Source organism: Candidatus Pelagibacter sp. PS_23, from assembly GCF_059417905.1.
This window is the reverse complement of sequence record NZ_CM182071.1, coordinates 630365-685602: the sequence shown is the minus strand read 5'-3', so window position 1 is coordinate 685602 and position 55238 is coordinate 630365. Positions and strand designations below refer to the sequence as shown.

67 protein-coding genes, 5 tRNA genes and 1 pseudogene (2 of these 73 running past the window's edge) are annotated in these 55238 nt (G+C 30.6%); 53 read left to right on the top strand and 20 right to left on the bottom strand.

Annotation, left to right across the window (positions count from 1 at the left end; translation table 11 throughout):
• The 9 genes in view from grxD to sfsA are tightly spaced (at most 6 nt apart) and all read right to left on the bottom strand, a layout consistent with a single transcriptional unit that may run on beyond the window.
• On the bottom strand, nucleotides 1-288 hold the 5' portion of the coding sequence (gene grxD, locus AC5SLY_RS03710; RefSeq protein WP_494598564.1) for a Grx4 family monothiol glutaredoxin. It extends 51 nt beyond the left edge of the window; the window shows 288 of its 339 coding nt (coding positions 1-288); the start codon lies at nucleotides 286-288; its stop codon lies beyond the left edge, outside the window.
• Entirely contained in the window at nucleotides 288-518 is a 231-nt protein-coding gene (locus tag AC5SLY_RS03705; RefSeq protein ID WP_006996786.1) for a BolA/IbaG family iron-sulfur metabolism protein, read from the bottom strand. Before AC5SLY_RS03705 ends, grxD begins: the two co-directional genes overlap by 1 nt.
• Before the next feature lies 1 nt (nucleotide 519).
• Nucleotides 520-2712: a phosphoribosylformylglycinamidine synthase subunit PurL gene (gene purL, locus AC5SLY_RS03700; protein ID WP_494598563.1), complete on the bottom strand. Its 2193-nt coding sequence runs from the start codon at nucleotides 2710-2712 to the stop codon at nucleotides 520-522.
• Nucleotides 2712-3395 carry a phosphoribosylformylglycinamidine synthase I gene (gene purQ / locus AC5SLY_RS03695; RefSeq protein WP_494598562.1) on the bottom strand — a complete coding sequence of 228 codons (684 nt, stop codon included), beginning with the start codon at nucleotides 3393-3395 and terminating at the stop codon, nucleotides 2712-2714. Before purQ ends, purL begins: the two co-directional genes overlap by 1 nt.
• A gap of 6 nt (nucleotides 3396-3401) precedes the next feature.
• Nucleotides 3402-3644, bottom strand: coding sequence for a phosphoribosylformylglycinamidine synthase subunit PurS (gene purS, locus AC5SLY_RS03690; RefSeq protein WP_006996789.1), 243 nt, complete (start codon nucleotides 3642-3644; stop codon nucleotides 3402-3404).
• Nucleotide 3645: 1 nt separating this feature from the next.
• Nucleotides 3646-4428 (bottom strand): phosphoribosylaminoimidazolesuccinocarboxamide synthase, encoded by a 783-nt coding sequence (purC, locus tag AC5SLY_RS03685; protein ID WP_494598561.1) that lies wholly within the window; start codon nucleotides 4426-4428, stop codon nucleotides 3646-3648.
• Nucleotides 4428-5720 (bottom strand): adenylosuccinate lyase, encoded by a 1293-nt coding sequence (gene purB / locus AC5SLY_RS03680; protein ID WP_494598560.1) that lies wholly within the window; start codon nucleotides 5718-5720, stop codon nucleotides 4428-4430. The genes purC and purB overlap by 1 nt, the downstream gene beginning before the upstream one ends.
• A 3-nt stretch (nucleotides 5721-5723) precedes the next feature.
• Nucleotides 5724-6494: a type I methionyl aminopeptidase gene (map, locus tag AC5SLY_RS03675; protein ID WP_020169493.1), complete on the bottom strand. Its 771-nt coding sequence runs from the start codon at nucleotides 6492-6494 to the stop codon at nucleotides 5724-5726.
• A complete protein-coding gene (gene sfsA, locus AC5SLY_RS03670) occupies nucleotides 6487-7185 on the bottom strand; it encodes a DNA/RNA nuclease SfsA (protein ID WP_494598559.1) in 699 nt (232 codons plus the stop codon). The genes map and sfsA overlap by 8 nt, the downstream gene beginning before the upstream one ends.
• A gap of 21 nt (nucleotides 7186-7206) precedes the next feature.
• Here sfsA and AC5SLY_RS03665 point away from each other — a divergent pair, with 21 nt between their 5' ends.
• From AC5SLY_RS03665 to AC5SLY_RS03650, 4 genes are all read left to right on the top strand, one after another.
• On the top strand, nucleotides 7207-7956 hold the full coding sequence (locus AC5SLY_RS03665) for a competence/damage-inducible protein A (RefSeq protein ID WP_494598558.1): 750 nt from the start codon (nucleotides 7207-7209) through the stop codon (nucleotides 7954-7956).
• Nucleotides 7957-7960: 4 nt separating this feature from the next.
• Complete coding sequence (locus AC5SLY_RS03660; protein ID WP_011282161.1) at nucleotides 7961-8362, top strand: gamma-glutamylcyclotransferase family protein; 402 nt, start codon at nucleotides 7961-7963, stop codon at nucleotides 8360-8362.
• A 79-nt stretch (nucleotides 8363-8441) separates the two neighbouring features.
• Nucleotides 8442-8526 (top strand) — tRNA-Leu (locus AC5SLY_RS03655).
• Nucleotides 8527-8530: 4 nt separating this feature from the next.
• Nucleotides 8531-9310, top strand: coding sequence for an NAD kinase (locus AC5SLY_RS03650; RefSeq protein ID WP_494598557.1), 780 nt, complete (start codon nucleotides 8531-8533; stop codon nucleotides 9308-9310).
• 4 nt (nucleotides 9311-9314) lie between these two features.
• Here the strand turns inward: AC5SLY_RS03650 and AC5SLY_RS03645 are convergent.
• Nucleotides 9315-9390 (bottom strand) — tRNA-Thr (locus AC5SLY_RS03645).
• 33 nt (nucleotides 9391-9423) lie between these two features.
• The gene (rlmB, locus tag AC5SLY_RS03640; RefSeq protein WP_018414179.1) at nucleotides 9424-10167 is read right to left on the bottom strand and encodes a 23S rRNA (guanosine(2251)-2'-O)-methyltransferase RlmB; all 744 of its coding nucleotides are present in this window, start codon (nucleotides 10165-10167) and stop codon (nucleotides 9424-9426) included.
• 131 nt (nucleotides 10168-10298) lie between these two features.
• Between rlmB and AC5SLY_RS03635 the strand changes: the two genes are divergently transcribed.
• The 42 genes from AC5SLY_RS03635 to AC5SLY_RS03430 all read left to right on the top strand — a co-directional run bounded on the left by AC5SLY_RS03635 (nucleotide 10299) and on the right by AC5SLY_RS03430 (nucleotide 39982).
• Nucleotides 10299-10384 (top strand) — tRNA-Tyr (locus AC5SLY_RS03635).
• 46 nt (nucleotides 10385-10430) lie between these two features.
• Nucleotides 10431-10504: transfer RNA gene (locus AC5SLY_RS03630), tRNA-Gly, on the top strand.
• Nucleotides 10505-10551: 47 nt separating this feature from the next.
• On the top strand, nucleotides 10552-11742 hold the full coding sequence (gene tuf, locus AC5SLY_RS03625; protein ID WP_271563404.1) for an elongation factor Tu: 1191 nt from the start codon (nucleotides 10552-10554) through the stop codon (nucleotides 11740-11742).
• 7 nt (nucleotides 11743-11749) lie between these two features.
• Nucleotides 11750-11825, top strand: a tRNA-Trp gene (locus tag AC5SLY_RS03620).
• Nucleotides 11826-11844: 19 nt separating this feature from the next.
• Nucleotides 11845-12036 carry a preprotein translocase subunit SecE gene (gene secE, locus AC5SLY_RS03615; protein WP_006996799.1) on the top strand — a complete coding sequence of 64 codons (192 nt, stop codon included), beginning with the start codon at nucleotides 11845-11847 and terminating at the stop codon, nucleotides 12034-12036.
• Entirely contained in the window at nucleotides 12036-12566 is a 531-nt protein-coding gene (nusG, locus tag AC5SLY_RS03610; protein WP_006996800.1) for a transcription termination/antitermination protein NusG, read from the top strand. The genes secE and nusG overlap by 1 nt, the downstream gene beginning before the upstream one ends.
• A complete protein-coding gene (rplK, locus tag AC5SLY_RS03605) occupies nucleotides 12566-12991 on the top strand; it encodes a 50S ribosomal protein L11 (RefSeq protein ID WP_006996801.1) in 426 nt (141 codons plus the stop codon). Before nusG ends, rplK begins: the two co-directional genes overlap by 1 nt.
• A complete protein-coding gene (gene rplA / locus AC5SLY_RS03600; protein WP_494598556.1) occupies nucleotides 12991-13680 on the top strand; it encodes a 50S ribosomal protein L1 in 690 nt (229 codons plus the stop codon). The genes rplK and rplA overlap by 1 nt, the downstream gene beginning before the upstream one ends.
• A gap of 5 nt (nucleotides 13681-13685) precedes the next feature.
• Complete coding sequence (gene rplJ, locus AC5SLY_RS03595; protein ID WP_006996803.1) at nucleotides 13686-14186, top strand: 50S ribosomal protein L10; 501 nt, start codon at nucleotides 13686-13688, stop codon at nucleotides 14184-14186.
• Nucleotides 14187-14213: 27 nt separating this feature from the next.
• Nucleotides 14214-14579: a 50S ribosomal protein L7/L12 gene (gene rplL / locus AC5SLY_RS03590; RefSeq protein WP_006996804.1), complete on the top strand. Its 366-nt coding sequence runs from the start codon at nucleotides 14214-14216 to the stop codon at nucleotides 14577-14579.
• Between the two features lie 55 nt (nucleotides 14580-14634).
• Nucleotides 14635-18726: a DNA-directed RNA polymerase subunit beta gene (gene rpoB / locus AC5SLY_RS03585; protein ID WP_494598555.1), complete on the top strand. Its 4092-nt coding sequence runs from the start codon at nucleotides 14635-14637 to the stop codon at nucleotides 18724-18726.
• Nucleotides 18727-18728: 2 nt separating this feature from the next.
• The gene (rpoC, locus tag AC5SLY_RS03580) at nucleotides 18729-22898 is read left to right on the top strand and encodes a DNA-directed RNA polymerase subunit beta' (RefSeq protein ID WP_494598554.1); all 4170 of its coding nucleotides are present in this window, start codon (nucleotides 18729-18731) and stop codon (nucleotides 22896-22898) included.
• A 171-nt stretch (nucleotides 22899-23069) separates the two neighbouring features.
• Nucleotides 23070-23441 (top strand): 30S ribosomal protein S12, encoded by a 372-nt coding sequence (gene rpsL / locus AC5SLY_RS03575; protein WP_006996807.1) that lies wholly within the window; start codon nucleotides 23070-23072, stop codon nucleotides 23439-23441.
• 2 nt (nucleotides 23442-23443) lie between these two features.
• Nucleotides 23444-23914 (top strand): 30S ribosomal protein S7, encoded by a 471-nt coding sequence (gene rpsG / locus AC5SLY_RS03570; protein WP_006996808.1) that lies wholly within the window; start codon nucleotides 23444-23446, stop codon nucleotides 23912-23914.
• Between the two features lie 6 nt (nucleotides 23915-23920).
• A complete protein-coding gene (fusA, locus tag AC5SLY_RS03565) occupies nucleotides 23921-25999 on the top strand; it encodes an elongation factor G (RefSeq protein ID WP_006996809.1) in 2079 nt (692 codons plus the stop codon).
• Nucleotides 26000-26004: 5 nt separating this feature from the next.
• Nucleotides 26005-26313 carry a 30S ribosomal protein S10 gene (gene rpsJ, locus AC5SLY_RS03560; RefSeq protein ID WP_006996810.1) on the top strand — a complete coding sequence of 103 codons (309 nt, stop codon included), beginning with the start codon at nucleotides 26005-26007 and terminating at the stop codon, nucleotides 26311-26313.
• 2 nt (nucleotides 26314-26315) lie between these two features.
• On the top strand, nucleotides 26316-27026 hold the full coding sequence (gene rplC, locus AC5SLY_RS03555; RefSeq protein WP_011282157.1) for a 50S ribosomal protein L3: 711 nt from the start codon (nucleotides 26316-26318) through the stop codon (nucleotides 27024-27026).
• On the top strand, nucleotides 27026-27649 hold the full coding sequence (gene rplD / locus AC5SLY_RS03550; RefSeq protein ID WP_011282156.1) for a 50S ribosomal protein L4: 624 nt from the start codon (nucleotides 27026-27028) through the stop codon (nucleotides 27647-27649). The genes rplC and rplD overlap by 1 nt, the downstream gene beginning before the upstream one ends.
• Nucleotide 27650: 1 nt before the next feature.
• Nucleotides 27651-27944: a 50S ribosomal protein L23 gene (rplW, locus tag AC5SLY_RS03545; RefSeq protein ID WP_020169482.1), complete on the top strand. Its 294-nt coding sequence runs from the start codon at nucleotides 27651-27653 to the stop codon at nucleotides 27942-27944.
• 2 nt (nucleotides 27945-27946) lie between these two features.
• Nucleotides 27947-28792, top strand: coding sequence for a 50S ribosomal protein L2 (rplB, locus tag AC5SLY_RS03540; protein WP_006996814.1), 846 nt, complete (start codon nucleotides 27947-27949; stop codon nucleotides 28790-28792).
• Nucleotides 28792-29085, top strand: a complete 294-nt coding sequence (rpsS, locus tag AC5SLY_RS03535) for a 30S ribosomal protein S19 (RefSeq protein ID WP_006996815.1) — start codon at nucleotides 28792-28794, stop codon at nucleotides 29083-29085. Before rplB ends, rpsS begins: the two co-directional genes overlap by 1 nt.
• A 2-nt stretch (nucleotides 29086-29087) precedes the next feature.
• Nucleotides 29088-29486 (top strand): 50S ribosomal protein L22, encoded by a 399-nt coding sequence (gene rplV, locus AC5SLY_RS03530; protein WP_006996816.1) that lies wholly within the window; start codon nucleotides 29088-29090, stop codon nucleotides 29484-29486.
• Nucleotides 29470-30150, top strand: coding sequence for a 30S ribosomal protein S3 (gene rpsC, locus AC5SLY_RS03525; RefSeq protein ID WP_011282155.1), 681 nt, complete (start codon nucleotides 29470-29472; stop codon nucleotides 30148-30150). Before rplV ends, rpsC begins: the two co-directional genes overlap by 17 nt.
• A 2-nt stretch (nucleotides 30151-30152) precedes the next feature.
• Nucleotides 30153-30563, top strand: coding sequence for a 50S ribosomal protein L16 (gene rplP / locus AC5SLY_RS03520; protein ID WP_006996818.1), 411 nt, complete (start codon nucleotides 30153-30155; stop codon nucleotides 30561-30563).
• Between the two features lies 1 nt (nucleotide 30564).
• Complete coding sequence (gene rpmC / locus AC5SLY_RS03515) at nucleotides 30565-30756, top strand: 50S ribosomal protein L29 (protein WP_006996819.1); 192 nt, start codon at nucleotides 30565-30567, stop codon at nucleotides 30754-30756.
• Entirely contained in the window at nucleotides 30749-30985 is a 237-nt protein-coding gene (gene rpsQ, locus AC5SLY_RS03510) for a 30S ribosomal protein S17 (protein WP_011282154.1), read from the top strand. The genes rpmC and rpsQ overlap by 8 nt, the downstream gene beginning before the upstream one ends.
• Nucleotides 30982-31350 carry a 50S ribosomal protein L14 gene (gene rplN / locus AC5SLY_RS03505; RefSeq protein ID WP_006996821.1) on the top strand — a complete coding sequence of 123 codons (369 nt, stop codon included), beginning with the start codon at nucleotides 30982-30984 and terminating at the stop codon, nucleotides 31348-31350. Before rpsQ ends, rplN begins: the two co-directional genes overlap by 4 nt.
• Complete coding sequence (rplX, locus tag AC5SLY_RS03500; RefSeq protein WP_006996822.1) at nucleotides 31351-31599, top strand: 50S ribosomal protein L24; 249 nt, start codon at nucleotides 31351-31353, stop codon at nucleotides 31597-31599.
• A complete protein-coding gene (gene rplE, locus AC5SLY_RS03495; RefSeq protein ID WP_006996823.1) occupies nucleotides 31599-32153 on the top strand; it encodes a 50S ribosomal protein L5 in 555 nt (184 codons plus the stop codon). The genes rplX and rplE overlap by 1 nt, the downstream gene beginning before the upstream one ends.
• 2 nt (nucleotides 32154-32155) lie before the next feature.
• On the top strand, nucleotides 32156-32461 hold the full coding sequence (rpsN, locus tag AC5SLY_RS03490; protein ID WP_006996824.1) for a 30S ribosomal protein S14: 306 nt from the start codon (nucleotides 32156-32158) through the stop codon (nucleotides 32459-32461).
• 10 nt (nucleotides 32462-32471) lie between these two features.
• The gene (rpsH, locus tag AC5SLY_RS03485) at nucleotides 32472-32867 is read left to right on the top strand and encodes a 30S ribosomal protein S8 (protein ID WP_006996825.1); all 396 of its coding nucleotides are present in this window, start codon (nucleotides 32472-32474) and stop codon (nucleotides 32865-32867) included.
• Nucleotides 32867-33406: a 50S ribosomal protein L6 gene (gene rplF, locus AC5SLY_RS03480; RefSeq protein ID WP_006996826.1), complete on the top strand. Its 540-nt coding sequence runs from the start codon at nucleotides 32867-32869 to the stop codon at nucleotides 33404-33406. The genes rpsH and rplF overlap by 1 nt, the downstream gene beginning before the upstream one ends.
• Complete coding sequence (gene rplR, locus AC5SLY_RS03475; RefSeq protein ID WP_006996827.1) at nucleotides 33406-33762, top strand: 50S ribosomal protein L18; 357 nt, start codon at nucleotides 33406-33408, stop codon at nucleotides 33760-33762. The genes rplF and rplR overlap by 1 nt, the downstream gene beginning before the upstream one ends.
• A gap of 2 nt (nucleotides 33763-33764) precedes the next feature.
• Nucleotides 33765-34277: a 30S ribosomal protein S5 gene (gene rpsE / locus AC5SLY_RS03470; protein WP_006996828.1), complete on the top strand. Its 513-nt coding sequence runs from the start codon at nucleotides 33765-33767 to the stop codon at nucleotides 34275-34277.
• Nucleotides 34277-34738, top strand: a complete 462-nt coding sequence (gene rplO / locus AC5SLY_RS03465; protein ID WP_006996829.1) for a 50S ribosomal protein L15 — start codon at nucleotides 34277-34279, stop codon at nucleotides 34736-34738. Before rpsE ends, rplO begins: the two co-directional genes overlap by 1 nt.
• 10 nt (nucleotides 34739-34748) lie before the next feature.
• Nucleotides 34749-36029 (top strand): preprotein translocase subunit SecY, encoded by a 1281-nt coding sequence (gene secY / locus AC5SLY_RS03460; RefSeq protein WP_006996830.1) that lies wholly within the window; start codon nucleotides 34749-34751, stop codon nucleotides 36027-36029.
• Between the two features lie 4 nt (nucleotides 36030-36033).
• Entirely contained in the window at nucleotides 36034-36675 is a 642-nt protein-coding gene (locus tag AC5SLY_RS03455) for an adenylate kinase (RefSeq protein ID WP_006996831.1), read from the top strand.
• A 55-nt stretch (nucleotides 36676-36730) separates the two neighbouring features.
• Nucleotides 36731-37114 (top strand): 30S ribosomal protein S13, encoded by a 384-nt coding sequence (rpsM, locus tag AC5SLY_RS03450; protein ID WP_006996832.1) that lies wholly within the window; start codon nucleotides 36731-36733, stop codon nucleotides 37112-37114.
• 7 nt (nucleotides 37115-37121) lie between these two features.
• Nucleotides 37122-37574 (top strand): 30S ribosomal protein S11, encoded by a 453-nt coding sequence (gene rpsK, locus AC5SLY_RS03445; RefSeq protein ID WP_006996833.1) that lies wholly within the window; start codon nucleotides 37122-37124, stop codon nucleotides 37572-37574.
• Between the two features lie 3 nt (nucleotides 37575-37577).
• Nucleotides 37578-38606 carry a DNA-directed RNA polymerase subunit alpha gene (locus tag AC5SLY_RS03440; RefSeq protein ID WP_006996834.1) on the top strand — a complete coding sequence of 343 codons (1029 nt, stop codon included), beginning with the start codon at nucleotides 37578-37580 and terminating at the stop codon, nucleotides 38604-38606.
• On the top strand, nucleotides 38606-39043 hold the full coding sequence (rplQ, locus tag AC5SLY_RS03435) for a 50S ribosomal protein L17 (protein WP_006996835.1): 438 nt from the start codon (nucleotides 38606-38608) through the stop codon (nucleotides 39041-39043). Before AC5SLY_RS03440 ends, rplQ begins: the two co-directional genes overlap by 1 nt.
• Before the next feature lie 24 nt (nucleotides 39044-39067).
• Entirely contained in the window at nucleotides 39068-39982 is a 915-nt protein-coding gene (locus tag AC5SLY_RS03430; RefSeq protein WP_006996836.1) for an RluA family pseudouridine synthase, read from the top strand.
• On the opposite strand, the gene lipB is transcribed toward AC5SLY_RS03430, so the two are convergent.
• Nucleotides 39963-40583, bottom strand: coding sequence for a lipoyl(octanoyl) transferase LipB (lipB, locus tag AC5SLY_RS03425; RefSeq protein WP_006996837.1), 621 nt, complete (start codon nucleotides 40581-40583; stop codon nucleotides 39963-39965). The genes AC5SLY_RS03430 and lipB overlap by 20 nt on opposite strands.
• A gap of 61 nt (nucleotides 40584-40644) precedes the next feature.
• Between lipB and mgtE the strand changes: the two genes are divergently transcribed.
• On the top strand, nucleotides 40645-42018 hold the full coding sequence (gene mgtE, locus AC5SLY_RS03420; RefSeq protein ID WP_006996838.1) for a magnesium transporter: 1374 nt from the start codon (nucleotides 40645-40647) through the stop codon (nucleotides 42016-42018).
• Here mgtE and panC read toward each other — a convergent pair.
• Nucleotides 42015-42857, bottom strand: a complete 843-nt coding sequence (gene panC, locus AC5SLY_RS03415; RefSeq protein ID WP_494599116.1) for a pantoate--beta-alanine ligase — start codon at nucleotides 42855-42857, stop codon at nucleotides 42015-42017. The two genes, mgtE and panC, sit on opposite strands and share 4 nt — an antisense overlap.
• A 4-nt stretch (nucleotides 42858-42861) precedes the next feature.
• Between panC and AC5SLY_RS03410 the strand changes: the two genes are divergently transcribed.
• Complete coding sequence (locus AC5SLY_RS03410; protein ID WP_011282150.1) at nucleotides 42862-43677, top strand: sugar phosphate nucleotidyltransferase; 816 nt, start codon at nucleotides 42862-42864, stop codon at nucleotides 43675-43677.
• On the top strand, nucleotides 43674-44972 hold the full coding sequence (locus AC5SLY_RS03405; RefSeq protein WP_494599115.1) for a UDP-glucose dehydrogenase family protein: 1299 nt from the start codon (nucleotides 43674-43676) through the stop codon (nucleotides 44970-44972). The genes AC5SLY_RS03410 and AC5SLY_RS03405 overlap by 4 nt, the downstream gene beginning before the upstream one ends.
• Here the strand turns inward: AC5SLY_RS03405 and AC5SLY_RS03400 are convergent.
• The 7 genes and pseudogenes from AC5SLY_RS03400 to ruvX all read right to left on the bottom strand — a co-directional run bounded on the left by AC5SLY_RS03400 (nucleotide 44969) and on the right by ruvX (nucleotide 51664).
• Nucleotides 44969-45430 (bottom strand): RidA family protein, encoded by a 462-nt coding sequence (locus AC5SLY_RS03400; RefSeq protein WP_006996842.1) that lies wholly within the window; start codon nucleotides 45428-45430, stop codon nucleotides 44969-44971. The genes AC5SLY_RS03405 and AC5SLY_RS03400 overlap by 4 nt on opposite strands.
• Before the next feature lie 2 nt (nucleotides 45431-45432).
• The gene (locus AC5SLY_RS03395) at nucleotides 45433-45735 is read right to left on the bottom strand and encodes a hypothetical protein (RefSeq protein ID WP_011282148.1); all 303 of its coding nucleotides are present in this window, start codon (nucleotides 45733-45735) and stop codon (nucleotides 45433-45435) included.
• A pseudogene (gene topA / locus AC5SLY_RS03390) lies at nucleotides 45732-48322 on the bottom strand (type I DNA topoisomerase). The gene AC5SLY_RS03395 and the pseudogene topA overlap by 4 nt, the downstream one beginning before the upstream one ends.
• A 37-nt stretch (nucleotides 48323-48359) precedes the next feature.
• Entirely contained in the window at nucleotides 48360-48935 is a 576-nt protein-coding gene (plsY, locus tag AC5SLY_RS03385) for a glycerol-3-phosphate 1-O-acyltransferase PlsY (protein ID WP_006996845.1), read from the bottom strand.
• 2 nt (nucleotides 48936-48937) lie between these two features.
• On the bottom strand, nucleotides 48938-50224 hold the full coding sequence (pyrC, locus tag AC5SLY_RS03380) for a dihydroorotase (protein WP_011282146.1): 1287 nt from the start codon (nucleotides 50222-50224) through the stop codon (nucleotides 48938-48940).
• Complete coding sequence (locus tag AC5SLY_RS03375) at nucleotides 50225-51166, bottom strand: aspartate carbamoyltransferase catalytic subunit (protein WP_006996847.1); 942 nt, start codon at nucleotides 51164-51166, stop codon at nucleotides 50225-50227.
• Nucleotides 51167-51208: 42 nt separating this feature from the next.
• On the bottom strand, nucleotides 51209-51664 hold the full coding sequence (gene ruvX, locus AC5SLY_RS03370; RefSeq protein ID WP_006996848.1) for a Holliday junction resolvase RuvX: 456 nt from the start codon (nucleotides 51662-51664) through the stop codon (nucleotides 51209-51211).
• 51 nt (nucleotides 51665-51715) lie between these two features.
• On the opposite strand from ruvX, the gene gatC reads away from it, so the two are divergent.
• The 4 genes in view from gatC to AC5SLY_RS03350 are tightly spaced (at most 36 nt apart) and all read left to right on the top strand, a layout consistent with a single transcriptional unit that may run on beyond the window.
• Entirely contained in the window at nucleotides 51716-52003 is a 288-nt protein-coding gene (gene gatC, locus AC5SLY_RS03365; protein WP_006996849.1) for an Asp-tRNA(Asn)/Glu-tRNA(Gln) amidotransferase subunit GatC, read from the top strand.
• Nucleotides 52003-53460 (top strand): Asp-tRNA(Asn)/Glu-tRNA(Gln) amidotransferase subunit GatA, encoded by a 1458-nt coding sequence (gene gatA, locus AC5SLY_RS03360; RefSeq protein ID WP_011282145.1) that lies wholly within the window; start codon nucleotides 52003-52005, stop codon nucleotides 53458-53460. The genes gatC and gatA overlap by 1 nt, the downstream gene beginning before the upstream one ends.
• Nucleotides 53461-54939, top strand: coding sequence for an Asp-tRNA(Asn)/Glu-tRNA(Gln) amidotransferase subunit GatB (gene gatB / locus AC5SLY_RS03355; RefSeq protein WP_011282144.1), 1479 nt, complete (start codon nucleotides 53461-53463; stop codon nucleotides 54937-54939).
• Nucleotides 54940-54975: 36 nt separating this feature from the next.
• Nucleotides 54976-55238 carry the 5' portion of an O-methyltransferase gene (locus AC5SLY_RS03350; RefSeq protein WP_011282143.1) on the top strand. The gene runs 388 nt beyond the window's last position, so the window shows 263 of its 651 coding nt (coding positions 1-263); its start codon is at nucleotides 54976-54978; the stop codon falls past the right edge of the window.

The following is a 55238-nucleotide window of genomic DNA, read 5'->3' as shown; positions in this document are numbered from 1 at the left end:
CTCACCATTTTCGTACATTTCCTTAACAATATCACAGCCACCAACAAATTCACCTTTGACATAAATTTGTGGAATAGTAGGCCAGTCACTAAATTCTTTTATACCTTCTCTTAAAGACTGAGATTCAAGAACATTTATTCCTTTGTAATTCACTTCTAAAATTTTTAACATGTTTGATACAGCCATAGAAAATCCACATTGAGGAGCATCTGGCGTTCCTTTCATAAATAAACATACATCGTTAGTATCTATGTAATTTTGAATTAAATTTTTTGTGCTATCGTCCATTATTGTTCCTTTGTTTTAATTGCTAATGCATGAAGTTCGTTACCCATTTTTCCTTTTAAAGAATTGTATACCATTTTGTGTTGTTCAATTTTACTTTTTCCTGAAAACTCTTTAGAGGTTATTGTCGCTGAGTAGTGATTACTATCTCCAGCAAGATCTTGAATTTCTATTATAGCATCTGGTAAAGCTTCTTTAATGAGTGTTTCAACTTCTTTTATATCCATTGCCATTTTAATTTTCCATGTAGTTCGTTAGCCAATTTGTATGTGATTTAATCAAATCGTCAATTGATACTTTTGTCTTATCGTCAATTATTAAATTATCTTCATTTACTAACCCAAGTTCATCAAAATGTACGGAGTTTTCTTGAAGTATTTTAGTAGCATTTTCTAGATCATCTTTACTAATTTCAATAATGTATCTTCCCTGATCTTCACCAAATAAGTATTCAAATTTATTAATTAAGTAATTAGATTTTTTAAGAGTTGCACCTTTTTTACCTTTAATACACATTTTGGAAAGAGCAGTAATTATTCCACCTAAAGAAACATCGTGAGCAGATTTTATAAATTTTTTATCAATAAGCTTTAAAATTGTTTCACCATTATTTTTTTCATTAAAAAGATTAATTTCAGGAGGAGGTCCATTTTTTTCATTTAGAATATCTCTTGCAAATAAACTTTGATCCAAGTGACCTTCAGTTTTACCAATAACTAAAAGTATATTATCAGCTTCTTTTAAATCCATTGTAACCATGTTTTGGTAATCTTTAATTAAACCAACCCCCCCAATTGCTGGTGTAGGTTTAATCCCAATATCTTTAGTTTGGTTGTAAAATGAAACGTTCCCAGAAACTACTGGAAACTTTAAGTAAGCGCTCGCTTCACCTAAACCTTGAACACATTCAACAAACTCACCCATATTTTCTTCATTTTCAGGACTACCAAAATTTAAGCAATTAGTAATAGCAATTGGTTTAGCACCAACTGAAATTAAGTTCCTCCAACTTTCACAAACAATTTGCTTTCCCCCACTTAAAGGGTGAGCCCAACAATATACAGCAGATGAATCTACAGATGCAGCAACAGCTTTATTGGTACCATGAACCCTAACAACACCAGCATCTCCACCAGGTTTTTGAATGGTATCTCCCATAACAGTATGATCGTATTGTTGCCAAATCCACTCTTTGCTACACACATTTGGATTAGATAATATTTTGTTTAAAACATTTTTTATTTTTAAGGTTTTAAATTGTTCTTTCTCAACTTTAATTTTTTTAGGTAATTTAGCTTTTTTCCATTTTCGATCATACATAGGTGAGTTCTCAACCAATGTGTTAACAGGAATATCTGCTACCTTTTCTTCATTAAAATGAAGTTCAATTTTTTTACTTTTTGTTGTTTGACCAATTACAGCGAAATCTAAATTCCATTTATCAAATATTTTTTTAGCCATTTCTTCTTTGCCATTTTCTAAAACAATAAGCATTCGTTCTTGGCTTTCAGATAGCATAATTTCATAAGGGGACATATTTGCTTCTCTACAAGGAACTTTATTCAAATTGATTTCAATTCCTAAATTTCCTTTTGAAGCCATTTCAATACTTGAAGAAGTTAATCCAGCAGCACCCATATCCTGAATAGCAATAATCGAATCTCCTGCCATTAATTCTAAACAAGCTTCTAATAAAAGTTTTTCTGTAAATGGATCTCCAACTTGAACAGTTGGTTTTTTTTCTTCAATTTTATCATCAAATGAAGCTGATGCCATACTTGCACCATGAATTCCATCACGACCTGTTTTTGAACCAACATAGATCACAGGTTTTCCTAAACCTGCAGCTTTTGAATAAAAAATTTTATCTTTTTTTACATGACCTAAGGTCATAGCATTTACTAAAATATTACCATTATAAGACTCGTCAAAACTAGTTTGACCAGCAATTGTTGGAACCCCCATGCAATTACCATATCCACCTATACCGTGAACAACTCCACGTAATAAATTCTTAGTTTTTTTATGTTGAGGTGAGCCAAAATGAATTGAGTTTAAATTAGCTATTGGCCTTGCTCCCATTGTAAAGACATCTCTCATAATTCCACCAACACCCGTTGCGGCACCTTGATAAGGTTCAATAAATGAAGGGTGATTATGACTTTCAATTTTAAATACTATTGCATCATTATCACCAATATCAATAACACCAGCATTTTCACCAGGACCTTGAATTACGTTTTTTCCTTTAGTAGGTAAGTTTTTAAGATGAAATCTTGAAGATTTATAAGAACAATGCTCATTCCACATTGCTGAGAAGATACCAAGCTCAGTAATATTGGGAACTCTTTTTAACAAATCACAGATTTTTTTATATTCATCTTTTTTTAAACCATGATCAATTGCAAGCTGTTCGTTAACTATCATTATTTCAAATTATTAATTAAGTTTTGAAAAAAAATTGAACCATCTTCACCTGAAAGAGCAGGGTCTATCATTCTTTCTGGATGAGGCATCATTCCTAAAACATTTTTTTGTTTATTAAACACACCAGCTATATTTTGTAATGAACCATTTGGATTAGATTGCTCATTAACATTTCCGTTTTCATCTGAATAAAATAAAGCTATTTGATTATTGTCATTAATTTCTTTAATTTGATCATTAGAGCAAAAGTAATTTCCTTCATTATGAGCTATATGAAACTCGTAGACGTTTTTTTTATCATTTTTAAAATAAGAGTTATCTTTATTGTTAGCTTTAACAAAAACATTTTTGCAAATAAATTCTAGGTATTTATTTCTAAGCAGCACACCTGGTAGCAAACCAGATTCTACTAAAATTTGAAAACCATTACAGATCCCCATAACTTTACCACCCCCTTGAGCAAAGTTTAATACCGATTTCATAATTTTTGATTTTGATGCCATACTTCCACATCTAAGGTAGTCCCCATATGAAAAACCACCCGGTAAAACTACTAAATCACTTTTGGGTAGCTCAACATCATCATGCCAAACCATTTTATTTTTAAAGCCAAATTTTTTTAAAGCAACATCCATGTCTCTATCACAATTAGATCCAGGAAAGGTTATTACGGATGAATGCATTTTTTATTATTGTGATCCAATAATTTTAAAGTCTTCTATTACTAAGTTTGCTAAAAGTTTCTTACACATTTCTTCAACTTTTTTTTCAGCCTTTTTCTTATCGTCTTCTTTAGTGTCAATTTCAAAATATTTTCCTTGTCTTACTTCATTAATTCCTTCAAAACCCATACCATCCAGGGTTTGATGGATAACTTTACCTTGAGGATCTAAAACATCTTTTTTAAGAGTTATAATTACAGATATTTTCATATTATTTTCTTTTTTTAACTGATCTTAACTTTGTAACATTAACAGCGCTTAAATTTGATTGCTCATGAAATATACCAAGTCTTTTTGCAACTTCAGTATATGCGGGTATCAAATCACCTAAATCTTTACGAAATCTATCTTTATCTAGTTTTTTATCAGTAATACTGTCCCATAATCTGCAAGTGTCAGGACTAATCTCATCAGCTAGGATAACCTCATTTTTCCCATTTTCTTTAAGTCTTCCAAATTCAAGTTTGAAATCAATTAGTTTAATTCCAACTCCTCTAAACATTCCAATCATAAAATCATTAATTCTAAGGATCATTTTTTTAACTTTTTCTAACTCAGATTTTGTAGCCCAATCAAAAGCTAAAATATGCTCTTCAGCAATAAGTGGATCACCCAATTTATCATCTTTAAGGCAATACTCTAATAGTGGCTGTTTTAGAACTGTTCCATCTTCGATACCTAATCTTTTAGTAATAGAGCCTGTTGCAACATTACGAACAATAAATTCAATAGGTATAATCTCAACTAATTTGATAATTTGTTCTCTCATATTTAGTCTTTTTACTAAATGATTTTTAATCCCAATTTGAGTTAGGTTTGATAAAATATGTTCTGAAATTCTATTGTTTAAAACACCTTTGCCTTCAATTGTTGATTTTTTCAAATTATTAAAAGCAGTTGCATCATCTTTAAAATATTGAATAACTAAATTTTTATCAGATGTTGCATAAATTATTTTAGCTTTACCTTCGTATAATTTTTTACCTTTTTTCATTATTTGAATACTCTTCTAAAAATTAAATCTACGTTTTTAAAATGCGATGAATAATTGAATATAGCCCTTAATCTTTTTGATGAAATTTTAGCCATTATGAATTTATCATCTGATATAACATCAAATAAATTTAGATTTTCTGCAAAACATTTTTTTGCATAATTTTGAACCATTTTGTAAGATTGTTCTCTACTTAAACCTGATTTTGTTAGCTCTAACATTACTTCTTGTGAAAAAATTAAACCTTTAGTTATATTTAAATTTTCAATCATTTTTTTTGGATAGACAATCATTTTATCTAAAATATTACTTAGTCTTGCTAAAGCAAAATCTAAGGTAATATTTGCGTCTGGACCAATATTTCTTTCAACACTTGAGTGAGAAATATCTCTTTCATGCCATAGTGCAATATTTTCAAGAGCAGGGATAACAGCACTTCGAACCATTCTAGCAAGTCCTGTTAAATTTTCACTTAAGATTGGATTTTTTTTATGAGGCATTGCAGAAGAACCTTTTTGATCCTTTGAAAAAAACTCTTGCACTTCATAAACTTCAGTTCTCTGTAAATGTCTAATCTCAATTGCAACTCTTTCAACTGATCCTGCAATAATTCCAAGAATTGAAAAATAAAAAGCATGCCTATCTCTTGGTATTACCTGTGTTGATATAGGCTCAACTTTTAATCCAAGTTTTTTTGCTACATGTTTTTCAACATTAGGATTAATATTTGCAAATGTGCCAACAGCACCAGAGATTGCGCATGTTGAAATTTCATCAATTGCATCAACTAATCTTTTTCTATTTCTCTTAAACTCCTCATAAAATGAAGCTAATTTTAAACCAAAAGTTATAGGTTCAGCGTGAATTCCGTGACTTCTACCCATGCAAGGAGTGTATTTGTATTTTTTGGCTTGTTTCTTTAAAACTTTTAGAATTTGATCGATATCACTGAGTAAAATTTTACCAGATTGAACTAATTGAATATTTAAACTGGTATCTAAAATATCAGAAGAGGTCATACCTTGGTGAAGGTATCTTGCTTTAATCCCTGCTTTTTCAGTAACAGATGTTAAAAATGCTATAACATCGTGCTTAACTTTACTCTCAATTTGATGAATTCTTTTAACGTTTATTTTAGCTTTTCTTCTAACAATTGATGAAACACCTTTTGGAATTTGACCTAATTTTTCCATGGCTTCTGCTGCTGCAACCTCTACATCGAGCCAAATTTGGTATTTGTTTTGCTCTGACCATATGTCAGTTAGTGGTTTTCTAGAATATCGTTCAATCATTAATTATAAGTAAGGAGGCTTAGAATAACCTTTAACAGATTCTGTAAAGATTTCATAACCATTTTCAGTAATACCTAGCGTATGTTCAAATTGTGCTGATAAAGATTTGTCTTTTGTAACTGCTGTCCAGCCATCTTTTAGCATCTTTACATCCCATTCACCGATATTTATCATAGGCTCAATTGTAAAAGTCATTCCAGGTCTAAGTTCCATCCCTGTATTTCTTCTTCCATAATGTAAAATATTAGGTGGTTCGTGGAATGTTGTGCTTATTCCATGACCACAAAAATCTCTAACGACTGAGTAGCCTTTTTTTTCAACAAAAGATTGTATTTCATATCCAATGTCACCCAATTTTAATCCTGGTTTTAATAAGTTGATTGCTCTCATCATCGACTCGTATGTAGCATCAATTAAGTTATTAACTTTAACAGGAGTTTTTCCAACACAAAACATTCGACTTGTATCACCATAATGTTCATCAACTATAGCTGTTACATCAACATTTAAAGCATCACCTTCAACTAAAACTCTATCAGAAGGTATACCGTGACAAACAACATGATTTAAAGAAGTGCATAATGATTTTTTAAACCCTCTATAAAAAAGTGGAGCTGAGTAACCACCGTTGTCCCTAATAAATTCATATCCTAATTTATCTACAAACTCTGTGGTTACACCTGGCTTAATATTATCTGTAAGCATATCAAGAGTTCTTGCTGCAAGATTTCCAGCAACTCTCATCTTTTCAAATTTTTCTAAATAATCAGGCATTAATAATTTTAATTTTTTTATCTATTTTAATTTCTTTTGAATTTATTTTACATTGATAAGCCAAAAAGTTAACCCCAGCTTTTTTTGCAAGTAAATAATTTTCATAATATTCTTTATCAATGTCTTTTGCTATTTTAAAATTATCCACACCCTCTATTTGGACTAAAAATAATAGATAGGATTTATAGCCCTTTTTAACCGCCTCTATAAGTGTTTTTAAATGTTTTGACCCTCTAGTGGTAACGGCGTCTGGAAATTCTGCAGTTTTTTCTTCTCTGAATAAAGTAACATTTTTAACTTCTACAAATATTTTTTGTTTATTTTTTTCAAGTAAAAAATCAAACCGTGTTTCTTTATCAAAAAATACCTCAGCCTTGATACTGTCATTGTTTGCAACTTCTTTAACTAAATTATTTGTTAAACCATGGAAGGCAATTTTATTTGCAAAATGAGTATTAACACCAACTAAATTTTTTTTAACCTTAACTATTTCAAGGGTATATTTTAATTTTCTTTTTGGGTCATCATTTTTAGATACATAAACTTCATTTCCTTCATCTAATAAGCCCTTCATAGATCCAGTATTAGGGCAATGCGCTGTAACAATTTCCTTGCCAATTTTAACGTCTGTAAAAAACCTCTTATAACGTTTGATCAGTTTGCCTTTTATTAAAGCTTTGGTAAATTCCATATTTAAATTGTATATTTAATAATGACCCAAAATACAAAATTTAATGCAGCAATACTTATTATTGGTAATGAGATCCTATCTGGAAGAACGCAAGACACTAATACCAGCACAATTGCACAATGGTTAAACTCAATTGGTGTAAAAGTTAACGAAGTTAGGGTTATTCCAGATATAGAAATTACAATTATTGAGACCGTTAATCATTTAAGAAAAGTAAATAATTATGTATTTACAACTGGTGGTATAGGACCAACTCATGATGATATTACTGCGCAGTCTATTTCTAAAGCATTTAATCTTGAGTATGAAATTCACAAAGAAGCTTTTAAAATATTAGAAGCTTACTACAAAGTAGGTGAATTTAATGAAGGTCGACAAAAAATGGTATGGATGCCACGTAATGCTAATTTAATATTAAATCCAACAAGTGGTGCTCCAGGATTTAGTGTTGAAAATGTTTTTTGTTTACCAGGAGTTCCTTCAATTTTAAAATCAATGTTAGGTGGATTAAAAAACAAGATAGTAGGGGGAGATCCAATATTAAGTCATACAATAAGTTTAAAAACTGTTGAAAGTGAAATTGCAAACTCTTTAACCAATGTTCAAGATAACAATAAAGATGTTGAAATTGGAAGTTACCCATTTTTTCATGCAGGAAAATTAGGTGTATCGATAGTGATAAGATCTGAAGACCAACTTAAAATTGATAAGTGTAGTTCTGAAATATTAGAGTTTGTTAATCAAAAAAAAATAGAAGTAGTTGTTAGATAGTTTGATGCTTTATTTTGCTTACGGAAGTAATCTTAATCATTTTCAAATGAAAAGAAGATGCAAGGATAGTGTCTTTTTAAAAAAAATTAATTTAACTAATTTTAAACTAACCTTTAGAAGCAAATATAGAGCTGCTGATATAGAGCCTAAAAAAAACTCAATTGTTCCTGGTGCTTTATTTGAAATATCTAAAAGTGATGAAAAAAAATTAGACGTTTATGAAGATTATCCAGTTCTATATAAAAAATATTATTTTACTTATTATGGTAAAAAAGTAATGACCTATACCATGACTAAAAAAACTTTATTTGCATATCCAACAGAACGATATTTAAATGTTGTAAAGAGAGGTTATAAAGATTGTAATTTAGATAATCGTATTCTTAAAAAAGCATTAAAAGCTTAATTAAAATATTGATATGATTTGTTAACAAAAAGAAGTTGAGTTATAAATAAAAACAGTTAAACAAATGAAAATAGTACATGCCCTCGTGGTGAAATTGGTAGACACAACGGACTTAAAATCCGTGCCTTTTTGGAGTGCCAGTTCGAGTCTGGCCGAGGGCACCACTCAATGAGAGATAAAGTATATTTAGTATTTGATAAAACCAAAGTCTCTCTTAAGATTAAATCAATCTTAATTAAAAAAGTTAACATTACATCTTTAAGAAAATCCAACATAATAATTGTTCTAGGAGGAGATGGTTTCATGCTTCAAACTTTAAAAAAATTACACAAATATAAAAAACCTTTCTATGGAATTAATTCTGGAAACTATGGTTTTTTGATGAATAAGTTTTCTAATGAAAACTTTATTAAAAATTTGAATATCTCTAACAGTGTAATGATTTATCCTTTACAAATGACTGTGACTAATAAAAAAAATCAAACAAAAAAATCAATAGCTATCAATGAAGTGTCAATATTAAGACAAAGTAAGCAGGCATCATCAATTTCGATTACTGCTAATAAGAAAAATATTATTAAAAATTTAATCTCTGATGGCGTATTAGTTTCAACACCGGCAGGTAGTACAGCTTATAATTTATCAGCACATGGACCAATTCTAAATTTAGATTCAAGAAAGCTAGCAGTAACTCCGATTAGTCCCTTCAGACCTAGAAGATGGAAGGGTACAATTATTAGTGATAAATCTAAAATTTTAATAAAAAATTTAGATACAAATAAAAGACCTATCAGTGCTGTTGCAGATAATTTTGAGGTTAGAAATGCAAAAATAATTAAAATTCAAGCCAATAAAAAAATTAGCTTTGAATTATTATATGATAAAAATAACAGTCTTCACAAAAAAATAAAGATTGAACAAACACGTAAAGAAACTTCAAATAATTAAGTGATGGTGCCCCCGCACGGAGTCGAACCGCGGACCTATTGATTACAAATCAATTGCTCTACCAGCTGAGCTACAAGGGCATAAACGATTTCTATTAAGAAATCTTAGACTAATCAAGAATTTTTTTTCAAATAACTTAAATGATGAAACACAATCGCTGCACTATTTGAGATATTTAAGCTTTCTACATCCTTATTTATGTCAATCTTCACAAAAAAATCTGTGTACTTTCCAGTATGCTCTCTCATACCAAAACCTTCAGATCCGAACAAAAGAACATTTTTTCCTTCCCATTTGATATCTGTAAAGTCTTTTTCTCCTCTTGCATCAAATCCATAAACCCAAAAATTTTTTTCTCTTAAATTTTTAAGTGTTGAATTTATGTTTGATACTTCAAAAATATTAATATGCTCCATGCATCCACTTGCGGCTTTATACATAAGCTTACTATCAGACGGAAATTGTCTTTCTTTAACTATTAATCCATCTATATGAAATGAAGAAGCACTTCTAATTAACGATCCAATATTTCTAGGGTCTGTTACTTCATCAATGCAAACAAATGTTAATTTATTTTTTCCTTTTATAAATTCTTTTAGGTCTGGTTGATCGATATGCTCAACTTCTGCAATGTACCCACCGTGCATAATTTGATCTTTAGAAGTATACTTATCTAATTCTTTTTTTGATTTAAAATAGACTTTAACGTCTTCAAGGACATTTTTCTTCGGGTTCTTTCTATGAATATTTTTTTTACTTTCTTCTGTTAAAAAAACTTTTAAAACCTTTCTTTTGGGGTTTCTTAAAGCCTCAATTACAGCATGTTGACCAACGATTAAAAAAGATGATTTATTCATAAAATTATCTTTGTTTTATACGTATTTTCCTCCATTTTCACAGTAAATCTCGTGTTGCAATTGCATAATAAAAATATATAAAACGCATGTTGTTTGAAGCTTTATTGAGCAAGGGGACACTTCCCCAAAAAGGAGGGGTTCCAGAGCGGTCAAATGGGGCGGGCTGTAAACCCGTTGACTTCGGTCTTCGAAAGTTCGAATCTTTCCCCCTCCACCAATCAATAAAATTTTTTATAACAATGGAGTGTTATTCTTGATGTTGTGCGGGTGTAGTTCAATGGTAGAACGCTAGCCTTCCAAGCTGGATGTAAGAGTTCGATTCTCTTTACCCGCTCCAAGAAAAAAAGAAATTATTAATAAAACTAAAACTGAGGTAAAAACGTAATGTCAAAAGAAAAGTTCGTAAGAAATAAACCACACTGTAACATCGGTACAATTGGTCATGTCGACCATGGTAAGACAACATTAACAGCTGCTATCACAATTACATTAGCAGAACTTGGTGGAGGAAAAGCTGTTGCTTACGATCAGATTGATAAAGCTCCTGAAGAAAAAGAAAGAGGGATTACAATTTCAACTGCTCACGTTGAATATGAAACTGAAAAAAGACACTACGCACACGTTGATTGCCCAGGTCACGCTGACTATGTAAAAAATATGATTACAGGTGCAGCTCAAATGGATGGAGCTATCCTAGTAGTTAATGCTGCTGATGGTCCTATGCCTCAAACTAGAGAACACATTCTTTTAGGAAGACAAGTTGGTATTCCTGCAATTGTTGTTTACTTAAATAAAGTAGATCAAGTTGATGATAAAGATATGATTGAACTTGTTGAAGAAGAAATTAGAGAACTTTTAACTTCATACAAATATCCAGGTGATAAAACTCCTATCGTTAAAGGATCTGCATTAGCTGCTGTTGAAGGCAGAGATGAAGAAATTGGAAAAAATTCTATTGTAGAATTAATGAAAGCTGTTGATGAATTTATTCCTCAACCAACTAGAGATATTGACAAGCCTTTCCTAATGCCTGTTGAGGATGTTTTCTCAATTTCAGGTAGAGGAACTGTTGCAACTGGAAGAATTGAATCTGGTGTTATTAAAACAGGTGAAGAAGTTGAAATCGTAGGGGTTACTGCAACTAAAAAATCAGTTTGTACTGGTGTTGAAATGTTCAGAAAGCTTTTAGATTCAGGTGAAGCAGGTGATAACGTTGGTATTCTATTAAGAGGTGTTGAGCGAGATGACATTCAAAGAGGACAAGTTCTTTGTAAACCCGCTTCAATTACACCGCACACTAAATTTGAAGCTCAGGCTTATGTACTTAAAAAAGATGAGGGTGGAAGACACACTCCTTTCTTTACTAAATACAGACCTCAGTTTTACTTTAGAACAACTGATGTAACTGGAGAAGTTACATTACCAGCTGGAACTGAAATGGTTATGCCTGGTGATGACGCTAAATTCACTGTTACATTAATTACTCCAATTGCGATGAGCGAAAAATTAAACTTTGCTATTCGTGAAGGTGGTAGAACAGTTGGAGCTGGAGTAGTAACTAAAATTATAGAGTAAACTCTATAGGAGTGTAGCTCAATTGGTAGAGTGCCGGTCTCCAAAACCGGAGGTTGAGGGTTCGATTCCCTCCGCTCCTGCCAATATGCTAAACAGTATATTATGAAAAACCCGATAAAATTTATCCAAGAAGTAAAACAAGAAGCTTTTAAAGTTTCTTGGCCTACAGGAAAAGAGACAATGCAAGGTGCATTAATGGTGTTTGCTATGGCAGTTATTATGTCTCTTTTCTTTTTGCTTCTTGATCAAGTACTTAAATTTTTATTGGAAGCTTTACTAAAGGTAAGTATTTAATGAAAAATTGGTATATTGTTCAATCTCACTCAAATTTTGAGAATAAGGTTGCAGGATTAATTAAGGAAGAAGCTGAAAAAGCAAAAATTTCTGACAAAATTGAAGAAATTGTTGTTCCAACACACGATGTAACAGAAGTAAAAAGAGGAAAGAGAATTCAGAGAAAAAAGAAATACTTTCCTGGTTATGTTTTGATTAAAAGTGAAATGGATAATGATCTTTATCATTTAATTAAAAACTTAAAGCGTGTGAGTGGTTTTTTAGGCTCAAAGGGCATTCCTGTTCCTGTTTCAGATAAAGAAATAGAAAAGATTTTAGGACAAATAAAAGATGGTGTAGCTCAGCCAAAATCTGGTATAGAATACAGCATTGGTGAAAAAGTTCAGGTCGTTGACGGTCCTTTTGCATCATTCAGTGGTATGGTTGAAGATATAGATGAAGAGAAATCAAGACTTAAGGTTTCAGTTTCAATATTTGGAAGACCAACACCAGTTGATTTAGAATATAACCAAGTAGAGAAAGCAAGTTAATGGCAAAAGAAATTAGTGGATATATAAAATTACAAATTATGGGTGGCCAAGCCAATCCAGCACCGCCAGTTGGTCCTGCGTTAGGTCAACGGGGAATTAATATAATGGAATTTTGTAAAGCTTTTAACGATAAAACAAAAGCATTTGCTGGAAAACCAATTCCAGTAGTTATCACCGTATATAAAGATAAAAAATTTGATTTTGAAATTAAATCACCGCCAGCATCACATTTTATTAAAGAAGCTGCTAAACTTAAAGGTGGATCTAAAGAGCCAGGCAGAAGTATTGCTGGATCAATTACAAAAAAACAAGCAGAAGAAATTGCAACCCAAAAGATGAAAGATCTTAATGCTCACGATCTTGAGCAAGCAGTAAAAATTATTGCAGGATCAGCAAGATCAATGGGAATAGAGGTTAAAGACTAATGCCATCAAAAAGATTTAAACAATTACCTGAAAAAACAAAAGATTTAACTGCTGACGTTATTGAAAATCTATTAGCGACTGTTAAAAAAAATTGTACTACAAAATTTGATGAATCAATTGACTTGAGCTTTCAAGTGAACAACAAACAAAAAAAAGGTGAAGTAAATATTAGAACTGTAGTTAACTTACCAGGTGGAACAGGTAAAAAAGTGAAAGTAGCTGTTGTTTGTGAGGATACAAAAGCCAAAGAAGCCAAAGATGCTGGTGCTGATATAGTTGGTAGCGATGAATTTATAGATAAAATTAAAGCAGGTGAACTTAATTTTGAAAAATTAATTTGTACACCAGGTATGATGGTTAAATTATCTAAGCTTGGAAAAGTTTTAGGACCAAAAGGATTAATGCCTAACCCTAAATTAGGATCAGTTTCAGAGGACATTAAGCAAGCAGTAACAAATGCTAAATCAGGACAAGCAGAAATTAGAAACGATAAAGATGGAAATATTGGTGTAAGTATAGGTAAGAAATCTTTCCATGATGATCAATTGCTTAAAAATTTTCATGCTATTTTAGATACTTTAGATAAAGAAAAAGGAAACCTAACTTTAAAAGGTGACTTAATAAAAAATACTTTTATAACGTCAAGCATGGGTGTTTCGTATAAAGTTAAATTAGGAAAAGCTATATAGTTATGATGAACAAGGAACAAAAAAAGAATTATATTAGTGAAATGGAAACACAGTTTCAGAATAATGAAGCTGTAATGGTAACTCACTACCAAGGCCTTACAATGTCTCAACTTGATGAACTTAGAGCGCAAATGAGAGAACATGGCATTAAGTTCACTATAACAAAAAATAGAATTACTAAAATTGCACTAGAAAAAACTAAGTGCAAGGAACTATCAAATTTATTTACAGGAGCTACTGCAGTCGCTTTTTCTAATGACGCGATAATATCAGCTAGAATTTTATCTAAATTTGCCAAAACAAACGAAAGTTTGAAACTTTTAGGTGGAATTATGGGTAATGAGGTATTAGACCAAGCTGCAGTTCAAAATGTAGCAAATTTACCAACCCTTGATGAAGCAAGAGCTAACCTTGTGGGAATTTTGGCTACACCAGCATCAAAATTAGTAAGTATTTTACTTGCACGATCCGAAAAAATGAGTAGTTTGAGCCCAGAAAATTCTTAAAAAAACAACCTAAAGAGTAAAAAAAATATGCCTGATCTAAACAAAATTATTGAAGACTTATCAAGTTTAACTGTCGTTGAAGCAGCTGAACTTTCAAAACAGCTTGAAGAAAAGTGGGGCGTTACAGCTATGGCTGCCGCAGCACCAGCAGCAGCAGCAGGTGGAGCAGCTGAAGAAGCAAAAGATGATTTTACAATCATGTTAATTTCTGCAGGTGATAAAAAAATTAATGTTATTAAAGAAGTTAGGGCAGCAACATCTTTAGGTCTTAAAGAGGCAAAAGATTTAGTTGAGGGTGCACCAAAAGAAGTTAAGTCTGGTGTAAACAAGAAAGACGCTGAAGAGATCAAGGCTAAGTTGGAAGCAGCTGGCGCAAAAGTAGAACTTAAATAAATTAATTAGAAAGATTTCATAACTGGTTAATTTATTAATCAGTGATTAGTATTAAATGCAATTATCTTTTACTCAAAAGAAAAATGTAAGAAAAAGCTTTGGAAAGCTTTCGGAAACTTTATCTATTCCAAATTTAATTGAAGTTCAAAAAAACTCATACAAACAACTTACTGATTTTGACAGTGAAGCTGGGGATTTATCAAAAGGATTTGATAGAGTTTTTAAAAGTATTTTTCCGATAGAAGATCTAAATGATAAAGCAACATTAGAATACGTTTCTTATAGACTTGAAAAACCAAAATTTGATACTGAAGAATGTATTCAAAGAGGATTATCTTTTACGTCAGCATTAAAATGTACTTTAAGATTGGTTGTTTACGAAATTGACCAAGAAAATAATACTAAAGATATTTTATCTGCCAAAGAGCAGGAAGTTTATATGGGTGAAGTACCTATGATGACTGATAGCGGAACTTTTATAACAAACGGTGTTCAAAGAGTTGTTGTAAACCAAATGCACAGAAGTCCGGGTGTTTTCTTTGATCATGATAAAGGCAAATCACATGCAAGTGGTAAATTATTATTTAATTGTAGAGTTATTCCTAACAGAGGATCTTGGTTAGATTTAGAGTACGATGTTAAAGATTTTTTATATTTTAAGATCGATAGAAAGAAAAAAATATTTGCTTCAACTCTTTTGATGGCTTTAGGTTTAACTAAATCAGAAATAGCTGATGAGTTTTATGATAAAGATACTTATTCATTTGATGCGAAAACAGGTAAATGGAAAACAAAATTTAATCCTGAAAATTACAAAGCAAAAAATTTTTCTGAAGAAGTTACTGATGCTAAAACAGGAAATGTAGTAATTAAGCTTGGTGATAAAATTAATTTTTTAACTGCTAAAAAGTTAGCTTCAGATGGGCTTAAAGACATTCTAGTATCTCAAGAGTCTTTAATTGGAAAATATTTGCATAATGAAGTTAAAGTTAGTGATGATGAAGAAGAAGGTACTTTTGGAATTGGTACAGAGTTAGATGATACCATTATTAAGCAAATTTTAGAGGCTAACATTAGCTCAATTGAAATTTCTATTACTAATTCTATTAATAAAGGACCTTATTTATTAACAACTATCTTAAATGATAAAAATAATTCAAAAAATGATGCAATTACTGAAATTTACAAGGTTTTAAGACCAGGTGAACCGCCAACAGTTGAGATTGCTACACAGATATTTAATAACCTGTTCTTTAGTTCAGATAGATACGATCTTTCTGATGTTGGTAGAGTTAAGATGAACTCGAGACTGAACCTTGAGTGTTCTGATAAAATTACAATTTTAAGAAATGACGACATAATTGCTATCGTTCATAAAATGTTAGATTTAAGAGATGGTAAAGATGAAGTTGATGATATTGATCACTTAGGTAACAGAAGAGTAAGATCTGTTGGCGAACTTGTTGAAAACCAAGCGCGTATTGGTGTTTACAGAATGGAAAGAGCGATTAAAGAAAAAATGACAACTCTTGATATTGAATCAGCAATGCCACAAGATTTGATTAACGCAAAACCATTAACAGTTTCTCTTAAAGATTTTTTTGTAAGTTCACAACTTTCTCAATTTATGGATCAAACAAATCCATTATCAGAAATTACACACAAAAGAAGAGTTTCAGCTTTAGGACCAGGGGGGTTAACTAGAGAAAGAGCTGGGTTTGAGGTACGTGATGTTCATCCAACTCACTACGGAAGAATTTGTCCAATTGAAACACCTGAAGGACCGAACATTGGTTTGATTAATAGCTTATCTACTTATGCTAAAATTAATAAGTATGGTTTTATTGAAAGTCCTTATAAAAAAGTTTTAAACGGTGTAGTTCAAGATAAAGTTGAATATCTTTCAGCGATGGAAGAAACAAAATATACAATTGCTCAAGCTAATGCAAAAATAGATAAATCTGGAAAAATTTTAGAAGAACTTGTTCCTTGTAGAGAAAATTTAAACTTCGTTTTATCAAATCCAAGTAAAATTGATTATATTGATGTTTCACCTAAACAGTTAGTTTCTGTTGCAGCCTCTCTAATCCCTTTCTTAGAAAATGATGATGCGAACAGAGCTCTAATGGGATCTAACATGATGAGACAAGCGGTTCCTTTATTAAAACCAGAATCTCCTTTAGTTGGTACTGGAATTGAAAGTGATGTTGCTCTTGATTCAGGTGTAACTATTGTTGCTAGTCGTGATGGTACAGTAGATAAAATTGATGGAAAAAGAATTGTAATCAAAGCAACTGAAGAAACGGATTTCACTAAATCAGGTGTGGATATTTATAACCTGCAAAAATTTAAAAGATCAAACCAAAATACATGTATTAACCAAAAACCACTTGTTAGAGTAGGTGATAAAGTTAAATCAGGAGATATTATTGCTGACGGACCATCTACTAAACTAGGTGAGTTAGCACTCGGAAAAAATGTGACAGTAGCATTTATGCCTTGGCAAGGTTACAATTTTGAAGACTCTATTTTAATTTCTGAAAGATGTGTCACGGATGATGTATTTACATCAGTTCATATTGTTGAATATGAAGTTATGGCTAGAGATACAAAATTGGGTGAAGAAGAAATCACTAGAGATATTCCAAATGTAAATGAAGAAGCGCTAAAAAACCTTGATGAATCTGGAATTGTTTATATTGGCGCTGAAGTAAAAGCTGGCGATATATTAGTTGGTAAAGTTACACCTAAAGGAGATTCAGCATCTGGACCTGAGGAAAAATTATTAAGATCTATTTTTGGTGAAAAAGCAATCGATGTAACTGACACATCATTAAAAATGTCTAGAGGAAGCAGTGGAACGGTTGTTGATGTTAGAGTATTTAATAGACATGGTATAGAAAAAGATGAAAGATCTATTACAATTGAAAGAGCAGAAATTGATACTGTTCAACAAGACAAAATTGTAGAGGAAGAAATTCTAGAAAGAAGCATAAAACAAAGAGCTAATCAAATTTTATCAGGAGCTTCTTTAACTAAAAAAATAAAAGATTTAGACGTAGGTACCAAACTTGATCTTGAGACAATTAATAAAATTAATATTAACGATGTATTCAAAATAACAGTAGACAATGTTAATGATGAAGCGAGTATTGCTCAATTAAAAGATCAATACAATCAAGCAAAACAAGATATTCAAGAAAGATTCGAAGATAAGGTTTTAAAGATTAGAAGTGGTGATGATTTATTACCAAGTGTTATGAAAATGGTAAAAGTTTTTGTTGCGATTAAAAGAAGATTAAGACCAGGTGATAAGATGTCGGGTAGACACGGAAACAAGGGTGTAGTCAGTAAAATTGTCCCTGTTGAAGATATGCCTTATAGGGAAGATGGAAGACCTGTTGACATTGTATTAAATCCACTTGGAGTTCCAAGTCGTATGAACGTAGGTCAAATTTTAGAAACTCACCTTGGTTGGGCTTGTAAAGAATTTGGTGAAGAAGTTAAAAGATTAGTTAATGAAAATAATAAAAAATTTGAAAAAACTGAAAAAATTTCATCATTCCTAAAATCTGTTTATGGTAAAGAAGTGTTTGATGGGGGAATTGACAAATTAAACAAAACTGAATTTTCAGATTTATGTGAAAACATACAAAATGGTATAGCTATTTCAACTCCAGTATTTGATGGAGCTAAAGAAAAAGATGTTTCTGAAATGCTTGAGTTAGCAAAATTACCTACCTCAGGTCAAACTAATTTATGGGATGGCAGAACAGGTGAAATGTTTGATAGACCTGTAACCGTTGGTATTATTTATATGCTTAAACTGCATCACTTGGTTGAGGATAAAATTCACGCAAGATCTACTGGTCCTTATAGTCTTGTTACACAGCAGCCATTGGGTGGTAAAGCACAACTTGGTGGACAAAGATTTGGTGAAATGGAAGTGTGGGCTCTTGAAGCGTATGGAGCTTCGTACACATTACAAGAAATTTTAACAGTTAAGTCAGATGACGTTGCTGGAAGAGTTAAAGTTTACGAAACGATTGTTAAAGGTGAAGAAAATTTTGAGTCTGGTATTCCAGAGTCATTCAACGTTCTAGTTAAAGAAATTAAATCATTAGCACTAAACATAGAGTTAAATTAAATATGAAAAAAGAATTAACAGATTTATTTAAAAATAGTGAAGTTTCTGAAGCACAAAATTTTAATAGCATTAAAATTACTTTAGCCAGTCCTGAAAAAATTAAATCTTGGACATATGGTGAAATTAAAAAACCTGAAACTATTAACTATAGAACTTTTAGACCAGAAAAAGATGGTTTGTTTTGTGCTAGAATTTTTGGACCGATAAAAGATTACGAATGTTTGTGCGGTAAGTACAAGCGTATGAAGTTTAGAGGTATTATTTGTGAAAAATGTGGAGTTGAAGTTACAAAATCCAATGTAAGAAGAGAGAGAATGGGTCACATAAACCTTGCAACTCCCGTTGCACACATTTGGTTTTTAAAATCTTTACCTAGTAGAATTTCACTAGCCGTTGATATGAAGTTAAAAGAAGTTGAAAGAGTTCTTTATTTCGAAAACTTCATAGTTATTGAGCCTGGTTTAACTGGTCTTCAAAAAAATCAATTACTTAACGAAGAAGAATTAGCAAAATACCAAGACGAGTTTGGTGAAGAATCATTTGAAGCTGGTATTGGAGCTGAAGCAATTTTATCTATTCTTAAATCAATAGATCTTGAGCTTGAAAGAAAGCTTTTAATTAATACAATTAAAGAAACAAAATCAAAAGTTAATGAAGAAAGATCAATTAAAAGACTTAAATTGATTGAGTCATTTATTGAAACTGGTCAAAAGCCAGAATGGATGATTTTAACTGTAATACCAGTTATACCACCTGAATTAAGACCTTTAGTTCCATTAGATGGTGGAAGATTTGCTACATCAGATCTTAATGATCTTTATAGAAGAGTTATAAACAGAAATAATCGTCTTAAGAGATTAATGGATTTAAAAGCTCCTGATATCATTGTTAGAAATGAGAAAAGAATGCTTCAAGAATCTGTTGATGCATTATTTGATAATGGTCGTAGAGGAAGAGTAATTACTGGTACTGGTAAACGTCCACTCAAATCTTTAGCAGAAATGCTTAAAGGTAAACAAGGTAGATTTAGACAAAACTTACTAGGAAAAAGAGTAGATTATTCAGGAAGATCTGTAATCGTTGTAGGGCCAGACCTTAAATTACATGAATGTGGTTTACCTAAGAAGATGGCTTTAGAATTATTTAAACCATTCTTGTATGCTAGATTAAATAAACTAGGATTAGCTTCGACAATCAAACAAGCAAAAAAATTAGTTGAAAAAGAAACCAATGCTGTTTGGGATGCATTAGAACTTATTGTAAGAGAACACCCAGTTTTATTAAACCGTGCACCAACACTGCACAGACTTGGGGTTCAAGCTTTTGAGCCTAAGTTAATTGAAGGAGATGCAATTGAACTTCATCCTTTATGTTGTGCAGCCTTTAATGCTGACTTTGATGGTGACCAAATGGCGGTTCACGTTCCTCTAAGTTTAGAAGCCCAACTAGAAGCGAGAATTTTAATGTTATCAACAAATAACATTTTAAGTCCATCAAACGGTAAACCTATCATAGTACCGAGTCAGGATATGATCTTAGGTCTATACTATTTATCTCAAGCACCTTTTCAAACTGAAAAGCCGGATGGTTACTTCATAAATAATGATGAAATTGAACATGCCCTATCTACAGGTCAAATAAAAGTTCACTCTACTATTGTTTCTAGATTTGAAACATTAGATGAGAAGGGAAACAAAAGAGTTGAAAAACACACAACGACTGCTGGAAGATTCTTATTAGCTAATTTACTTCCAAAACATAAAGATATTACTTTTTCAATGATTGATAGATTGCTTCCAAAAAAAACTGTTTCAGAAATTATTGATAGTGTATTTAGATTTTGTGGTCAGAAAACTACAGTTATATTTTGTGATCATTTAAAAGATTTAGGTTTCAAACATGCATTTAAAGCTGGTATTTCTTTTGGTAAAGATGATTTGGTTATTCCTGCAAATAAAGGACAACTAATTGAAGATACTAAAAAATTAATTGCAGATTATGAAAATCAATATTCAGAAGGTTTAATTACTAGAGGTGAAAAATATAACAAAGTTGTTGATGCTTGGTCAAAATGTACGGATAAAGTTGCTGGTGAAATGATGAGAGGTATTTCGGCTACGGAAAGCACTCCTGATGGCATGAAGATTAACTCAGTATTTATGATGGCAGATAGTGGAGCTAGAGGTTCAGCTGCGCAAATGAAACAGTTGGCTGGTATGAGAGGTCTTATTGCAAAACCATCTGGAGAAATTATCGAAACACCAATTATTTCTAATTTCAAAGAAGGTTTAACAGCCCTAGAATATTTTAACTCAACACACGGAGCCAGAAAAGGTTTAGCTGATACAGCCCTTAAAACTGCAAGCTCGGGTTATTTAACAAGAAGACTTTGTGACGTAGCTCAAGATCTTACTATATCTAAAATTAAGTGTGATAATCCAGGGTTTATTGAATTAGCAGAAATTTTGGAAGGTGGAAATGTTGTTGTTAGTTTATCAGAAAGAGCGCTTGGAAGAGTTACAGCTTTCGATGTAAAAAATCCAATTACTGGTGAAGTAGTTATTAAAAAAGAAACAATGATTGATGAAGCTGGTTGCGATAAAATTGATGCAGCTGGTGTTAAATTTATCAAAGCTTATTCAGTTATGACTTGTAGCTCTAAACTTGGTGTTTGTGCTACTTGTTATGGAAGAGATTTATCTAGAGGAAAAATGGTTCATGTAGGTGAAGCTATAGGTATGATTTCAGCACAATCGATTGGTGAACCAGGTACGCAATTAACAATGAGAACCTTCCACGTTGGTGGTACTGCTTCTGTTAAACAAGAGTCTCAGATCGTAACAAAAACAGCTGGAACTTTAAAAATTATAAATTCTAACTTATTAGAAGATTCTAAGAAAAATTTAATTGTAATGGGAAGAAACACTCAATTATCAATTGAAGATAATAATGGAGTTCAAGTTGCTGTTTATAAGGTTGCTTACGGCTCAAAATTATTTTTCCAGAATGGTGATAAAGTTAAAGCAAATGAAAAAATTTGTGAATGGGATCCTTATACAACTCCAGTTATCGCAGAGAAAAGTGGTATAGCTGGTTATGTAGATTTAATTGATGGTGTTTCAATTCAAGAAACAACCGATGATGCAACAGGAATTTCATCTAAATCTGTTATTGATTGGAGAGCTCAATCTAAAAATACTGATTTAAAACCAAGAATTACTTTAAGAGATGATAAAGGTAATGTTATTAAAAAAGCTGATGATAATGAAGCCAGATATTATTTAGTTCCAGACTCAATTCTTTCAGTGAAAGATGGTCAAAAAATATTTGCTGGTGACATAATAGCTAGACTTCCAAAGGAAACTACTAAAACAAAAGATATTACTGGAGGATTGCCTCGTGTTGCAGAATTATTTGAAGCTAGAAAAGCAAAAGATAGCGCAATAATTGCAGAAAATGATGGCCAAGTTTTATTTGGTAAAGAAGTTAGAGGAAAACAAAGAATTTCCATACAACCAGATAATGGTGAACCTTCAAATTATCTAATTCCAAAAGGTAAACATATTAATTTTAACCAAGGTGAAAAAATAAAAAAAGGTGAGTATCTTTTAGATGGACAACCTTTGCCACATGATATTTTAAGAATACTTGGTATAAAAGATTTAACAGAATACTTTGTTAACCAAGTACAAGAAGTTTATAGGTTACAAGGTGTAATTATTAACGACAAACATATCGAAACGATATTAAGACAAATGCTTAAAAAAGTTGAAATCAAAGAGTCTGGCGACTCGTCTTACTTACCAGGTGAAATGATAGACAGAATTAAGTTTGATAATACAAATGAAAAACTAGTTGCTGAAGGAAAGAATCCAGCATCTGGTGAAAGAGTTTTAATGGGCATTACTAAAGCTTCACTTCAAACTGAGTCATTTATTTCTGCTGCTTCATTCCAAGAAACTACTAGAGTTTTAACTGATGCTGCGATTAAAGGTAAAGTCGATCCATTAAATGGCTTAAAAGAGAACGTTATTGTAGGTAGATTAGTTCCAGCTGGAACAGGTCACATTAAGAACAAATGGAATAAGAATGCCATTGATGCGGATAATAAATTCTTAGCTGAGCAAGAGAAAATTGAGCCTTTAGAGACTACAGAAACTCCAGCAAATTAATAAAAAAAACACGTTTAACTTGTAGTTTTAGTTTGACAATCAGAGATTTAATAGTATTTTGACGCTGTTTTTGGTTGGAATGTAGTACCTACTTTACGGAACTAAACGCTGCCACAAAATAACCTGTCAGTTATTTTCACTCAAAAATATATTAATTAATTTAAAAAATTTATGCCAACTATTAACCAGTTGTTAAGAAAAAAAAGAATTAAACCTGTTGCTAGGAATAAAGTTCCTGCACTTCAGAAACAACCTTTGAAGAGAGGTGTTTGTGTAAAAGTTTATACAACAACTCCTAAAAAACCCAACTCAGCATTAAGAAAAGTTGCTAGAGTTAGACTATCTAATGGTTTTGAAGTTACAGCTTATATTGGTGGTGAAGGTCACAATTTACAAGAACACTCAGTCGTTTTAATTAGGGGCGGTCGTGTAAAAGACTTACCTGGTGTTCGTTATCATATCCTTAGAGGAAACCTAGACACACAAGGTGTTGCAAATAGAAAGAAACGTAGATCTTTGTATGGAACTAAAAAAGGTAAATAATTATGTCTAGAAAAAAAACACAACCCAAAAAAGTTGTTACTCCAGACCCAATATTTAATTCTACAATAATCCCTAAATTAATTAACTCAATAATGTACGACGGCAAAAAAGTAGTTGCTGAAAAAATTGTCTATGAAGCTATAGAAAAAATAAAATCAAAAACAAAAGAAGAGCCCATTAATGTTTTTAATGAAGCAATAAATAACATCAAACCTACTGTAGAAGTTAGATCACGTAGAGTAGGTGGCGCAACTTATCAAGTTCCTGTTGAAGTTAAAACTAAACGTGCACAAGCACTAGCAATTAGATGGTTAGTTGATGCTTCTAGAAAAAGAAAAGACAAACATATGTCAGATAAAATTTTTAACGAACTGTATGATGCTTATGAAAAAAAAGGTTCTGCTGTTAAAAAAAGAGAAGATGTACATAAAATGGCAGAATCAAATAAAGCTTTTGCACATTTTAGGTGGTAATAAATTATGGCTAGAACACACACATTAAATAAATATAGAAATATTGGTATCATGGCTCATATTGATGCTGGTAAAACTACTACCACCGAAAGAATTTTATATTACACAGGAAAAAGTCATAAAATTGGTGAAGTACATGATGGTGCTGCAACAATGGATTGGATGGAACAAGAACAAGAAAGAGGTATTACGATTACATCAGCAGCAACAACTTGCTTCTGGAATGATCATAGAATTAATATCATCGACACGCCTGGACACGTTGACTTTACGATTGAAGTAGAAAGATCATTAAAAGTTTTAGATGGTGCTGTTTGTGTTTTTGATGGTGTTGCCGGTGTAGAACCTCAATCTGAAACAGTATGGAGACAGGCTGATAAATATAAAGTTCCAAGAATTTGTTTTGTAAACAAGTTAGATAGAACGGGTGCTGATTTTTATAGATGTGTTGAAATGATTAAGGATAGATTAGGCTGTAAACCTCTACCAATTCAAATCCCTATTGGTATTGAAGCAGATTTATCTGGCGTTGTTGACTTAGTTAAAATGAAAGCTCAAGTTTGGAAAAATGAAGCTTTAGGAGCTGAATGGGAATACAAAGAAATTCCTGATGATTTAAAAGAAATTTCACAAAAATACAGAACTGAATTAGTTGAAATGGCTGTAGAGCAAGATGAAAAACTAATGGAAGCTTACCTAAATGGGGAAGAAATCAAAGAAGAAGATTTGGTAAAATGCATAAGAAAAGGAACATTAAATTTTAGTTTTGTTCCAATAACTACAGGTTCAGCTTTTAAAAACAAAGGTGTTCAACCTTTACTTGACGCTGTAATTAACTACTTACCAAGCCCGATCGATATTGGGTCTATTAATGGAACTAAACCTGGTAGTGAAGATGTTGTTGAAATGAAATTTGATGATGGCACAGGGTTTTCTGCATTAGCATTTAAAGTTGCTAATGACCCATTTGTTGGTTCATTAACTTTTATTAGAATTTACTCGGGAACGATTAGAACTGGAACTGCTGTTTATAATACTTCAAAAGATAAAGAAGAAAGAGTTGGTAGAATGCTTTTAATGCATGCGAACTCAAGAGAGGATATCAAAGAAGCAAATACGGGTGACATTGTTGCTTTAGCTGGTTTAAAATATACGATAACAGGACATACTCTTTGTGATGAAGCTAATCCTGTTTTATTAGAACCAATGGAGTTCCCAGAACCTGTAATCGAAATTGCCGTTGAACCTAAAACAAAAGCTGACCAAGAAAAAATGGGTGAAGCATTAGGAAGATTGGCTAAAGAAGACCCATCATTCAGAGTAACGTCAGATGAAGAATCTGGTCAAACTATTATTAAAGGAATGGGTGAGTTACACCTTGATATTATTGTCGATAGAATGAAAAGAGAATTTAATGTAGAGGCAAATGTAGGTGCTCCTCAAGTTGCTTATAGAGAAACATTACAAAATGCCTCAGAATTTGAATATACTCATAAAAAACAAAGTGGTGGTGCTGGTCAGTTTGCAAAAGTTAAACTTTTGGTTGAGCCACAAGAGCCTGGTTCAGGTAGATCTGTCGAAAGCAAAATTAAAGGTGGTGCAATTCCTAAAGAATTTATTCCTGGTGTTGAAAAAGGAATTGAAACAATTTCAGATGGCGGAATTTTAGCAGGGTTTCCAATGATTGATTATAAAGTTACAATTTTAGATGGATTACACCATGATGTTGACTCAAGTGTTCTTGCATTTGAATTAGCAGGTAGAGCTTGCTTTAAAGAAGCTTGTACTAGAGGAACTTTGAAATTATTAGAACCAGTTATGAGAGTTGAAGTTGTTACACCTGAAGATTATATGGGTGATGTTATTGGTGACCTGAATAGTAGAAGAGGCCAAATCAGTACTCAAGAAAATAGAGGAAATGCAACAGTGATTACAGCTATGGTTCCTTTAGCTAATATGTTTGGTTATATAAATAGTTTAAGATCAATGTCTCAAGGTAGAGCTCAGTATTCAATGTTTTTTGATCATTACTCTAAAGTCCCACAAAATGTTCAGGATGAAGTAACTAAAAAGATTGCAGGCTAATTATTATGGAAAAACAAAATATAAGAATTAAATTAAGAGCATACGACAATAAGATTCTAGATGCATCTACAGAAGAAATTGTAAATACTGTAAAAAGAACAGGTGCCACGATAAAAGGACCAATACCTTTACCAACTAGAATCGAAAGATACACTGTTTTAAAAGGTCCTCACATTGATAAAAAAAGTAGAGAGCAATTTGAAACAAGAACACACAAAAGATTAATAGATATTATAGAGCCAACACCTCAAACTGTTGAAGCTTTAATGAAACTTGATTTAGCATCAGGTGTTGATGTGGAGATAAAAATTTAATTATGAGTGAAATTGCATTAATTGGAAAAAAAATTGGTATGACTAGAGAGTTCTATAAAACAGGACGTTTAGTTCCAGTAACTGTTATTAAAATGGAAAAGGCTAGAGTGATCCAAGTTATTGAAGAAGAAAAACGTGGATACAAAGCTGTGCAATTAGGGTTTGGTAAAATTAAAGCATCTAAACTTACAAAAGCAATGAAGGGCTTGTATGCAAAGAAAAATACAGAAGCTAAGAAAAAATTAAAAGAATTTAGAGTTAAAGATACAGAATTATATAAAGAAGGTAACGAATTTGGTCTTGAAATATTTAATGAAGTTAAGTTTGTTGATACAACTTCAAAAACTATTGGTAAAGGTTTTGCAGGTGCCATGAAGAGACACAATTTTGGTGGGTTAAGAGCTACTCACGGTGTTTCTGTATCACATAGATCTCACGGATCTACTGGACAAAGACAAGATCCTGGTAAAGTTTTTAAAGGTAAAAAAATGGCTGGTCATATGGGTGATAGAGTTAGAACTATGCAAAATTTAGAGATTATTAAGACAGATATTGAAAATGAATTGTTATATTTAAAAGGATCAATTCCTGGATCAAAAAATACTGAAATCTTAGTTAAAAAATCAGTAAAAGTTATAAACAAAATGACTATTAATGAAAAAATTGCTGCTGCTGAAGAAGCTAAAAAAACACCAGATAAAAAGAAAAAATAATGAAAATTGATAAATTAAACTTAGACGGTAAAAAAGATTCAATTGAAGTTTTAGATAAAATTTTCTCTGCTAAAATTAACAAAAGATTGGTTGATAACGTATTATATAAAACTAATGCTAATTACAAAGGTAGACACGCAAAAACTAAACAACAAAATGAGATTACTGGATCTACATCTAAAATTTATGCTCAAAAAGGTACTGGTGGAGCTAGACACGCAAGTAGAAAAGCACCTATTTTCGTTGGTGGTGGTGTTGCACATGGACCTAAAGGTGAACTGGCATACAAAAAAAGAAAATTAAATAAAAGTGAAAAAAAACTAAGTATTGCTTCACTAATTACTGAGAAGAATAAACTTAATAATTTGATAATTTTTAGTGATTTTGGAAATGAGATTAAAAAAACTAAAGAAATGCATTCAATTATTAAAAAATTTGAAATTACAAATTCATTAATCATTTTAGATAAATCATCTAAAGAGAAAATTGAAAAGTCAGTTAGAAATATTCCAAATGTTAAAGTTACGGATATTAATCATTTCAGTGCATTTGATATTATAAAGTTTAAAAAAGTAGTTTTTACAGAAAGTTCAATTAAAGAACTAGAAAAGAGATATTCCTAAAATGGATAAAATACATTTATACGATAAAATTCTGTCACCAATGGTTACTGAGAAAACTACTAATTTGTCAGAACAAAATAAAATTGTTTTTAAAGTACCCAGAGCTGCCAACAAGACTAATTTGAAGAAAAATATTGAAAAGATTTTTAAAGTTAATGTTACAAAAATAAATATTATCAATAAACAAAATAGAACCAAAGTAACTAGAGGTAAAAAAGTTAATGTTCAAGGTTACAAAAAAGCAATAATAACACTTAAAAAGGGTCAAAGTATTGATCTAACATCTGGAATTTAAAAATGGCATTAAAAACATTCAAACCCTATACAAAATCAACAAGAGGAACAATCTTAGTTGATAGAGCTGGTCTTTGGAAAGGCAAGCCATTTAAGGCCTTAGTTGAGCCAAAAAATTCAATGCGTGGAAGAAATAATAATGGACACATAACTTCTCGTAATATGTCAGGCGGTGGGCACAAGAAAATGTATAGGTTGGTTGATTTCTACAGAAAGAAAATCGACATGCCAGGCACTGTCGAAAGAATTGAATATGATCCAAATAGATCTTGCTACATCATGTTAGTTAAGTTTGATGATGGACAACATTTTTACTATTTAGCTCCTCAAAAAATTAAAGTAGGTGATAAAGTTGAAAATGGATCGGAAAAAGAAATTAAAGTTGGAAACTGTATGCCACTTAGAGATATTCCTGTTGGTATCAATATCCATAATGTAGAGCTAAAACCTGGAGCTGGTGGAAAAATAGCTAGATCTGCAGGTACATCTGTTACTATCAGTGGGTTAGATGGAAATTACTCATTAATTAAAATGACCTCTGGAGAGGTTAGAAAAATTGATTCAAGATGCATGGCAACAATTGGTGTGCTTTCAAACCCAGATCAAAAAAACATTAAGATTGGTAAAGCTGGAAGATCAAGATGGCTTGGTAGAAGACCTCATACTAGAGGAGTTGTGATGAATCCTGTTGATCACCCACACGGAGGTGGTGAAGGTAAAACTGCAGGTGGAAGACATCCAGTATCTCCAACAGGTCAATCTGCAAAAGGATTAAAAACTAGAGACAATAAGAGTACAGATAAATTTATAGTTAGAAGAAGAAATAACAGGAAGGATTCTAAAAAATAATGGCTAGATCAGTATGGAAAGGACCTTTTGTTGAAGAGAGCTTGATTAAAAAAGTTGAAAAACAAAAATTAGATCCAAAAAAAATGCCTATTAAAACGTGGTCAAGAAAATCAACAATTATTCCTGAGTTTATAGGGGTTAGTTTTTTGATTTATAATGGAAAAAAATTCATTCCAGTTACTATATCTGAAGATATGGTGGGTCATAAATTAGGTGAATTTTCTCCCACTAGAACATTTTTTGGACATACACCAGCTGAAAAAAAAGGAAAACCAGCTGAGAAGAAAAAATAATTATGAATAAAAAAAAGAAAATTAACAGAACTAAAGTGGATACAGTTAGATCTGTGAATAATAATATTAGATCTAGTGTTAGAAAACTTAACCCAATACTTAAAGCAATTGTTGGAAAAAAAGTTGATGTAGCTATTAGAGAGCTTCAATTTTCTGCAAAAAGAATTACTAGGGAAATAAGAAAAACAGTTTCATCAGCTGTTGCTAACGCTGAAAATAACAATCAATACGACATAGATAAACTAATTGTTAAAGAAGCATACTGTGGGAAAAAAGTTGTTATGAAAAGATTTAGACCAAGAGCAAAAGGTAGAGCTGCACCAATTTTAAAACCTTATTCAACTATTACAATTATATTATCAGAAGCAAAACAAATGGAGAGTCATGGGTCAAAAAGTTAATCCTGTTGGTTTCAGACTAGGTGTAAACAGAGGTTGGGATTCTGTCTGGTATGCAAAAAAGAAAGATTTTGGAAATTATCTTATCGAAGATTTTAAGATCAGAGCTTATATCAAGAAAAATGTTGTTAATTCTGGTGTATCTAAAGTTATGATAGAGAGAACCTCTAATAAATGTTTTGTTACTATTTACACATCAAGACCGGGATTTGTAATTGGAAAGAAAGGTAGCGATATTGATAAAATAAAAAATAATTTATCTAAATTTACCAACAATGAAGTAACGCTTAATATTAAAGAAGTTAAAAAACCGGAAACAAATGCTTATTTAGTTGCTGAAAATATAGCACAACAATTAGTTAAAAGAATATCATATAGAAGAGCCATGAAGAGAGCTATGCAATCATGTTTAAGACTTGGTGCAAAAGGCATTAAAGTTTCTATTAGTGGTAGACTAGGTGGAAATGAAATAGCTAGAACTGAATGGTTAAGAGAAGGAAGTATACCATCACATACTTTAAGAGCAGATATTGACTATGCAGAAGCTGAAGCATTAACAACATTTGGTATTATTGGAATAAAAATTTGGATTTACAAAGGTGAAGTATTCGCTAAAGAATTTAGCCAAGAAACTAACAAGATAGTTCCTAAAGAGGTTAAAGAATAATTATGTTACAGCCAGTTAGAACAAAATACAGAAAAGCACATAAAGGAAGAATTCATGGAACAGCTACACGCGCTAGCAAGATTAACTATGGATCTTTTGCATTAAAAGCTATGGCGCCAGAGAGAATTATAGGAAAACAAATAGAAGCTGCTAGAGTTGCTTTAACAAGACACATGAAAAGACAGGGACGTGTTTGGACAAGAATCTTTCCAAATATACCTGTTTCAAAAAAACCTGTTGAAGTACGTATGGGTAAAGGTAAAGGAGCTCCTGAATATTGGGCTTGTAGAGTGAAGCCAGGTAGAATTTTATTTGAAATTGATGGTGTTTCAGAAACAATAGCAAAAGAAGCACTTTATAAGGCTTCAGCTAAACTACCTATAAAAACAAAATTTATTAAGAGATTTGCATAATATGAAAAAACAAGAAATTAAAAAATTATCTAAGGACGAAGTTATCAAAAATATTGATAAATTAAAAAAAGATTTATTTAACTTTAGATTTCAAAAAATTAATTCACAAGTTACAGATCCATCTAAAATTGGACAAACTAAAAAAACTATAGCTAGATTAAAAACTACACTAAAAGGAAAATTAAATGCCTAAAAAAATATTAACAGGAGTAGTAACAAGCGATAAACCAAACAAAACTATAACTGTATCTGTTGAAAGAAAATATTCGCACCCAGTATTAAAAAAAGTAGTTAAAGTTAGAAAAAAATATAACGCACACGATGAAAACAATAAATTTAAAACTGGAGACACAGTGTCAATTATTGAGTGTAAGCCTTTTTCTAAGAATAAAAAATTTCAAGTAATGGATGAATCTAAATGATACAAGTACAAACTGAATTATTAGTAGCTGATAACACTGGTGCAAAAAGAATAGAATGTATTAAAGTTTTAGGTGGCTCTAAACGTAGATACGCAAGTATTGGTGATACTATCGTTATCGCAGTTAAAGAGGCATTACCTAAAGGAAAAGTTAAAAAAGGTTCTGTTCATAAAGCTGTTGTAGTTAGAGTTAAAAAGGGAATTCATAGGGAAGATGGATCTAAAGTTAGATTTGATAATAATGCAGCTGTTTTAGTTGATGATAAAGGTGAACCAGTGGGGACTAGGATTTTTGGTCCAGTAACAAGAGAATTAAGAAGTAGAGGTCAAATGAAAATAATTTCATTGGCTCCAGAGGTTTTATAAATGATTAAAAAAGGATTAAAAGTTAGAGTTTTAACTGGAAGAGATAAAAAAAAAGAGGGTGAGGTTATTGAAATCGATAGACCTAATAACAGAGCAAAAGTTCAAGGAATTAATATTGTGAAAAAACATGTTAAAACTACAAAAGAAAAAAAAGGTGGAATAGTCTCTAAAGAGAGCTTCATCCACATTTCAAACCTTAAACTTATTGACGAAAAAGCTAAAACAAAAAAAACTGAGGCTAAGAAATAATGATACCTAGATTAAAAGAACTTTATTACAAAGAAATCCAACCACAGCTTAAAGAAACCCTTGGATATAAAAATACCTATATGGGGCCAAAAGTTGAAAAAGTTGTTATTAACATGGGTCTTGGTCTTGATGGTGCTGATGCAAAGATTATGAAATCTACTGAAGAAGATTTAGGGAAAATTACAGGTCAAAAACCAACTGTGACTAAATTTAAAAAATCAGTAGCAAACTTTAAAACGAGAAAAGGTACAAACGCTGGTTTAAAAGTTACTTTAAGAGGTAACAAAATGTATGAATTTTTAGATAGACTTGTAAATATTGCTTTACCAAGAATTAAAGACTTTAGAGGCTTATCACCCAAAGGATTTGATAAGTTTGGTAATTATACGTTTGGCATTAAAGAACATATAATTTTTCCAGAAGTTAATTTTGATAGAATTGATAAGATTAGAGGTCTTGATGTTGTAGTTGTGATCTCTGCTTTAAATAAAGATCATAGTTTTGCTCTTTTAGAAAAACTAAATTTTCCATTTATTAAAAAAGGAGACAATTAAGAATGGCTAAAGTAAGCGCAGTAAATAAAAATAATAAAAGAATTAAACTTTCAGATAGGCTTTTCAAAAAAAGACAAGCATTAAAGAAAATTGTAATGGATAAAAAAATATCATTAGAAGAAAGATTTAAAGCACAACAAAAGCTTTCAAATTTACCTCGTAATTCTGCAAAAAACAGAGTTATGAATAGATGCCAAATTACTGGAAGACCACACGGTGTTTACAGAAAATTAAAAATATCAAGAATAGCCTTAAGAGACTTGGGACTGCATGGATTAATTCCTGGCATGACTAAGTCGAGTTGGTAGAAAGGATAATATGAGTTTAAGTGACCCAATAGGGGATATGATTGCAAGAATAAAAAATGCACAAGTGAGAAATCATAAGAAAGTAGCATTACCTTCTTCTAACTTTAAAGTTAAGATTGCAGATATTCTTAAAAGTGAAGGATTTATAAAAGACTATAAAATTGAAACTGAAAATAATAAACCCACATTGTCAGTTGACTTAAAATATTATTCTGGAAATCCAGTAATTAGTACTTTTGAGAGAGTATCTAAGCCTGGTAGAAGAATATTTTCAAGTGCTGATAGTTTGCCAAAAATTAATGGCGGACTAGGAATAGCTATTGTATCAACACCAAAAGGTGTAATGACTGATATTGAAGCTAGAAAACAAAAAGTTGGTGGCGAAATAATTTGTAAGGTATTTTAATGTCTAAAATTGGTAAAATAAGTATTTCAATCCCTGAAAAAGTTAAAGCAGTACTATCTGGTAGTGTTCTTAACATTGAGGGACCATTAGGTAAAAAATCACTTAATATTGATCTTGAAATGTTTAATCTTGACGTTACCGAAGGAAAAGAAATATCTATCAGCCCTAAAGTAAAGGATCAAAACTCAAAAAGATTATGGGGCATGAATAGAAGCTTAATCAATAATGCTGTTATTGGGTCAAGTACTGGCTATGAAAAAATTCTTGAGCTTGTTGGAGTGGGTTACAGAGCTGCATTAAAAGATAAACAGTTAAATTTGCAATTAGGTTATAGCCACGATATTAATTTTGATATTCCTGAAGGAATTAAAATTGTTGTTGAAAAACAGACGGTAGTTAAAGTTAGTGGATCTGATAAACAGCAAGTAGGTATGGTTGTTTCAAAAATCAAAGCTTTTAGAAAACCAGAGCCATATAAAGGCAAAGGTATTAGAGAGCAAGGTCAATACATTCTAAGAAAAGAAGGGAAGAAGAAATAATGAAATTAAATACCATCCAAAGAAAGAAATTTAGAGTTACTGGTAAATTAAAAAAAGTTGCATCATCTGATAGATTAAGACTTAGCATATCAAGATCTGCAAAAAATATTTCAGCTCAAATTATTGATGATGTTAAAAACATTACTTTAGTGTCATGTTCTTCTGTTGAAAAAGACATTCGTTCTATGGACAAAGTAAATAAAACAGAAATTTCTAAAATAGTAGCAGAGAAACTTGCAAAGAAAGCCCAAGAAAAGAAAATATCAAAAATATTTTTTGATAGAGGTATATACAAATACCACGGCAGAGTTAAAGTTTTTGCTGAAACACTACGTAAAAATGGAATGGAATTTTAATTATGGATTTTAAAGATAAAAAAGACGACGGTATTTTAGAAAAATTAGTTCACATCAACAGAATTACAAAAGTAGTAAAAGGTGGTCGTAGATTTGGTTTTTCAGCTTTAGTAGTAGTTGGTAATCAAGCAGGTAAAATTGGAGTAGCGCATGCTAAAGCCAAACAGGTGCCTGATGCAATTAAAAAAGCCAATGAAACAGCAAGAAGAGTTTTAATCCATGTGCCGCTAAGAGAAGGTAGAACTATTCATCATGATGTTTATGGTAAAGATGGTGCTGGTAAAATTATTTTAAGATCTGCTCCTAAGGGAACAGGTATTATTGCAGGCGGTCCTGTAAGAGCAGTTTGTGAAGTTTTAGGAATTAAAGATATAGTTGCTAAATCAATGGGTACATCAAACCCTCACAATATGATAAGAGCGACGATGAAAGCTCTTTCAAAACAAAATTCACCAAAGCATATTGCAACAATTAGAAATAAAAAAATTTCTGATGTAATCGAAAAAAGAGGATAATGACTACATTAAATACTACAGGAAAAGTTTTATACAAAAAAAAGATGAGAGTCGGTAGAGGTATCGGTTCTGGAAAAGGAAAAACATCTGGCAGAGGTGTTAAAGGTCAAAAATCTAGATCTGGTGTTGCTATTAAAGCTTTTGAAGGTGGTCAAATGCCTTTATATAGAAGATTACCTAAAAGAGGCTTTAATGCAATTAAGAGATACCAAGCTGTTATTGCAATAATGAACTTGGAAAAAATTCAAACTTTTATAACTGAAAAAACAATTAATTCTGGTGATGTTATTAATATGGCATTACTTAAAAAACTTAAATTGATCAATAAAAATTCACAAAAATTAAAGATACTAGGTACAGGTGAAATTAAAGATAAAGTTAATATCGAAGCTGACTTAATCTCTAAATCTGCTGTAGAAAAATTAGAGAAAGCTGGCGGAACAATACAATTAAAAAAATAATTAAGATATTATGAGCTCTTCTTCTCAAACTAATGATCTTAAAAATCGTATAATCTTTACAATATTTATCTTAGCAGTTTATAGATTTGGTACTTTTGTGCCAATTCCAGGCATTGACCCTGAGCAATTACAAACAATGATGAGTGGTAATCAAAAAGGATTACTTGGAATGTTCAATGTTTTTTCAGGCGGGGCTGTAAGTAGAATGGCTATATTCGCACTTGGAATTATGCCTTATATTTCATCTTCAATCATAGTTCAGTTATTAACTGGCGTATCTGATTATTTTAAAAATTTAAAGGCACAAGGTGAAACTGGAAGAGCAAAAATAACTCAAATCACAAGATATGGAACTGTAATTCTTGCTACTATTCAGGGTTACGGATTATCTATAGGTTTACAATCTTCTGCTGACTTAGTTATTAATCCAGGCTTATTTTTTACTATAACAGCGGTATCAACCATTGTTGCTGGTACAATGTTTTTAATGTGGCTTGGTGAACAAATAACACAAAGAGGTATCGGTAATGGTATTTCGTTGATTATTTTTGCTGGTATTGTTGCTGAAATTCCACGTGCTTTAGTTACTACATTCGAGTTGGGTAGAACGGGCGCTGTATCTACAATTATGATTATTGGAATTTTTGTATTATTAGTCGCAACAATTATGTTCATTGTTTTCATGGAAAGAGCATTAAGAAAAATTTTAATAAATTACCCTAAAAGACAAATGGGAAATAAAATGTACGGTGGTGAATCTTCTCATTTACCTTTAAAGATTAACCAAGCCGGTGTTATTCCAGCAATCTTTGCTTCAGCTTTATTATTATTGCCTGTAACCTTTTCTAATTTTAGTTTTTCAGACAACGACACATTCTTAAATTTAAGTTCATACTTTACACAAGGACAACCCCTTTACATGTTGCTTTATGCTTCTGGAATAATATTTTTTACTTTTTTCTACACATCCATAACATTTAATCCAACTGAGACTGCTGATAATTTAAGAAAATATGGTGGTTTTGTACCTGGGATTAGACCAGGTGAAAATACAGCTTTGTATATTGAAAAAATTGTGACAAAACTTACGACAATTGGGGCATTGTATTTAACAATAGTTTGTTTAATGCCAGAATTTCTAATTGCTAATTATCCAATACCCTTTTATTTAGGTGGGACTTCAATCTTGATTGTTGTTGTAGTTGCAATTGATACTGTTACACAAATCCAAACTAGATTAATGAGCTCTCAATATGAGCAATTAATTAAAAAAACAAAATTCGGAAAATAATTAAGTGAATATAATTCTTTTTGGTCCTCCAGGAGCGGGTAAGGGGACTCAAGCTCAATCTATTGTTAAAAAACATAATTACTTCCAATTATCAACAGGAAATCTATTAAGAGATGAAGTTAAATCTAAAACTGATCTTGGAGTGGATATAGAAAAGCTAATATCTAATGGCAAATTTGTTTCAGATGAGATCGTAAATACTTTATTAAGACAATCTTTAACTAATTTAAAATATAGAGATAGAATTATTTTTGATGGCTATCCAAGAAATGTTGAACAAGCTATTAATTTAGAAGTTTTATTAAATGAGTTTAACCAAACAATAGGGCATACTATATTTTTAAATGTATCAAGAGACATTATTGAAAAACGTATTATGGGCAGAATGACCTGTGAAAAATGTAATATGACGTTAAATGAATATTTTAATAAGGAGCAAATAGAGCTTCATCCTTGTGGTGTTGAACACTTAAAGAAAAGAAAAGATGACAATCTTGAAATTGTTATTTCTAGATATGACACTTATATGTCTTCAACAAAACCAGTGTTAGAATTCTATTCAAAAAATTCAAATTTCACTGAAATTGATGGAGCAGGTGAAATTGATCAAATAACCAATAAAATTAATGAAATTCTTAAGGTTTAAGACGTTGACTTTGGAACATCTTCTTATATAAAAGGCTAAATTTATTCTCAAAAATATGGCTCGTATAGCAGGTGTAAACATTCCGCAAAACAAACTTGTCCACATAGGACTAACGTACATCTATGGTATTGGTAATAAATTTTCTAGCCAAATTTGTACTTCTTTAGAAATTCCTAAAGCAAAAAGAATAAATGAACTTACTGACGAAGATATTTTAAAAATTAGAGAATACATTGATGCAAATTTTAAAGTCGAAGGTGATCTTAGAAGAGATTACTCTTTAACTATTAAAAGATTAATTGACCTTGCTTGTTACAGGGGATCTAGACATAGAAAAAAACTTCCTGTTAGAGGACAAAGAACAAGATGTAATGCAAGAACAAGAAAAGGTAAAGCAATAGCAATTGCTGGTAAAAAATTAACTCCACTTAAAAAATAATTAATTTATGGCTAAAGTAGATAAAGTTGAGAATAAAGATGCTGTTGTAGAAAAAAAAGTAGATAAAAAATCTAAGAAAAGTTCTTATTCCAAAAAAAAGAAAATAAAAAAAAATATTCTTAATGGTATTGCTTATGTACAGTCTACTTTTAACAATACAATAATTTCAATTGCAGATACTAATGGAAATGTAATTTCTTGGGCATCCGCTGGACAAAAAGGTTTTAAAGGTTCAAGAAAATCAACACCTTATGCTGCACAAATTGCTGCAGATTCTGCTGCATCTAAAGCTTTAGAATATGGAATGAAAACTTTATCAGTTGAGGTTAAAGGACCTGGTTCAGGAAGAGAAACCGCATTAAGAGCTTTACAAGCGAGAGGATTTAAGATTCTTTCAATAAAAGATACAACACCAATGCCACATAACGGCGTAAGACCACCAAAAAAAAGGAGAGTTTAATAAATGGAAAGTTTAAATGTAAATGCTAAAAATTGGAAAGCATTAATTAAACCAGCTCAATTAGATGTTAAAATTAGTGATGACAAATCACATGCAAAAATTATCGCAGAACCTTTAGAAAAAGGATATGGTTTAACTTTAGGTAATTCTTTAAGAAGAATTTTACTTTCATCAATCAGAGGTGCTGCTGTAACTTCAATTCAAATTGATGGTGTTTTACATGAATTTACATCTATCAAAGGTGTTAGAGAAGATGTTACTGACATAGTTTTAAACGTTAAATCATTAGCTTTAAAAAGCTCATCAGAAACTACTAAAAAACTTATTTTAGATGCTAAAGGTCCTGGAGAAATTAAAGCTTCTGACATAGCACCAGTTGCCGATATTGAAATTTTAAATCCTGATCTGGTTATTTGTAATTTAGATGAAAATACGCATTTCCATATGGAAATGAATGTTGGAACAGGTAAGGGATACGTTCCTGCAGTAATGAACAAACCAGAAGAACCACCTTTGGGATTAATTGCTATAGATTCTTTATATAGTCCAGTTAAGAAGGTTTCTTACTCTATAAGCACAGCAAGAGAAGGAAAAGCCCTTGATTATGATAAATTAATTATGGAAGTTGAAACTAATGGATCAATTTCTGCTGAAGATGCCGTTGCTTATTCTGCTAGAATTTTCCAAGATCAACTAAATATGTTTGTTAATTTTGACGAACCTGTTGAAGTACCTGTAAAAGAAGTTTCATCTGAGCCTGAATTCAATAAGAATTTATTAAGAAAAGTTGATGAACTTGAATTATCTGTGCGTTCTATGAATTGTCTTAAAAATGATAATATTATTTACATTGGAGATCTAGTTCAAAAGTCAGAAGGTGAAATGCTTAGAACACCTAACTTTGGAAGAAAATCACTTAATGAAATAAAAGAAGTTTTAACTGGTATGTCTTTATACTTAGGTATGGAGATTCCGAACTGGCCACCAGAAAATATAGCTGAAATGTCTAAAAAGTTAGAGGAGCAAATCTAATGAGACATGGTATGGCTAATAAGAAGTTAAATAGAACTTCTGAACATAGAAAAGCTTTATTGAAGAATATGCTTAATTCTTTAATAAAATATGAGCAGATCACTACAACACTTCCAAAAGCTAAATTCTTAAAACCTCAAGCTGATAAAATCATAACTTTAGGAAAAAAAGAGACTCTTCAAACTACAAAAATGTTAATGTCTAAATTACAAGATATAACATCTGCGAATAAAGTCAAAAAAACATTGTCAAAAAGATATGAAGCAAGAAATGGTGGCTACACAAGAATCATCAAAGCTGGCTTTAGATATGGTGACAATGCACCTATGGCTGTAATTGAATTTGTAGATAGAGATGTTGAGGCAAAAAGAGTTGATAGAAAGAAAAAAGATCCAGCTAAAGATAAAACTGAAGAGAAAAAATTAGCTACTGCTTAATTTTTTATATAAAATTATATCATCATGAAAAAGTCTTTTAACGTTGATTCAACGTTTAACGATATGCGTATCGATAGATGGATACGTAATAATCTTGGCAATTACCCTCAAGGTCTAATTGAAAAAAGTTTAAAAAGTGGAAAAGTTAAAATCAATAATAAAAAAATTAAAAGCTCTCATAAAGTAAAGACCGGTGACACTATAGATTTATTCAACTTTGATTTTAAAGAAACAATTGTTCAAAAGACAATTAAATTTGTACCTTCAGAAGAAGTTATTAAAGAAAATGAAGAATTAATAATTGATAATAATGATGATTTCATTGTTCTTAATAAAAGCTCTGGTATTTCAGTTCAAGGTGGAACTAAATCTAAAAAAAATCTTGTAGATATATTTGCTCGTAGTGAAATTTTTCAGGACACTAAACCATTTTCTGTACATAGACTTGATAAAGATACGTCTGGAGTTTTTATTATGGCAAAACATAGACAATCTGCCCAGTTATTAACCTCTTTATTTAGACTTCGAAAAGTTCATAAAACTTATCTGGCCATATGTCATGGAGAGCTGCAAAAGGACTCTGGTGAGTGGAATGATGATTTAACCAGATACGATAATGATAGAGAAGTAGTTGAAAAAGCTAGAACACTTTACAAAGTGTTAGATAAAAATTCTATATGCAGTCTAGTTGAAATGAAACCAATTACAGGAAGAAAACATCAATTAAGAAAACAACTTTATGCTGTAGGATGTCCAATCTATGGGGATCAAAAATATAAATTTAGTAACACAGATAAAGCAATAAATAAAAATTTAATGCTTCATTCATATCAAATTAAATTTATGATAAATGATAAAAAATATACCTACACAGCATTATTACCAGATTATTTTAAAAAACTTTTAAAAACAAAAAGACTTAGATTTCCAAATTCTTAGAAAAGGTTTCAATAATAATTTCATCTAAATTCTTATAGTCTTGATCTTTAATTTCTTTAAGATTGATTACGCCTTTGTCTGAAATACCACACGGAATAATATTTTTATATTTTGAAAGATCGTTATTAATATTTATTGCAAATCCATGATATGCTATCCACTTACTTACTCTTACACCAATTGCTGCAACTTTATTAATTTTACCTTTATGGTCAGTCCAAATACCAATGTTTTTTGGATCACCAAATGTCTTAATATTAAATTTTGATAAACTGTCAATAATCGTCTCTTCAATTAAAGTTATAAATTTTCTTATATCTTTTTTTCTTTTTTTTAAATCTATCACAAAATAACAAATCAATTGACCTGGACCATGATAAGTAATTTTTCCTCCACGGTTTGTTTTTACTAGACTAATATCTTTATTAAGAATTTCTTTTTCTTTGTAACTCGTACCTGCTGAATAAACCTCTTCATGTTCTAAGATCCATATTAAATCCTCTTTTTGACCATTGTTTATCTCTAATAATCTTTCTTCAAGTAGTTTTATTGCATCTTCATATTTTATTGGTTTTATTGACTTTTTAATCTCTATATTCATTTATAAATTGTATTATTTTTATTATGCACTATTAGTGCAAAATTGATTTATAGGTAAATTTATGTCTTTAATAAAAAAAATAAAAGATAAAAAAGTTAATTTTGAGTTTAATAAAGAGTACATAAAAGTTGTTACTTCTAAGATTGCTAATAATGATGCTCAATTTATTACTAATTCTTTTAATGAGATGCACCCAGCTGATGCGGCTGATATAATTGAACATCTTGGTCAAAATGATAGAGAAAGCTTAATTAAACTTAATAATTTCAATATAGATCCAGAAGTTTTTATTGAATTAAACGAGTCGGTGCAGTCTGAAATCATAGCTTATCTTTCACCTGATACTATTGTTAGACTTTTAAAAAATCTTGAATCTGATGATGCGATTACAATTTTAGAAAATGTTGATGAAAAAGATAAGAATACAATATTAAGCTCCTTACCTCCAAAAGATAGATTTGCTTTACTTGAAAGCTTAAGTTATCCGGAAGACACAGCTGCTAGAATAATGCAACGTGAATTCACGGCTGTTCCTAGTAATTGGTCAGTTGGTCAAACAATTGACTATTTAAGAGAAAATAAAGATTTACCTGAGGAATTTCTTGAAATTTTTATTATAGATGAAGATTTTAAACCGATTGGAACTGTTCCATCATCTAAAGTTTTAACTACTTCGAGAGAAACTAAAATGCTTTCTATTATGTCAGAATCTCAACTACTTATTCCTGTTGATATGGACAAAGAAGAAGTTGGTAACGTGTTTGAAAACTATAGCTTAAATTCAGCAGCTGTTGTTGATAAATCAAACAAGTTGGTTGGTATGATCATGTATGACGATGTTTTAACTGTATTAAAAGAAGAAGCCGAAGAAGATGCCTTAAGATTAGCTGGGGTAGGGGATGAAGAAATTACTGATGGAGTTTTTAAGAAAACTAGAAGAAGATTTAACTGGCTTTTATTAAACTTATTTACAGCATTTCTTGCAACGTGGGTTATTAGTTTATTTGGTGCAACAATCGAACAAATGGTTGTGCTTGCATTTCTTATGCCAATCGTTGCATCTATGGGTGGTAATGCTGGAATGCAAACTTTGGCTGTAACTGTAAGAACATTAGCAACAAATGACTTAACAAAAAACAATTTTACTCAAAATATTTTAAAAGAATTTAATATTGGTATTTTAAATGGTATCATATTTGCAATAATAAGTGCTTTAGTAGTTCAAGTTTGGTTTCAAGATTCTCTACTTTCTTTAATAATTTCTATGTCAATGATAGTTACGATGATTGTTGCAGGTTTATTTGGAATTTTAGTACCTATAACTTTAAAAAAAATGGATATTGATCCTGCTATTGCATCAAGTGTGTTTGTAACAACTATTACTGATGTTATAGGTTTTGTTTCATTTCTTGGTGTTAGTGCTTATTTTCTCTAAAAATTGTCAATTAAACGTACGTTATTAATAAAGTAGGCCACAAAAAGTTTAAAAGGTTTGTTCATAATATTTGTGCTTAAATTATGTGTGTTTCTACATTCCAAATATTCAATTTTAATATCAAAATTTTTAGATAGCTCTTCCTTTAAATAAAATATCATTTTTTTGTAATTTTTTTTGTTTTTCTTAATTTCATTTTTTAAAGATAATAATTTTTTTGCAATTATTCCTGAATTAATAAAACTTTTCTTATTTAATAAAGAGTTTCTGGAAGATAAAGCTAGTTTGTTTTTTTCTCTGACTGTTTTACATACGTGAACTTTGGTATTGTACTTATTTTCAATATAGTTTTTAACCAAGAAAAATTGTTGAAAATCTTTTTCTCCCATAAACATTTTTTGTGGAGAAATTAATTCAATAAAACGATCTAAAACATTAAGTACACCTTCAAAATGTCCTTTTCTAAATTTTGCACATAATATTTTTTGTGATTTATTTAGTTTAATTTCATTATTTTTTTTCCAATAAATTTGTTTAATGGTTGGCAAATATACATAGTCAACTTTAAGTTTTTTAAGGTAACTCAAATCTTGCTTTAAATTCTTTGGGTATGTTTTATAATCTTTTTTATTATTAAATTGAGTTGGATTAATAAAAATACTGACTAATGTTTTTTTGCAGTTTTTTTGTGATGTTTTTATTAATGTTTTGTGACCTTCGTGCAAACTACCCATTGTTGGGACAAAACCTAATCTTCTATCTAACTCAATTGCCTTAATTAAATCAGTTTTTAATTTTATTAATTTCATTTGTAATAAGAATATTAATAAGTAAAACATTTATATGATTAAACAAGCTATAATTCCTTTAGCTGGTCTTGGTACTAGACTACTACCACTAACAAGTGTTTTTGCTAAAGAGCTTCTACCTATTAATGGAAAACCAGGCTTAGAATATATTATCGAAGAATGTATTGAGGCTGGTATTAAGGAAATTGTATTTATTATTTCTAAAAAAAAATTGATGATAAAGAAATATTTTTATAATGATAAATTTTACAAAGATATTATCAAGAAAAAAAATGATCCAAAAATTATCAAAGAATATAAAAAAATTCTCAAATATAAAAAAATGATTAAATTTGTTTTTCAAGACAAACCATTAGGAACTGGTGATGCTGTCTACAAGACTAAAAAATTTATTACAGATAAATATTTTTTAATGTTATTACCTGATGATTTGATAATTAAAAAAAACTGCTCTAAGTCAATGATTGCCGTGCATAATAAATTTAAAGCATCAGTTATGGCAAGTATGAAGGTTAATAAAAATGATGTATCTAGGTGGGGTATCTACAACATCAGAAAAAAAATTGATAAAAATAATTTTATTATAAATAATGTTGTTGAAAAACCTTCTATAAAAACTTCACCTTCTAATAATGCTGTAATAGGAAGATATATATTACCTAAAACAATTTTTTCTAAATTAAAATCTCTTAAACCAGGTAAAAGTGGTGAATTTCATATCACTGACGCTATCCAAGCTTTAATAGAAGATGATAATCAATTTATTGGTCACAATTTTTCTGGTAAATACTTAGATTGTGGAACAATGAAAGGTTATATTAAATCAACGTTGGAGATTTCTAAACAATGAAACTTTGCATGATAGGAACGGGGTATGTCGGTTTAGTTAGTGGAGTTTGTTTTTCTGATTTAGGAAATGACGTTATTTGTGTTGATAAAGATTTAAATAAAATTGAAAACTTAAAAAATGGTATTATCCCAATATATGAACCTGGTTTAGAAGAATTACTCATTAAAAATTATAAAAATAATCGTTTACGATTCTCCACAAATTTAAAAGATTCAATTTCAAAATCGGATATTATTTTTATTTGTGTTGGCACTCCCACTAAAAAAAATGGAAATAATGCTGATTTAAGCCAGGTATACAATGTTGCAAAAGAAATTAGCAAATCTATTAAAAGATTTAAAATTATTATAACTAAATCTACTGTACCTGTGACAACTGGAGACGAAATAGAAAAGATTATTTTAAAAAAAGTATCAAAAAAACTTTTTTCAGTGGTTTCAAATCCTGAATTTTTAAGAGAAGGTGATGCTATAAGAGATTTTACCTACCCTGACAGAGTAGTTATTGGGACTCACAATAAAAAATCTAATAAGATTTTAAAAAATCTTTATTCGCCATTGATATCAAAAGGTGCAAAATACGTTAATACGTCTCGAAGAGCAGCCGAATTAATAAAATATGCTTCTAATGCTTTTCTAGCAACAAAGATTACTTTTATTAATGAGCTAGCCAATTTATGTGAAAAAATTAATGTTAACATTGAAGATATCTCTATTGGTATGGGCCTTGATAATAGAATTGGCAGTCGTTTTTTAAGAGCTGGTCCTGCTTATGGTGGATCTTGTTTTCCAAAAGATACTAAGGCCATTACAGCCACTGCAAATAAATTCAAAACTAATTTAACAGTGATTAAAAGTGTTATTAAATCAAATGAAAATAGATCATCACTAATGCTAAAAAAAGTTTTCGAGATTTTAAAAAATAAAATAAAAAATAAAAATATTTGTTTCTTAGGGGTAACATTTAAAGCCAATACAGATGATATGAGAGATTCTTCAAGCCTAACAATGATCCCTGCATTAATTAAAAAAGGTGCAAAGATAAATTATTTTGATCCAACTGGAGAAAAACTAGATTTTAAAAAATTTAATAATGTTACTTTTTCAAACAACATTAAAGACGCAATTAAAAAATCAGATTTAATCATTATTCACACAGAATGGAATGATTTTAAAAATATTAATTTTAAAAAAGATGTGAAAAATAAAAAATTCTCAATTTTTGATATGAGAAATATTTACTCAGCTGATAAAATGAAAGATAATAAAATTAAATATTTTAGTATTGGAAATTAATTTAATTCAAAAATAGCATCAACCTCAACTGACACACCAAGGGGCAAACTGTTTGTACTAACAGCTGCTCTTGTATGCATTCCAGAGTCTCCAAAAACTGAAACTATTAAATCTGAAGCACCATTTATTACTTTAGGTTGTTCTGTAAAATCTTCTGTTGAATTAACAAATCCTGTAAGTTTTATACAAGATTTAACTTTTGAAAGATCATTACCACAAGCTTTTTTAACTTGAGATATAATGTTTAAACCACAACGTTTAGCTGCTTCATATCCATCTTCAGTTTTTAGATCCTTACCAACCTTACCTTTGATTAATTCTCCATTTGCTGCAGTAGAAATTTGTCCTGAGATGAATAACATCTTACCAATTTGTTTTGATGCAAGATATGATCCAACAGGATCTCTTGCTTCTGGCAGTTCTAACTTTAATTCTTTAATTTTATCTTCATATGACATGATTATTTCTCCATAAATTCAGTTAATGTTTTACTGTTTTTAAATTTAACAAGTTTTTCTTTTAAATTAAGTTTGTCAAATTTCTTTTTTCCACTTTTAGCATTAGTAGTTATTTTATCTTTAAGTTCTTCAGCTCCAACCGTTGCTTTTAATTTAAGTTCTGAAGATTTTTCTTTTAGATTTTTTGCTGAACACTCTATGTATTTAGCACTAACCTTTTCAAACTGATTACAATCAATTTTTTCAGCCATAGCATTAGACATAAGTGCTGATGTAATTAATGTTATAAATATTATTTTTTTCATTTCTTTTTCTTTTTTTTAACTTTTTTATTTTTATCGTATTCTTTTCTTTTCTCAATTAATATTAAAGCTTCTTCCATATTAAGTTCTAAAGGGTCTTTTTCCTCTGGAATTGTTGCATTAAGAGATTTATATTTAATATAAGGCCCATATTGTCCTTTCATTACTCTAACAGGTTTTTTGTCTTCAGGGTGCTCTCCTAGATCTTTTATAATTGATGCAGACATTCTACCAGGTTTAGCCTCTGCTATTAGAGTTATTGCTCTATTAAGCCCAATTGAGAAGATCTCCTCAACATTTTCAATCCTTGCTGATTTGTTTTCACATTTCAAATATGGGCCAAATCTTCCTGAGTTTAATATTATATCTCTCTGATTTTCAGGGTTAATGCCTAAACTTTTTGGTAATGAGCATAAAAATTTAGCTCTATCAAGATCCACGCTATCTAATGTAATTCCTTTAGGTATTGAGACATTTCTTAAATTATTATCTTCTTTTTCTATCTTTTTTTTTTTGTTTTTTTTTTCTTTTTTGTTTCAATTATAATCTCATCTTTTATTTCCTCAATTTTTTCATACTGTAAGTAGGGACCAAACCTTCCATTTTTAAGGTACATGTCATTTCCATTTTCATGCTTACCTATAAATTTTGGTTCAGCTAATTGAGATTGAGCAGCTGCTTTTGCTTTAGACAGGGGTCTGGTAAATTTACAATCTGGATAATTTGAGCAACCAATAAAAGCACCACCTCTAAAACTATTTTTTAAACTTAATGATCCACCGTTACATAACTTGCATTGTCTATTAATATTTCCTTCTGTATCTCTTTCAAAAATTAAACTTCCTAGACTATCGTTTAATAGATCTAAAACCTCCCTAGTTCTTTTCTCTTTAACGTCAGATACGTTTTGATTAAAGTCTTTCCAAAATAACTCTAGAACTTTTATCCATCCTTCCTTCCCGGTAGTAATATCATCAAGTTGATTTTCTAAACTTGCAGTGAAATTATAGTCAACATATTTAGAGAAAAGCTTTTCAAGAAAAGCAGAAATTAATTTACCACGATCAGTTGGGTGAAATCTTTTATTAATTGTTTCCGCATATCCTCTAGTAGATATAACAGATATTATACTTGCATATGTTGAAGGTCTTCCAATACCTAATTCTTCTAATTTCTTAACCAAACTAGCTTCTGAATATCTTGGTGGTGGCTGTGTAAAATGCTGTTCATCTAATAGAGATTCTATATTAACTGGACCCTTGTTCATTTCAGGAAGGATATCTTCATCATCATCTTTTTTAGTATCTTTCATAACTTTTAAAAAGCCATCAAATTTAATAACAGATCCACTAGCTTTACAAATTGTTCCATTATCATCCGAAGTTATCGTTATAGTATTTCTATCAAATTGAGCGGGTTTCATTTGAGAGGATAGGGCTCTACTCCAAATTAAATCATATAATTTATGCTGATCTGGACTTAGGTATTTTTTAACTGTATCTGGTGCTCGCATTATATCTGTGGGTCTAATTGCTTCATGTGCTTCTTGAGCATTTTTAGCTTTTTTTCCAGAGTAACTTGCAGCGTTATCTGGAACATATTCATCACCAAATTCATTTTTTATATATTTTCTAAAAGTATCTATAGCGTCTGTGGACAGGTTAGTGCCATCTGTTCGCATATACGTGATAAGACCAATAGTTTCACCATCAATTTCTATACCTTGATAAAGTTTTTGAGCTATTTGCATTGTACGTGACGCTCCAAATCCTAACCTACCAGAAGAAACTTGCTGTAATGTGGAGGTAGTAAAAGGGCCAGAAGGGTTTCTATTAACAACTTTGCTAGAGATGTCATTTATATTGAAATTCTTAGATTTAACCTCTTCCATTGCTTTATCAATTTCAGCTTTATTTTTAAAAGAAAATTTTTCAATTTTTTTATCATTCAATTGAGTGATACTTGCTAATATAGAATTTTTATTACTATCGTTGAATTGAATACTTAAAGTCCAAAATTCTTCAGGATCAAAAAGCTCTATTTCATGTTCTCGTTCTGTAATTAATTTTAAGGCAACTGACTGAACACGACCAGCAGATTTAGAACCTGGTAACTTTGTCCACAAAATTGGTGATATATTAAAGCCAACTAAATAGTCTAAGGCTCTTCTAGCCATATAGGCATCAACAAGTAATGGCTCTATTTGTCGAGGGTTTTCAATTCCATGAATAACAGCTTTTTTTGTAATTTCATTAAAAACAACTCTTTCTATATGCTTGTCTTTAATTAATTTTTTTTCATTTAAATATTCTTTAACATGCCAAGCAATTGCTTCTCCCTCTCTGTCTGGGTCAGTTGCTAATATGATTTTTGATGAAATCTTAGCTGCATCTGTAATTTCTTTAAGATATTTTTTAGAAAAACTATCGACTTCCCATTCCATTTTAAAATTATTTTCTGGATCAACAGAACCATTTTTTGAGGGAAGGTCTCTAATATGACCATAACTCGCTAAAACAATATAATCATCACCAAGATATTTGTTGATAGTTTTTGCTTTAGCTGGACTTTCTACGACTACAAGATTCATTACTAAACAAATTACTTAAAAGACTTAGATAGTCAAATCAATAAATTTTAGTCTTAGTTTCTTCTTTGTTTTTCAATCGTTTGACGTTTTCTCTGTGCGTGTAGAATATAAGCACAAACATTATTATGAAAAATATTGAATTATAATTTTCAAAAACTATTAAATACATTGGCACCATTAAACTACCAACTAGTGATGAAAGTGATGAGTATTTTGAAATAAGAAATGTAACAGCCCAACTAATAATAAATACCAAACCCAAAAAAATGTTTATCGAAAATAATATTCCAACATATGTTGCAACACCCTTACCCCCTTTAAACTTAAGCCATATTGGAAAAACATGACCTAAAAATGCACTTAATGATGCAATGAAGATGTAATCAGGATAATTAAATTTTACATATAAAACAGGCAATACAGCTTTTGTTATGTCCAGTAGTAAAGTTGCGTAGCCTAATGTTTTATTGCCTGTTCTAAGAGCGTTTGTTGCCCCAATGTTTCCTGAGCCAATATCTCTAATATCTTTTTTTAAAAATATTTTTGTAAGTATAAAACCAAAAGGTATTGATCCTAATAAATATGAACTTAATGCAACAATTAAATATTCCATTATTATAACTTAAATAATTCTTCACCTTTTACAAATGTATTGGTGACTTTTCCTTGAAGTTTTTTGTCTTCAATAGAGGTATTTTTTGATTTGGAGACAAGCTTATCTTTTTTGACAACCCATGGCTTGTCAATATCAACAATGCAAAAATCTGCTTCATTGCCCACTGAAAGATTACCCTTATCAATTTTTAAAATTTTTGCAGGGTTTGATGTTAAAGCTTTAATGATAGTTTCTAATTTAACAGAGCCATTGTGATATAATTCTAGACTTAATGATAAAAGCGTTTCTATTCCAGAGGCCCCTGTAGATGCTTGTGCAAACGTTAATCTTTTTTGCTCTTCATCTTCTGGTTTGTGATCAGATACAATAACGTCTATCGTTTCATCTTTTAATCCTTGTACTAGAGCAATTCTATCTTCTTCAGTTCTTAATGGCGGTGATAATTTTAAAAAAGTTCTAAAATCTCCTATATCATTTTCATTTAATGAAAGATTATTTATGGAGACACCTGTTGTAAATTTAACTTTATTTTTTCTTTCCTCAATAATTTCTACTGATTTAGCAGCTGAAATCTGTGATATGTGATATCTGCATTTAATGTTTTCAAGTAACGTTAAATCTCTTTCAATAATTATTCTTTCAGCAACAGCAGGTATTCCAGATAATCCAAGTTTAGTTGCAATAATTCCAGAATTAATCATTCCATTTTTGGATAAATCATAATCTTCAGCGTGTTGCATGATCAGTGTACCCAAGTCTTTAGCTGAATTCATTATGCGTGACATTAATCTAGTATTTTGAATTGTTTTAACTCCATCAGTAAATCCAATTATTCCTCTACTTTGAAGTAGACCAAATTCAGTCATGGTAGTTCCTTCAATATTTTTGGTAAGGGCTGCACTTGGAAAAACATTTATTTTAGATTTATCTCTTCCACGTCTTTTTAAAAAATCTACTATTGAAACGTTATCTATAATTGGGTCAGTATTAGGCATAGTAACAACTGAAGTAACACCTCCTGCAAGAGCTGCGTTACTTAGCGTTCTAAAATTTTCTTTATATTCATAACCAGGTTCACCTGCAAAGACACGCATATCAACTAGACCTGGGAATATATATTTGCCATTTAAATCTATTACTTTTTCTCTTGAAGGAATGTTATTAGTATTTACTTTTTTACCAACAGCTTCAATAAAGCCATCTTCTCCAATAATTAATCCACCTTTCTCATTGATAGAGTTATAAGGGTCAATTATATTTGCATTTATAAAGTATTGTTTTTTCATTTATTCACAAAATATTTTTAAACAAGCCATTCTTACTGCAACACCTAGTTCAACCTGTTCCTTAATTACGCTTCTGTTAATGTCATCTGCTAATTTAGTGTCAATTTCGATCCCTCTATTCATAGGGCCTGGATGCATAATTAAAGCATCATCTTTTGCATGAGCAAGTTTATCTGGAGTTAGTCCATAATATTCATAGTACTCTCTATTAGAAGACAAGAAAGAACTAGTCATCCTTTCATTTTGTAACCTTAACATCATTACAATATCACAATCTTTCAAACCTTTTTTCATATCTGTAAAAGTATTAACCCCAAACTTTTCTATTTCTTTTGGCATTAAATTTGATGGTGCAATAATGTTAACTTCTGCACCTAACATATTTAAAAGATAAATATTTGATCTTGCAACACGTGAATGAGTTATGTCACCACAAATCGCAACTCTTAAACCTTCAATTTTTTTTTTTCGATTTATAATTGTTAAAGCATCTAGTAAAGCTTGAGTAGGGTGTTCACGGCTTCCATCTCCAGCATTAAGTACTGCGCAATTTACTTTTTGAGATAAAAGATTACACGCACCTGAATCTTGGTGTCTAATTACAATTATATCAGGATGCATTGCATTTAAAGTCATTGCAGTATCTATGAGTGTTTCACCTTTCTTAATAGCTGAATTTGCCATATTCATTGACATAACATCTGCACCTAATCTTTTTCCAGCTAATTCAAATGAACTCTGTGTTCTTGTTGAAGGTTCAAAAAACAAATTAATTTGAGTTTTACCACTTAAGACATTTAATCTTTTGTTTTTACTTTGATTTAATTTGATGAAACTTTTAGCTTCTTCTAAAATAAAATTAACATCATTAATTGATAGATCTTGAATACCTAGGAGGTGTTTTTGAGAGATTTTAATAGCTTTATTTATTTTGGTTGCCATTAAAATTAACTCTATAACTATTAACCATCACTATGGCAAGTATTAATTATTTAAAAAGTCTATTGCCCCTTGTAAAATAAAGGCCGCAGCATTTTGATCAATTGTTTTAACTCTTTTTGAAACGTTAACGTCTAATAAACTCGATAGATTAAATGCTCCAACTGTTGAAAGTCTCTCATCCCATAAAATTACTGGCAGGTCTATAGATTTTGATATATTTGATGCAACATCATTAACTGATTGAGCTGATCTACCTAGACTGCCATCCATATTAACTGGGTTCCCTACAATTATTCCACCAATATTATTATCCTTAATTATTATCTTAAGTTCATCAATTAGTTCGTTTGTGTTGGTTTTGTTTATGGTTTTAAAGGGTGTGGCTATGGATTGTCTTTCATCACAAATTGATACACCAATTCTTTTAGACCCTAAATCTAAACCAATAAATCTCACCTTATTTGTGTGTTTTATTTTAAAATCTTCAATTGTGATCATATTGTATATTTTATACTTAAGTGATAGTTTGCCGACATATTTAATTACCACATGACAATTGATCTTAAAACAATAAAGCATATATCTAAATTATCAAGAATCTCAGTTGATGATGCAAAAGCTAATAAATTAGCTGGAGATCTTAACTCTATATTTGATTTCATTGAAAAATTAAATGAACTCAATACTGATAATATTGAGCCTTTAACTTCTGTTGCAGAGACCACATTAAAATTAAGAGCCGACGAGGTTAAAAGTGAAAATATTAGAGATCAAATATTAAAAAACTCACCAGAGGAAAATGAAGATTTTTTTGTAGTACCAAGGGTTGTTGAATAATGTCTGATATTACATCACTCACTTTAACTGAATTAGTTAAAAATATTAAAGATAAAAAGATTTCTTCTGAAGAAACTACAAAAGCTTTTATTGATAGAGGAGAAAAATCTAGAGATTTAAATACATACATAACAGAAGATTTTTCTAATGCACTTTTGAAAGCTAAAAGTTTTGATCAAAAACCAAATTTTGATTTAAAACTTCCGGGTGTTCCAATAGCTGTTAAGGATTTGTTTTGTACCAAAGATGTTAAAACTACAGCAGGTAGTAAAATTTTAAATAATTTTATTCCACCATACGAGTCTACTGTTACTCAAAATATTTGGAATGAAGGTGCGATATTACTTGGTAAGTTAAATTGTGATGAATTTGCAATGGGCTCATCTAATGAAACTAGTTTTTTTGGAAATGTACAAAGTCCAATAGACAAAGGTTTAGTACCAGGTGGCTCTTCAGGAGGCTCTGCATCAGCTCTAGCAGCTAATTTAACGCCTATTACAATTGGAACTGATACAGGTGGCTCTATTAGACAACCTGCTTCATTTACAGGTACCGTTGGATTAAAGCCTACTTATGGAAGTTGTTCACGATATGGAATTGTTGCTTTTGCATCTTCATTAGATCAAGCAGGACCAATGTCTAAAGATGTAAAAGATTGCGCATTGCTTCAAGAAATAATTAGTACTTATGATGAAAAAGACTCAACATCAATTGATTTTAAAAGAAATGAATACAGTAAAGAATTAACAAATAATATTAAAGGTAAGAAAATTGGAATTCCTAAAGAATATAGAGTTGATGGAATGCCAAAGGAAATAGAGGATTTATGGACGAAGGGCATTGAGTATGCAAAAGATTGTGGTGCTGAAATTGTAGAAATTTCATTACCTCATACAAACTATGCTCTACCTACTTATTATATAGTGGCCCCTGCGGAAGCTTCTTCAAACTTAGCAAGATATGATGGTGTTAAGTATGGTTTTAGATCTAAAGGTGAAAACCTTATTGATATGTATGAAAAGACAAGATCTGAAGGTTTTGGTAGCGAAGTTCAAAGAAGAATAATGATTGGGACTTATGTTTTGTCCTCTGGTTATTATGATGCTTATTATCTAAAGGCTCAAAAAGTTAGGAAATTAATAAAAAACGATTTTGATGAAGCTTATAAAAAAGTTGATGCAATTTTAACCCCATCAACACCAAGTGCTGCTTTTAAAATTGGTGAAAAAACTAATGACCCAGTTTCAATGTATTTAAATGATATATTTACAGTTCCAGTGAATTTAGCTGGATTACCAGCAATTTCAATTCCAGCAGGAATAGATGTTAAAGGTTATCCATTGGGACTACAAATTATTGGTAAAGCTTTTGATGAACAAAATATTTTAAACATTGCTTATGCTATGGAAGAGAAAATTCAGTTTAAAAATAAAATTACTGACTGGTGGATTAAATAGATGACTAAAGATAATTCAGAATATTTAATTGAAAGACGAGATAATGTTTATGAAGTAGTAATCGGCCTTGAAGTTCATGCTCAAGTTACATCGAATTCTAAATTATTTTCATCTTCATCAACTACCTTTGGTGCTGAACCTAATACACAAGTAAGTTTAGTGGATGCTGCATTTCCAGGAATGCTTCCAGTTATTAATGAGTACTGTGTAAAACAGGCAATTAAAACGGGCATAGGTTTAAGAGCTCAAATTAATAAAAGATCAGTTTTTGATAGAAAAAATTATTTTTATGCAGATCTTCCACAAGGTTATCAGATCTCACAGTTTAAGTATCCAATAGTAGGAGAGGGAACAGTTATTCTTGATATGGCACATGGCCAAAAAGAAGTAGGGATTGAAAGATTACACCTAGAACAAGATGCTGGAAAAAGTATTCATGATATGGACCCACAAAATACATTGGTTGACTTAAATAGATCTGGTGTAGCTTTGATGGAAATTGTTAGCAAACCAGACATGAGAACTCCAGATGAAGTTAGTGCTTATATTAAAAAATTAAGATCTATTATGAGATACCTTGGTACGTGTGATGGAAATATGCAGGAAGGCTCTTTAAGAGCTGATGTCAATATTTCTGTTAGAATTAAAGGTTCTGATAAACTTGGAACTCGTTGTGAGATTAAAAATGTTAACTCAATTAAATTTATGCAAATGGCTATTGATTATGAAGCTAATAGACAAGTTGATTTAATTGAAGATGGTAAAACAATTGATCAAGAAACAAGATTATTTGATACTAAAAAAAATGAAACAAGATCTATGAGATCTAAAGAAGATGCTCATGATTATCGATATTTTCCAGATCCAGACCTATTACCATTAGAAGTAACAGATGAATTTATTGAAAAACTTAAAGCAGATATCCCAGAATTACCAGACGATAAGAAAAAAAGATTTATTGATGAGTTTAAAGTCTCTGCTTACGAAGCAACAATTTTAGTATCAGATATTGAAACAGCTAAATATTTTGAAGAGGTAGTTGCTAAAATGGGCAAAAACAAAGATATGAAGTTAGCAGTTAACTGGATTACAGGTGAATTATTTGCTGTTTTAAATAATAAAAATTTAGAAATATCTGAAAGCCCAGTAAGTGCCAAAAATTTAGCAAAGTTAATTAATCTAATTAAGAATGGAACAATTTCTGGAAAAATAGCTAAAACAATATTTGAATTGATGATTGATGGAGACATAGATCCTCAAATAATTGTTGAAGAAAAAGGTTTAAAACAGGAAAGTGACCCTAAAGCTTTAGAGGCGTTAATAGATAAAATAATTGATACTAATAGAGAAAAAGCTATTGAATATAAGAATGGTAAAGAAAAGCTATTTGGTTTCTTTGTAGGTCAAGCAATGAAAGTTTCAGGTGGTAAAGCTAATCCACAACTAATAAATGAAATATTAAAGAAAAAACTTCAATAGTCTTAAAATAGGTAGACACAAAGGACTTAAAATACCATGGGTAAAGCAATTAGAATTACTGAAAAGCTTGAAAAATATATAAATAATTTTAGTTTAAAGTTAAATCCCATCCAGCAAGAAATAATCGAATACAATAATACACTTGGGGATGTTAAGAGAATGCAAGTTGCAACATCTCAATGTCATTTTCTTCATTTAATTATAAAAACCTCTAACATTAAAAATGTACTTGAAATTGGTACTTTTACTGGGTTAAGTGCACTTTCAATAGCTTTAGCACTACCAGATGATGGCAAACT

Excerpts from the sequence above, each read along its gene's own strand:
- AC5SLY_RS03705 (WP_006996786.1), bottom strand. The coding sequence starts at position 518 with ATGGCAATGGATATAAAAGAAGTTGAAACACTCATTAAAGAAGCTTTA.
- purL (WP_494598563.1), bottom strand. The coding sequence starts at position 2,712 with ATGATAGTTAACGAACAGCTTGCAATTGATCATGGTTTAAAAAAAGAT.
- purQ (WP_494598562.1), bottom strand. The coding sequence starts at position 3,395 with ATGCATTCATCCGTAATAACCTTTCCTGGATCTAATTGTGATAGAGAC.
- purS (WP_006996789.1), bottom strand. The coding sequence starts at position 3,644 with ATGAAAATATCTGTAATTATAACTCTTAAAAAAGATGTTTTAGATCCT.
- purC (WP_494598561.1), bottom strand. The coding sequence starts at position 4,428 with ATGAAAAAAGGTAAAAAATTATACGAAGGTAAAGCTAAAATAATTTAT.
- purB (WP_494598560.1), bottom strand. The coding sequence starts at position 5,720 with ATGATTGAACGATATTCTAGAAAACCACTAACTGACATATGGTCAGAG.
- map (WP_020169493.1), bottom strand. The coding sequence starts at position 6,494 with ATGCCTGATTATTTAGAAAAATTTGAAAAGATGAGAGTTGCTGGAAAT.
- sfsA (WP_494598559.1), bottom strand. The coding sequence starts at position 7,185 with ATGGAATTTACCAAAGCTTTAATAAAAGGCAAACTGATCAAACGTTAT.
- AC5SLY_RS03665 (WP_494598558.1), top strand. The coding sequence starts at position 7,207 with ATGACCCAAAATACAAAATTTAATGCAGCAATACTTATTATTGGTAAT.
- AC5SLY_RS03660 (WP_011282161.1), top strand. The coding sequence starts at position 7,961 with ATGCTTTATTTTGCTTACGGAAGTAATCTTAATCATTTTCAAATGAAA.
- AC5SLY_RS03650 (WP_494598557.1), top strand. The coding sequence starts at position 8,531 with ATGAGAGATAAAGTATATTTAGTATTTGATAAAACCAAAGTCTCTCTT.
- rlmB (WP_018414179.1), bottom strand. The coding sequence starts at position 10,167 with ATGAATAAATCATCTTTTTTAATCGTTGGTCAACATGCTGTAATTGAG.
- tuf (WP_271563404.1), top strand. The coding sequence starts at position 10,552 with ATGTCAAAAGAAAAGTTCGTAAGAAATAAACCACACTGTAACATCGGT.
- secE (WP_006996799.1), top strand. The coding sequence starts at position 11,845 with ATGAAAAACCCGATAAAATTTATCCAAGAAGTAAAACAAGAAGCTTTT.
- nusG (WP_006996800.1), top strand. The coding sequence starts at position 12,036 with ATGAAAAATTGGTATATTGTTCAATCTCACTCAAATTTTGAGAATAAG.
- rplK (WP_006996801.1), top strand. The coding sequence starts at position 12,566 with ATGGCAAAAGAAATTAGTGGATATATAAAATTACAAATTATGGGTGGC.
- rplA (WP_494598556.1), top strand. The coding sequence starts at position 12,991 with ATGCCATCAAAAAGATTTAAACAATTACCTGAAAAAACAAAAGATTTA.
- rplJ (WP_006996803.1), top strand. The coding sequence starts at position 13,686 with ATGAACAAGGAACAAAAAAAGAATTATATTAGTGAAATGGAAACACAG.
- rplL (WP_006996804.1), top strand. The coding sequence starts at position 14,214 with ATGCCTGATCTAAACAAAATTATTGAAGACTTATCAAGTTTAACTGTC.
- rpoB (WP_494598555.1), top strand. The coding sequence starts at position 14,635 with ATGCAATTATCTTTTACTCAAAAGAAAAATGTAAGAAAAAGCTTTGGA.
- rpoC (WP_494598554.1), top strand. The coding sequence starts at position 18,729 with ATGAAAAAAGAATTAACAGATTTATTTAAAAATAGTGAAGTTTCTGAA.
- rpsL (WP_006996807.1), top strand. The coding sequence starts at position 23,070 with ATGCCAACTATTAACCAGTTGTTAAGAAAAAAAAGAATTAAACCTGTT.
- rpsG (WP_006996808.1), top strand. The coding sequence starts at position 23,444 with ATGTCTAGAAAAAAAACACAACCCAAAAAAGTTGTTACTCCAGACCCA.
- fusA (WP_006996809.1), top strand. The coding sequence starts at position 23,921 with ATGGCTAGAACACACACATTAAATAAATATAGAAATATTGGTATCATG.
- rpsJ (WP_006996810.1), top strand. The coding sequence starts at position 26,005 with ATGGAAAAACAAAATATAAGAATTAAATTAAGAGCATACGACAATAAG.
- rplC (WP_011282157.1), top strand. The coding sequence starts at position 26,316 with ATGAGTGAAATTGCATTAATTGGAAAAAAAATTGGTATGACTAGAGAG.
- rplD (WP_011282156.1), top strand. The coding sequence starts at position 27,026 with ATGAAAATTGATAAATTAAACTTAGACGGTAAAAAAGATTCAATTGAA.
- rplW (WP_020169482.1), top strand. The coding sequence starts at position 27,651 with ATGGATAAAATACATTTATACGATAAAATTCTGTCACCAATGGTTACT.
- rplB (WP_006996814.1), top strand. The coding sequence starts at position 27,947 with ATGGCATTAAAAACATTCAAACCCTATACAAAATCAACAAGAGGAACA.
- rpsS (WP_006996815.1), top strand. The coding sequence starts at position 28,792 with ATGGCTAGATCAGTATGGAAAGGACCTTTTGTTGAAGAGAGCTTGATT.
- rplV (WP_006996816.1), top strand. The coding sequence starts at position 29,088 with ATGAATAAAAAAAAGAAAATTAACAGAACTAAAGTGGATACAGTTAGA.
- rpsC (WP_011282155.1), top strand. The coding sequence starts at position 29,470 with ATGGGTCAAAAAGTTAATCCTGTTGGTTTCAGACTAGGTGTAAACAGA.
- rplP (WP_006996818.1), top strand. The coding sequence starts at position 30,153 with ATGTTACAGCCAGTTAGAACAAAATACAGAAAAGCACATAAAGGAAGA.
- rpmC (WP_006996819.1), top strand. The coding sequence starts at position 30,565 with ATGAAAAAACAAGAAATTAAAAAATTATCTAAGGACGAAGTTATCAAA.
- rpsQ (WP_011282154.1), top strand. The coding sequence starts at position 30,749 with ATGCCTAAAAAAATATTAACAGGAGTAGTAACAAGCGATAAACCAAAC.
- rplN (WP_006996821.1), top strand. The coding sequence starts at position 30,982 with ATGATACAAGTACAAACTGAATTATTAGTAGCTGATAACACTGGTGCA.
- rplX (WP_006996822.1), top strand. The coding sequence starts at position 31,351 with ATGATTAAAAAAGGATTAAAAGTTAGAGTTTTAACTGGAAGAGATAAA.
- rplE (WP_006996823.1), top strand. The coding sequence starts at position 31,599 with ATGATACCTAGATTAAAAGAACTTTATTACAAAGAAATCCAACCACAG.
- rpsN (WP_006996824.1), top strand. The coding sequence starts at position 32,156 with ATGGCTAAAGTAAGCGCAGTAAATAAAAATAATAAAAGAATTAAACTT.
- rpsH (WP_006996825.1), top strand. The coding sequence starts at position 32,472 with ATGAGTTTAAGTGACCCAATAGGGGATATGATTGCAAGAATAAAAAAT.
- rplF (WP_006996826.1), top strand. The coding sequence starts at position 32,867 with ATGTCTAAAATTGGTAAAATAAGTATTTCAATCCCTGAAAAAGTTAAA.
- rplR (WP_006996827.1), top strand. The coding sequence starts at position 33,406 with ATGAAATTAAATACCATCCAAAGAAAGAAATTTAGAGTTACTGGTAAA.
- rpsE (WP_006996828.1), top strand. The coding sequence starts at position 33,765 with ATGGATTTTAAAGATAAAAAAGACGACGGTATTTTAGAAAAATTAGTT.
- rplO (WP_006996829.1), top strand. The coding sequence starts at position 34,277 with ATGACTACATTAAATACTACAGGAAAAGTTTTATACAAAAAAAAGATG.
- secY (WP_006996830.1), top strand. The coding sequence starts at position 34,749 with ATGAGCTCTTCTTCTCAAACTAATGATCTTAAAAATCGTATAATCTTT.
- rpsM (WP_006996832.1), top strand. The coding sequence starts at position 36,731 with ATGGCTCGTATAGCAGGTGTAAACATTCCGCAAAACAAACTTGTCCAC.
- rpsK (WP_006996833.1), top strand. The coding sequence starts at position 37,122 with ATGGCTAAAGTAGATAAAGTTGAGAATAAAGATGCTGTTGTAGAAAAA.
- AC5SLY_RS03440 (WP_006996834.1), top strand. The coding sequence starts at position 37,578 with ATGGAAAGTTTAAATGTAAATGCTAAAAATTGGAAAGCATTAATTAAA.
- rplQ (WP_006996835.1), top strand. The coding sequence starts at position 38,606 with ATGAGACATGGTATGGCTAATAAGAAGTTAAATAGAACTTCTGAACAT.
- AC5SLY_RS03430 (WP_006996836.1), top strand. The coding sequence starts at position 39,068 with ATGAAAAAGTCTTTTAACGTTGATTCAACGTTTAACGATATGCGTATC.
- lipB (WP_006996837.1), bottom strand. The coding sequence starts at position 40,583 with ATGAATATAGAGATTAAAAAGTCAATAAAACCAATAAAATATGAAGAT.
- mgtE (WP_006996838.1), top strand. The coding sequence starts at position 40,645 with ATGTCTTTAATAAAAAAAATAAAAGATAAAAAAGTTAATTTTGAGTTT.
- panC (WP_494599116.1), bottom strand. The coding sequence starts at position 42,857 with ATGTTTTACTTATTAATATTCTTATTACAAATGAAATTAATAAAATTA.
- AC5SLY_RS03410 (WP_011282150.1), top strand. The coding sequence starts at position 42,862 with ATGATTAAACAAGCTATAATTCCTTTAGCTGGTCTTGGTACTAGACTA.
- AC5SLY_RS03405 (WP_494599115.1), top strand. The coding sequence starts at position 43,674 with ATGAAACTTTGCATGATAGGAACGGGGTATGTCGGTTTAGTTAGTGGA.
- AC5SLY_RS03400 (WP_006996842.1), bottom strand. The coding sequence starts at position 45,430 with ATGTCATATGAAGATAAAATTAAAGAATTAAAGTTAGAACTGCCAGAA.
- AC5SLY_RS03395 (WP_011282148.1), bottom strand. The coding sequence starts at position 45,735 with ATGAAAAAAATAATATTTATAACATTAATTACATCAGCACTTATGTCT.
- plsY (WP_006996845.1), bottom strand. The coding sequence starts at position 48,935 with ATGGAATATTTAATTGTTGCATTAAGTTCATATTTATTAGGATCAATA.
- pyrC (WP_011282146.1), bottom strand. The coding sequence starts at position 50,224 with ATGAAAAAACAATACTTTATAAATGCAAATATAATTGACCCTTATAAC.
- AC5SLY_RS03375 (WP_006996847.1), bottom strand. The coding sequence starts at position 51,166 with ATGGCAACCAAAATAAATAAAGCTATTAAAATCTCTCAAAAACACCTC.
- ruvX (WP_006996848.1), bottom strand. The coding sequence starts at position 51,664 with ATGATCACAATTGAAGATTTTAAAATAAAACACACAAATAAGGTGAGA.
- gatC (WP_006996849.1), top strand. The coding sequence starts at position 51,716 with ATGACAATTGATCTTAAAACAATAAAGCATATATCTAAATTATCAAGA.
- gatA (WP_011282145.1), top strand. The coding sequence starts at position 52,003 with ATGTCTGATATTACATCACTCACTTTAACTGAATTAGTTAAAAATATT.
- gatB (WP_011282144.1), top strand. The coding sequence starts at position 53,461 with ATGACTAAAGATAATTCAGAATATTTAATTGAAAGACGAGATAATGTT.